Raw genomic sequence first — 54,057 nt, 5'->3', positions numbered from 1 at the left:
TCATCGAAGCCATCGTGCTGGTCGTGGTGGTGATGTTCCTGTTCCTGCAGAACCTGCGCGCCACGCTGATTCCGGCGATCACGGTGCCTGTGGTGCTGCTGGGCACCTTCGGCGTGCTGGCCGTTGCCGGATTCACCATCAACACACTGACCCTGTTCGCGATGGTGCTGGCGATCGGCCTGCTGGTCGACGATGCGATCGTGGTGGTGGAGAACGTGGAGCGCATCATCCACGACGAGCATCTGCCACCGCGCGAAGCGACCGAAAAATCGATGGGCGAGATCACCGGCGCGTTGATCGGCATCACCGTGGTGCTGGGCGCGGTGTTCCTGCCGATGGCGCTGTTCGGTGGTTCCACCGGCATCATCTACCGGCAGTTCTCGATCACGATTGCATCTGCCATGGCATTGTCGGCGCTGGTGGCGCTGACGCTGACCCCGGCGCTGTGCGCGACCCTGCTCAAGCCGTCTTCGGCGCAGAAGCCACAGGGTCGTTTCTTCCGGGCGTTCAACCGGGGCGTCGAGCGCAGCCAGTTGGCCTACCAGGGAAAGCTCGGTGGCGTCGTTACCCGGCCGCGGCGCTGGATGGCGTTCTACCTGCTGCTGGTGGTCGCCATGGTCGCGCTGTACGCGCGGATGCCGACCGGCTTCCTGCCGGTGGAAGACCAGGGCCAGGTAACCTTCCAGTTCTCCACGCCGGAAGGCACGCCGATGGCGCGTACCGAAGCATTGGGCGAGCAGATCAGCCGCTACTTCATGGAGCACGAAAAGCAGAACCTGGATGTGGTGTTCGTGGTGGTCGGCCGCAACAATGCCGGCACCGGCCAGAACGCCGGGCAGGGCTTCCTCGCCCTGAAGCCCTGGGATGAGCGCACGGGCGACAACACCGCCGCGGCGATCATCACGCGTGCCAATGCCTACTTCCGCAGCTTGCCGGATGCCAAGGTCAATGTACTGGCACCGCCGGCGGTGCGTGGACTGGGCCAATCCAGTGGTTTCGAACTGTGGCTGCAGGACACCAGTGCGGCCGGGCGCGTGGCCCTGCAGGCGGCGCAGGAACAGGTGGTGCGTGCGGCCGGCGAAGACGACGGGCTCACCTCGGTGCGCCTGAACGGTCTGGGCGACAAGGCCGAGCTGCGGCTGGACATCGACCATGCCCAGGCCAGCGCACTGGGCCTGGCCCAGGCCGACATCAATTCCACGCTGTCGGCGGCCTGGGGCGGCAGTTACATCAACGATTTCCTCGACCGTGGCCGGGTCAAGCGGGTCTACATGCAGGGCGACCAGCCCTACCGCAGCGTGCCCGACGACATCGGCCAGTGGTATGTGCGCGGTGGCAACGGCCAGATGGCGTCGTTTGCCAGTTTCGCCAGCAGCCACTGGGCGCGCGGGCCGCAACTGCAGCAGCGCTTCAACGGCCTGCCGGCAATGCAGATCCAGGGCAGCGCCGCTGAAGGGCGCAGCTCGGGCGAAGCGATGCAGCGCATGCAGGCGCTGGTTGCCGATCAACCCGGGTTCGACCTGCAGTGGAGTGGCCTGTCCTACCAGGAACAACTGGCCAGCAACCAGACGTTGTGGCTGTACACCGCCTCCATTGCTTTCATCTTCCTGTGCCTGGCGGCGCTCTATGAGAGCTGGACGGTGCCGGTGGCGGTGGTGCTGGTGATCCCGCTGGGCGTGATTGGTACGGTGCTGGCGACCACCGCGGCCGGGTTCGTCAACGACATCTACTTCCAGGTCGGTCTGCTGACGACCATCGGCCTGTCGGCCAAGAACGCGATCCTGATCGTGGAGTTTGCCGAGGCCCGCTATCGTGCCGGCAGTTCAGCGGTGGAAGCGGCCCTGCAGGGCGCACGCCTGCGACTGCGCCCGATCGTGATGACGTCGTTGGCCTTCGTGGCTGGTGTGATCCCGTTGGCGTTGGCGACCGGTGCAGGCGCGGTCAGCCGCCGTGAAATCGGCATGAGCGTGATCGGCGGCATGGTCTCCGGTACGGTGCTGGCGGTGGTGCTGGTGCCGTTGTTCTTCGTGCTGGTGCGCCGCCTGGGCCGGTCACGGCCACAGGACTGAGGGGGGGACGCGGCTGTCATCTGGCTGCCGCAGCACCCTCACCCGTTCTTTGCCCAGGTGTCGCTAGCGTAGGTCGTCCCCGTCCCCCACGGAGACCTGCCATGTGGCTGCTCGATCATCTCTGGCCCGGCCGCAGACCCGTACCTCCCCCGGTCGCGGTCGAGCCGCAGGCGTCCCCCCGCCGGCCCTGGCTGAAACGCCCGGTGCGGGCCGGTCGCAGCGGCATGGCTCCCTGGCAGAAGGTTGCCGCACCGCCACGACGCACGCGCCACTAACCGGTGCGGTCGGCGGGGTGATTGACCCCGTCATTGACCGGGATCACGCCCAGCGCGAACGGGTCGATGCCCTCCAGGCAGGCCACGTTGTAACCGTACTGCTCCGGGTTGGAGCGGCGCCGGTGATGGGTGTAGATGCCGCATACGCCACAGAAGTAGTGCTCGGCCACATGGGTGTTGAACTGGTACAGCTGCAGGTGGTTCTGCCCGCGCACCACCTGCAGGCCTGCGCGGGCGACGCTGGCGGCAATGGCCCCCCGACGTCGGCACATCGAGCAGTCGCAGCGACGCGGATCGACGATGCCGTCCGGCAGGTCCAGCAGCAGTTCGACCGTGCCGCAATGGCAGGTGGCGCGGTGCCGGGGTTGGACCGGAACGCCGGCCACGGAGGTGATGCCCATCGTTGCTCCTGTGAAGTGAACCTGGCCGCAGAGGCCGCCGCCGACGGTGCGCCGGCCTGCCTGAACGGTCCGTAGATGCCATGGTGAACCCGCTTGTGGCTAACTATGCGGCTTCAAGACCGCGACAGGATGCCAGTGAAAGCCGCAGGACGATGGATGACAGGAAGTGCCATGGCGCTGCTGGCGCTGTGGGTGACCGGGCTGCTGGCCTACCAGCTGCCGGGACCGGGTTGGCTGGCCACCGGCGTGGCCGTGCTGTGGCTGCTGGTGGCGCTGTGGGCGTCGTGGCGGGTCGCGCGTGGCCGTGCCTCGCGCCGCCTGGGCACGGCCTTCGGTGTGGCGCTGGCGTTGGCCGGCCTGTGGTGGCTGCTGCTGACCCCGCGCCAGGACCGCGTATGGGCCGACGACGTAGCCCAGCGCCTGCACGTGGTGTCCTTCGATGGCCGCCACGTCGTGCTGGACAACGTGCGCGACTTCCGCTGGCGCACCGAAACCGACTACGACGCACACTGGGTGCGCCGCGAGTACGACCTGGACCAGCTGCGCTCGGCCGAACTGGTGCTGTCGTACTGGATGGGCCCGGCGATCGCCCACACCCTGATCTCGTTTGGATTCGAGGATGGTCGCCACGTGGTGTTCTCGCTGGAGATCCGCAAGGAGCGCGGTGAGTCGTTCTCGGCGCTGGGCGGCTTCTTCCGCAAGTTCGAGATGACCCTGGTGGCCTCGGAAGAGACCGACATCATCCGCACCCGCACCAACGCGCGCGGCGAGGATGTCTACCTGTACCGCCTGCACGGCATGGATCGCGCGCAGCTGAAGGAACTGTTCGCTGCGTACATCGAACAGGCGCGTGAACTGGATGCCAAGCCGGGCTTCTACAACACGCTGACCAGCAACTGCACGACCATCGTCTTCGACCTGGCCCGCCACATCGCACCGCGCCTGCCGCTGGACTATCGGCTGCTGCTGTCCGGCTATCTGGCCGAGTACGCGCAGGAGGTCGGTGCGCTGACGCCGGGCGTGCCGTACGCCGAGCTGCACGACAAGGGCCGCATCACCCAGCGCGCACTGGACCTGGGTGATGGCGAGCATTTCTCCACCGTGATCCGCCAGGGCGTGCCCGGCACCGAGCAGGACCCGCAGTAATGACCCAACTCTTTCTGAGCCGCTGGCAGCGCCTGCTGCCGGTGTTGTTCGCTGCCTTCCTGCTGCTGGGCAGCAGCGGCTGCGCGATGGTCACCGTCAAGCAGGTCAAATCCAGTGATTCGCTGGTCAACAAGCGTGCCGATGTGCTCAACACCGGCAAGCTCAGCCCGGCCGCGCGTGAAACGCTCAGCGCAGCGGGCCTGGACGAATCGCAGTGCGAGAAGGACTTCCTGGTCTGCCGCAGCACGCTGCTGATGACCGACGACCTCAATGTCGAGCAGCGGCTGTCGGCGCTGTCCGAGCTGTGGGTGAAGGCGGCATTGGCGATGACGCCGAAGAAGACCGCCGCAGGCGATCCGCCGATGAGCGATGCGGCATTGGATGCCTGGCTGGAAGCCGCGCGCTATGCCTATGCCTACCTGTTCTACAGCGGCCGCTCACCGTCCGACCGGGCCTTCGAGGACCGGCAGACGCAGGTGCGCGACTACTACAACTATGCGGCCGAGAAGGCGGCAGTGGTGCTGTTCGTGCGCGCACGCGCCGCTGCGCTGGCCGGCGAGGACTATACGAAGCCGCTCACGGTCGGTAGCTGGTCGCTGGCCTCCAACTACCAGCAGCTGGGCCTGAAGAGCATTCCGGCGCAGCTGGTGCCGGCGGGAACGGTCAGCTTCGTCGGCCTGCGCAGCACCTATCGCCGCGATGGCTTCGGTGCCGAGCTGGTGATGGTGATGGACCCGCCCAAACTGGTCGCGCCAGTGATCGCGCCGGACGGCCCAAAGGCTGAAACCGCGCAGGACGACGAGGACGACGAGCGTCGTGGCCGCCGCCACCGCCATGACGATTCGGTGCCCGAGTTCAGTGAGATGTCCTCGATCAACGTCACCGCACTGCTGCGGTTCGAGGGCAGCAGCCTGGACGACGTGATGCGCACACGCCGGGTCGAGCTGGATGCCTATTCGCCGGAAGCGACCGAGCGCATCACCCTGCACGGCGAGCAGGTGCCGCTGGCCGGCAATTTCACCGCCGCCTACGGCCTGTGGCTGGCGCAGAGTGGCTTCGCCCGGCAGTCGCTGCGCACCCTGTTCGGGATGAGCGAGGGCATCGGCGAGCCGCACATCTACCTGATGCAGCCGTGGGACCCGAACCGCCGCATCATCTTCATGCTGCACGGCCTGGCCAGCAGCCCGGAAGCCTGGGTGAACCTGGCCAACGAGATCATGGGTGACCCCGAGCTGCGCCAGCAGTTCCAGGTGTGGCAGGTCTATTACCCGACCAATGCGCCGATCGCGCTGAACCGCTACGAGATCGCCAATGCGTTCAACGACACGCTGAAGCATTTCGACCCCAACGGCAGCACGCGTGCGTCGAAGGACATGGTCTACATCGGCCACAGCATGGGCGGCGTGCTGGCGCGCCTGTTGGTCAGCGATTCGGGTGATGTGCTGTGGAACGACCTGCTGGCCAACTACGACCTGAAGGGGGAGCGGCTGAAGCGGGTGCAGAACAAGCTGGGTCCGCTGCTGCATTTCAAGGCACAGCCGAACGTGGAGCGTGCGATCTTCATCGCCGCGCCGCACCAGGGCACCGACATTGCCGGCAACAAGGTCGGTCGCCTGATTGGTCGCCTGGTACGCCTGCCGCTGACAATCCTCGGCAAGTTCGAGGACGTGTTCATGGCGCTGGCGCAGGCCGAGCAGCAGGTCGATGGCACCGCCAAGCCGAAGATCCCGAACAGCATCGACAACCTCAAGGCCAGCGATCCGTTCGTGAAGGCCGCCGCACAGCTGCCGATTGAGGCGGGCCTGAAGTACCACTCGATCATCGCCCAGCGCAAGCCGGAGCTGCCGGTGGAAAAATCCGATGATGGGCTGGTGCCGTACTGGAGCGCACATCTGCCGGGCGCGCTGTCGGAGAAGGTGATCATCTCCGGCCACAGCGTGCAGGAAACCCCGCAGGCGGTGCTGGAGGTGAGGCGCATCCTGCACCGGGATATCGATGACATGGGGACCGGCAGCCGGTAGTGCCGGCCGCTGGCCGGCAATCCCGCAATGCGGCGGTGCTACACCCGTCGTGCGATCACCGTGGCCAGCAGCGCCAGGCCGAAGGTGATCGCCAGGCACAGCACGTAGCCGGTGTGGGGTTCGCTTTGCACGAACAGCGCGAACAGTGCACCGGAAACCGCCAGTGCGGTGGTCACCGACAGCGCCTCGCTCAGCTGCAGTGCCGAGGTGTTGGCACCCTGCTCGTGCGGTGCGGACAACGACAGCGTCAGCACCGACAGGCTGGCGTAGATCATGCCCATGCCAAAGCCGGTCATGGCCCAGCCGACCAGGGCCACCGGCAGCGGCACTGCGTTGAACAGCACGGCCAGTGTGGCGGCGATACCGATCGTCATCAGCGGTGTGCCAACGCGCAGCAGCTGCTGGCGTGACCAGCCGCGCTGCTGGTGACCCTGCAGCCATGAACCGGCGAACCAGCCCAATGCGCCGAGGCTGAGCACCGCGCCGGCCCAGCTGGGCGAGAGCCCGCGTTCGCGCTGCAACAGCAGTGGCAGGTAGGCCTCACAGGCGAAGAATGCGGCCGCCGCGACGCCGCGCAGCGCGATCACGCTGGGCAACCCGCGGCGCAGCAGCAACGTGCCGGCTGGCAACAGGCGGTGCACGCAGAACAGCAGCGCCAGCATGGCCACGCCGATGCAGAGCAGCGCAGGTAGGCCCTGCTGCTGGCCGCCGAAGTAGAGCAGCAGCGCCGCCAACGAAGCACCGCTGGCCCAGCGCACCACGTTGCCGCGTCCATCGTCGCTGCTGGCAGCATCAGTGGGCTGCATGCGTGCCAGTGCAGGGCGCAGCAGCAGCGCGGCCGGGACCGCCAGTAGCGGCACCGCCAGGAACACCCAGCGCCAGCCGAGATGCTGCACGATCAGCCCGCTCAGCGCGGGACCGATCATCGACGGCACCACCCAGCCGGCGGAGAACGCGGCGAATACCTTCGGGCGCAGGTGTTCGGGATAGCTGCGGCCAACCATCACGTACAGCGAGACCGAGATCGCGCCTGCGCCCAGGCCCTGTAGCAGGCGCCCGGCCACCAGCATGCCCATGCGCATGGCGAAGCCGGCCAGAAGCAGGCCCAGCACGAAGCAGCCCAGGCCATACCACAGCGGCCGAGCTGGTCCCTGGCGGTCGGCCCAGCGTCCGGCCAGGGTCATGCCGATGACACTGGTGGCCAGGGTGCCGCCAAAGGCCAGCGCATACAGGCGCAGGCCATCCAGCGCCTCGGCCACGGTCGGCATGGCGGCCGCCACCGCCAGGGCCTCGAAGGCATGCAGCGCCACCAGTGCCACCATGCCGATGGTGGTGGCGCGATAGCGGGGAGACAGGATCGACGTATCAGCCGGCGCACGGGCGTCGGCGGGCGAAAGAGTGGGGGACATACGAGTCAGATGCGGGCCGCGCTTGTCAACTGGCGGCGAAGATAGCAGCATGCCACCTCAACTGCAGTTTAGGTCAAGCAATGGTTTCCCAGGAACTCAGCGTTGGCGAAGTCTCCCAGCGCAGTGGCGTGGCGGTTTCCGCGCTGCATTTCTACGAGCGCAAGGGGCTGATCAGCAGCCTGCGCACCTCGGGCAACCAGCGGCGCTACAGCCGTGACGTGCTGCGACGGTTGGCCATGATCCGCGTCGCGCAACGGGTGGGCATGCCACTGGAAGCTGTCGGCCGTGCCTTCGAAAGCCTGCCGGAGGGCCGCGCGCCGACCAAGGCCGACTGGGCCAAGCTGTCCGCGCGCTGGCGCACCGAGCTGGAGGAGCGCATCCACATGCTGGAACTGCTGCGCGATGAACTGACCGGCTGCATCGGCTGCGGCTGCCTGTCGCTGCAGCGCTGCCGCCTGGCCAACCCCGAAGACGTCCTCGGCGAACGCGGCGACGGCCCGATGCGCTGGGAGTGACCCGCGAAAAGGGGACGGAGGGGATTATGTCGTTTGTGCATTAACGACTTAATCCCCTCCGTCCCCTTTTTTCTTACCAGACCGTGATCGTCTCGCCGCTCTGGATGCCTTCCACCGCGCGCTGGAAGGCCAGCGCCGCGCGCTGCGCGCTCACCGCTTCGAAGCCTGGGAAATAGGGGCCGTAAGCCGCCATCGATTCGATCAGCACGTTCGGGCTGACCACGTTGATGCGCAGGCCACGCGGCAGCAGCTCCAACGCGGCGGCACGCACGAAGCCTTCCAGTGCGGCATTCACCGAGGTGGCGTTGACCCCATCGCGGATCGGCTGTGCGCTGACGATGCCGCTGGTCAGGGTGATCGAGCCGCCGGCGTTGAGGTGGTGCTGGGCGACCAGTGCCAGCCGCACCTGGCCCAGCAGCTTGTCCTGCAGGCCGAGGTTGAACTGCTCGGGTGTCATGTCCTTCAGCGGACCGAAGTGCAGCTTGCCAGCGGTGGAGATCACTGCATCGACCGGACCGGTGCGCGAGAACAGTTCGGCGACGCTGCCGTCGTCGGTCAGGTCGACGCGCAGCTCACCGCTGTTGCGGCCGGTGGCGAGGATCTGATGCTGCTGGCCGAGCTGGTGGGCGACTGCCTGGCCGAGGGTGCCGCTGGCACCGACGAGGAGAATCTTCATGGCCGTTCCTTGCGAGAGGGGGAATGAGCGCAGTCTGCGCCCTCACAGTGGGGTTAGGTAAGCGGCGTATGCTTCGCAGATTCCTAACTCTGGATTAGCAATGGATACCCTTCGCTGCATGCAGGCCTTCGTCGCCGTGGCCGAGTCCGGGAGCTTTGCAGGAGCTGCCGAACAGCTGCAGGTGTCGGCGGTGATGGTCGGCAAGTACATCCAGCAGCTGGAGGCGCACCTGGGTACCGCGCTGCTGCAACGGAACACCCGCCGCCAGCGCCTGACCGAAGCCGGCAGCGCCTACCTGGCCGGGTGCCGGCAGGTGCTGGAGCAGGTGCAGCAGGCGGAGGCGGACGTGGCCGGCCTGCAGGTACAACCCCGCGGACTGCTGCGGGTCAGCGCGCCAACCACCTGGGGCAGTTGTGTGCTGGCGCCGGTACTGTCCGGACTATTGCGTGAGCAGCCGTTGCTGAACATCGAACTGGACCTGAGCAACCGCCGCGTGGACCTGATCGAGGATGGCTTCGACGTGGCAATCCGCGTTGGGCCGCTGCCGTCACAGGAAGTGGTGGCGCGGCCGTTGCCGCCGTACGCAATGAGCCTGTGTGCGGCACCGTCGTACCTGCGCCGGCGCGGCACGCCGCGCACGCCCGCAGATCTGCAGGGGCATGATTGCCTGAGCCACCTGGCCTGGCGCGGCGGCCATGGCTGGCAGTTGGCCAACGGCGAACAGGTGGACTGGGAGGCGCGGCTGACCTGCAACGACGGTGTTGCACTGCGCGAGGCCGCCGTGGCCGGCGCAGGGCTGGTGCTGCAGCCGACCGCGCTGCTGGCCGGCGAAATCGCGGCCGGGCGGTTGAAGCCGCTGCTGCGCGACTACCTGCCCGAACCGCGGCCGATGCACCTGATCTACCTGCCGGATCGACGGCCGCGCCCGCGGTTGCAGTGCTTCGTCGATTTCGTCATGGCCACATTGGGGCAGTGAACATCCACGCCATGCGTGGATGATGGTAGGTGCCGACCGTTGGTCGGCACACATCGGGATCAATCATTCGCCGCAGACAGTTCCTGCCCACGCACCTGCGCGGCGCGTAGCGCCGTATCCACCAGCGCCTCGAAACCACCGGCCTGGAAGCTCTCGATCGCGGCCTGGGTGGTGCCGTTCGGCGAGGTCACGCGACGGCGCAGCTCGGCCGGGCTTTCACCGGCCTCATCAAGCATGCGCGAGGCTCCCAGCAGGGTCTGCACCACCAGCGCACGCGCAGCGTCGGCCGGCAGGCCCTGGGCGATCCCCGCCGCTTCCATCGCTTCTGCCAGCAGGAATACGTAAGCGGGGCCGCTGCCGGACACCGCAGTGACCGAATCCATCAGCGATTCGCTGTCGATCCACACCGTGCGCCCGGCACTGGCCAGCACCTGTTCGGCGCGCGCGTGCTGCTGTGCATCCACCGATGGCGTGGCATACAGGCCGGTCACACCGGCGCCAAGCAGGGCGGGGGTGTTGGGCATCGCACGCACCACCGCCAGGCTGCCACCCAGCCAGCGTTCCAGCTGCGCGCTGGTGATGCCGGCGGCGATCGACACCACCAGTGGCCGGTTCGCCTGCGCCAGCGACTGCAGCGACTGGCAGACCTCGCGCAGCACCTGCGGCTTCACCGCCAGCAGCCAGGTGCGGCCGTGCGCGGCGGCATCGGCGGCGTTCTCGTGCACCTGCACGCCGAAGTCGGCAGCCAGTGACTCGCGCAGTGCGGCCACCGGTTCGGCCACGTGGATGTGCGCGGCAGGCACGCCCTGGCGGATCAGGCCGGCGATCAGGCTGCGGGCCATGTTGCCGCCGCCGATGAAGGTGATGGAATCAGCTGCCATGGAAGTCTCCTTGGAAAATCAGGCCGGGCCCGGGCGGGCGCCGAACAGGGCGGTGCCGATGCGCACCAGGGTGGCACCCTCGGCGATGGCCTCGGCGTAGTCGCTGCTCATGCCCATCGACAGCGTGTCGATCCGCGCGTGCTGGGCAGCCAGCGACTGGAAAAGTGTGCGCATGCGCACGAATGCATCCCGACGGCGCTCCGCTTCCGGCCACGGTGCGGGAATCGCCATCAGGCCACGCAGGCGCAGGCTGGGTTCGGCGGCAATCGCGTCGGCCAGTGCATCCACTTCTTCCGGTGCACAGCCATGCTTGCTGGATTCATCGTCGATGTTGACCTGGATCAGTACGTTCAGCGGGCCACGCGCGGCCGGGCGATGGCGTGCCAGCGCGGTCACCAGCTTGGAACGGTCCACGCTCTGCACCCAGTCGAAATGGCTGGCCACGGCATCGGCCTTGTTCGACTGCAGGTGGCCGATCAGGTGCCATTCCAGCGCCAGGTGCTGCAGCGCCTGCATCTTGGCCAGTGCTTCCTGCACGTAGTTCTCGCCGAAGGCGTGCTGGCCCTGTGCGGCCAGCGCGGCCACGGCCTCGGCCGGCTGGGTCTTGGACACCGCCAGCAGGCGTGGGTCGGGCCTGCCAGCGGCCTCGGCGGCGGCGTGCAGGTTGCTCAGGATCTGGGGCAGGGGAGTGGCCACGTAACGCGTTCCGTTGAATCAGGAGGCTATACTGCCGCCCGGGGAAAGATCCTTCCAGTCGAAGCCGTTATTGGGGAGTAGCCGCTCATGGATATCGCCGAGCTGTTGGCGTTTTCCGTAAAGAACAAAGCGTCCGACCTGCACCTGTCCGCAGGCCTGCCGCCGATGATCCGCGTGGACGGCGACGTGCGCCGGATCAACATCCCAGCCCTGGACCACAAGCAGGTCCACGCGCTGGTGTACGACATCATGTCCGACAAGCAGCGCCGCGATTACGAGGAATTCCTCGAAGTGGACTTCTCCTTCGAGATCCCGTCGCTGGCGCGCTTCCGTGTCAACGCGTTCAACCAGAACCGCGGTGCCGGTGCGGTGTTCCGTACCATTCCGTCCGAGGTGCTCACCCTCGAGGACCTGGCCTGCCCGCCGCTGTTCCGCGAAGTGATCCAGCAGCCGCAGGGCCTGATCCTGGTGACCGGTCCGACCGGTTCGGGCAAGTCGACCACGCTGGCGGCGATGATCGACTACATCAACAAAAACGAATACGGCCACATCCTCACCGTCGAGGATCCGATCGAATTCGTGCACACCTCGCAGAAGTGCCTGATCAACCAGCGCGAAGTGCACCGCGACACGCATGGCTTCAACGAAGCGCTGCGCTCGGCACTGCGTGAGGACCCGGACATCATCCTGGTCGGCGAACTTCGTGACCTGGAAACCATCCGCCTGGCACTGACCGCTGCGGAAACCGGCCACCTGGTGTTCGGCACCCTGCACACCAGCTCGGCGGCCAAGACCATCGACCGTATCATCGACGTGTTCCCGGCCGGCGAAAAGCCGATGGTGCGTTCGATGCTGTCCGAATCGCTGCGTGCGGTGATCTCGCAGGCGCTGCTGAAGAAGGTCGGTGGTGGTCGTACCGCTGCGTGGGAAATCATGGTCGGCACCCCGGCCATCCGCAACCTGATCCGCGAGGACAAGGTGGCGCAGATGTATTCAGCCATCCAGACCGGCCAGCAGTACGGCATGATGACCCTGGACCAGCACCTGCAGGACCTGGTCAAGCGCAGCCTGATCACCCGCAACCAGGCCCGCGACTACGCCAAGGACAAGCGCCTGTTCGAGTAAAGCGGGGCCGCAACGGGACGGCGTGCGCCAGTGCGCCGCCGTTTCCGCGCCGTTTCCGCCTCCGACCGTTTCCTGGTACATGCCCCATTGGGAGCCCGCCGTGAACACCACCGCGACCACCATCGATTTCACTTCGTTCCTCAAGCTGATGGCGCACCAGCGCGCCTCGGACCTGTTCATCACCGCCGGCATGCCGCCGGCGATGAAGGTCAACGGCAAGATCTCGCCGATCACGCAGACCCCGCTCACGCCGCAGCAGAGCCGCGACCTGGTCCTCAACGTGATGACCCCGGCGCAGCGCGAGGAATTCGAGAAGACCCACGAGTGCAACTTCGCCATCGGCCTGTCCGGCGTCGGCCGCTTCCGCGTCAGCTGCTTCTACCAGCGCAACCAGGTCGGCATGGTGCTGCGTCGCATCGAGACGCGCATTCCGACCGTGGAAGAACTGAGCCTGCCGCCGATCATCAAGACGCTGGCGATGACCAAGCGCGGCATCATCCTGTTCGTCGGTGCCACCGGTACCGGTAAATCGACCTCGCTGGCGGCGATGATCGGCTACCGCAACCAGAATTCGACTGGCCACATCATCACCATCGAAGACCCGATCGAATTCGTGCACAAGCACGAGGGCTGCATCATCACCCAGCGCGAAGTCGGCATCGATACCGACAGCTGGGAAGCGGCGCTGAAGAACACCCTGCGGCAGGCGCCGGATGTGATCATGATCGGCGAGGTGCGTACCCGCGAGGGCATGGACCACGCCATCGCGTTCGCGGAAACCGGCCACCTGGTGCTGTGCACCCTGCATGCGAACAACGCCAACCAGGCGATGGACCGCATCGTCAACTTCTTCCCGGAAGACCGCCGCAACCAGCTGCTGATGGACCTGTCGCTGAACCTCAAGGGCGTGGTCGCGCAGCAGCTGGTGCCGTCGCCCGATGGCCGCTCGCGCAAGGTGGCGATGGAGATCCTGCTGGGCACGCCGCTGGTGCAGGACTACATCCGCGACGGCGAGATCCACAAGCTGAAGGAAGTGATGAAGGACTCGGTCCAGCTGGGCATGAAGACCTTCGACCAGAGCCTGTTCGAGCTGTACCAGGCGGGTGAGATCAGCTACGAGGACGCGCTGCGCTACGCCGATTCGCAGAACGAAGTGCGCCTGCGCATCAAGCTCAGCCAGGGCGGCGACGCCCGCACCCTGTCGCAGGGGCTGGATGGCGTGGAGATTTCCGAGATCCGGTGATCTGGGTGTTCCGTAGCGTCGAGCCTGCTCGACTGTTCTTGTCGAGTCGAGCAAGCTCGACTCTATGGGCGGGCGGCTGCGCGTATTGATGAATTCCAGTCATGACCAACTGCAATGCTGCCCATTCAATCCGTGGGCTCTGCAGGCGTATCGTCAGCGCTCCCCCTCTGGAGCACGACGATGCAGACACGTGAACTCGGCCGCAGTGGCCTGAAGGTTTCCGCCCTCGGCCTGGGCTGCATGGGCCTGAGCCATGGCTACGGCCAACCGGTGGAGCGTAGCCAGGGCATCGCCCTGCTGCAGGCCGCCGTCGGGCGTGGCGTGACCTTCTTCGACACCGCCGAAGTGTATGGCCCCTACACCAACGAAGACCTGCTCGGCGAGGCGCTGGCGCCGTACCGCGACAGGCTGGTGATCGCCACCAAGTTCGGCTTCAAGGATGCGCGCGTCGATACCGGGCTGGACAGCCGTCCCGAGAACATCCGCGCGGTGGCGGAGGCCAGCCTCAAGCGCCTGCGTACCGACCATATCGACCTGTTCTACCAGCACCGCGTCGACCCCAACGTGCCGATCGAGGATGTCGCTGGCACCGTTCGCGACCTGATCGCCGAGGGCAAGGTCGGCCACTTCGGCCTGTCCGAGGCCAGCGCCGCGACCGTTCGCCGTGCGCATGCGGTGCAGCCAGTGGCCGCCGTGCAGAGCGAGTACTCGCTGTGGTGGCGTGAGCCGGAGCGCGAGCTGCTGCCGACGTTGCAGGAACTGGGTATCGGCTTCGTGCCGTTCAGCCCGCTGGGCCGTGGTTTCCTGACCGGCGCGATCAACGCCGATACCACCTTCGACGCCAACGACTTCCGCAACAGCGTGCCGCGTTTCGAAGTGGAAGCGCGTCGTGCCAACCAGGCACTGGTTGATCGCATCAGCACGATTGCTGCCGCACGTGGCGTGACGCCGGCGCAGGTGGCGCTGGCCTGGCTGCTGGCGCAGGCACCGTGGATCGTGCCGATTCCGGGCACCACCAAGATCCATCGCCTGGAAGAAAACCTGGGCGCGGCCGACCTGCAGTTGGCGCCGGAGGAACTGCAACGCATCGCGCAGGCGCTGGATGAAGTGTCGATTGTCGGTGAGCGCTACAACGCGCAGCGCGCCGCGCAGGCCAAGGGCTGACCGCCGGCCGTGGGTGCGGACCGTTGGTCCGCACTCCTCAACTCCCCATCGGCCCGCGCAACGCATCAAGCACAGTGCGCATCGCCACGGTGACGTGGCGGCGCGACGGGTAATACGCGTAGTAGCCATCGAAGTGCGGGCACCAATCGTCCAGCACCGACTGCAGCCGGCCATCGTCCAGCATCGGCTGCACCTGGTCTTCCGGCAGCCAGGCCAGCCCGCTGCCGGCCAGTGCAGCCGCGCGGGTCATGCCCATGGTGTTGAAGGTCCACTGACCGGTCACGCGCACGCTCAGTTCGTTGCCGTCCTGGCCGAAATCCCACGGCATCAGCCCGCCATGCGTGGGCAGGCGCAGGGTCACGCAGTTGTGCTCGGCCAGGTCGTTCGGATGCCGCGGTACCACGTGCTGGCGGAAGTAGCTGGGCGCACCGACCACGCGCATGCGCAGCGGCGGGCTGACCGGCACGGCAATCATGTCGCGCGCCAACCGTTCGCCGAGGCGGATGCCGATGTCGTAGCGCTCGGCGACGATGTCGGCCAGCCCGTAGTCGGCAGCCAGTTCCACCTTCAGGTCCGGATACTGCTGCAGCAATGGCGCCAGCCGCGGCCAGGCGATGTACTCGGCGGCATGGCCGGTGGCATTGATGCGGATGGTGCCGGCCGGTCGCTCGCGGTACTCGGCCAGTGCGGCCAGTTCGTCCTCGATCTCGGCCAGGCGCGGGGCGAGGGTCTCGAGCAGGCGGGCACCGGCTTCGGTGGTGGACACGCTGCGGGTGGTGCGGGTCAGCAGGCGCACGCCGAGGCGCTCTTCCAGCCCGCGCATGGCATGGCTGAGCGCCGACTGGGAAACACCCAGCTGGGCGGCGGCCCTGGTGAAACTGCCCTCGCGGGCAACGTGGACGAAGGCCTGCAGGTCGTTGAGGTTTTCACGGGGCATGGCGGGATGATACGGCCGGGCTGCGCCCGGCACCCGCCGAAACAACGTCAATGGCAACGTCAAAAGCTGGCTTCCCGTGGGAGGCGGGGGGCTCAGGTTGCGGGGGACGGCGCAAGTACGTCCATGTAGCCTCGGTCGCGCCATCCATGGCGCTCACGCCCCCGCAACCTGAGCCGCCCCGCCTTCGACAATTTCCCGCGAGCTGTTGGAACGGCTCCGACCCCATTCTGTGTAGGCGTGTGGGGATGTCGATTTCAGGGACTGTGGTTCGTCGAATGAATGACTTCAACAGGAGCTGCACATGAGCACTGACACCAAGCCGAAAGGCCCGGCCTCGTACTTCCCCTCCATCGAGAAGACCTATGGGCAACCGGTGACGCACTGGTTCGGGCTGCTGGCGGGCAAGAAGGGCCTGAAACACATGGAACTGGTCAGCTTCCTGAAAAGCGAGCATGGGGTGGGCCACGGCCATGCCAATGCGTTGGTGGCGCACCATCTGGCCGGAAAGGGCTGAGCAGGCAACCCGGCGCTGAACGGTCGTGTGGGGGTCAGGCTACACGGCCTCCGGGGTCAGGCAGACTGGGCGTTCATCCCGAGGCAGGACGCGCTCATGCAGGTCACGCTGGACGCGATCACCGTCGACAACTACGAAGCCGTGTGCGATCTCGACGTCAGCGAGGCGCAGCAGGACTTCGTCGCTGGGAATACCTGGTCGCTGGTGCAGGCAGCATTCCATCCCGGCTACCAGACCCGCGCCATCCAGGCCGATGGCGAGCTGGTCGGGTTCTTCATGTGGGTTCCGGAGACGCCGCAGCGCATCTCGATCTGGCGCTTCATGGTCGACCAGCGTTGGCAGGGGCGAGGCATCGGGCGCCGCGCGCTGGAACTGGCGCTGGCGCAGATCCGGGCCACGCCCGGGCTGGCCGAGATCGAGATCTGCTACAACCCGCGCAATCCGGTGGCCGGCGCCTTCTACGGCAGCTTCGGGTTCGTCGAGACCGGCATGGACGACGATGGCGAGGACATGCTGGCCGTGCTGCCGGTGACGCCTCCGAAATAATCTGAATGGGCGAGCGCAGCTGAACGATTTCATCTGCAACTGTCATGCAGATCGTGTCTAATATCGCTCCCCACCTGCTGTTCCCCCACCCGTATGTCTCTTCCCGCCCATGGCTCCGCGCCGTGCGACGACGCTGACGGCCACCTGGTCACCGCCGGTCCGCTGACCCCACCGCCCGACAGCGCCGGCACCACCGCTGACGAAAAAGCGCTGCGCCACTCGATTGCCGAGGACGTGCAGGGCATGGTGCTGGCCACGATGGTGGCCTCGCTGGGCCTGGCCATCTTCGCCAAGGGTGGGCTGATGATCGGCGGCATGGCCGGCATGGCGTTCCTGCTGCACTACGCGATGGGCTGGAACTTCGGCCTGGTGTTCGTGCTGGTCAATCTGCCGTTCTACTGGGTGGCGCTGCGGCGCATGGGCTGGGAATTCACCCTGAAGACCTTCGCCGCGGTCACCGCCTGTGGCGTGCTGACCGACCTGCTGCCGCGCTGGATCGATTTCTCGCACATCAACCCGCTGTATTCGGCGATCGTCGGTGGTGCGTTGTCCGGCCTGGGCATCCTGTTCTTCATCCGGCACCGTGCCAGCCTCGGTGGTATCGGCATCCTGGCGGTGTACCTGCAGCGCACCCGCGGCTGGAGCGCGGGCAAGGTGCAGATGTCCTACGACGCCTGCCTGATGGTGGCCGCGTTCTTCGTGTTGTCGCCGTCGAAGGTGCTGTACTCGGCGATCGGCGCGGTGGTGCTCAGCCTGGTGCTGATGTTCAACCACCGCCCGGGCCGTTACATGGGCGTGTGACGATTCGACGGTAGTGCCGGGGGGGGGGGGGGGGCCCCCGCCGCCGTGCGCGGGTGGGGGGCCCCCGCCGGCCCGGCCCGGCGGGCGGGCCCGCCCGCGGCCGGCCAACCCCTGCAGCCGGCCGGGGCCCCCCCCCCCCCCCCGGCGCTACCGGGAGGCCTGCAACCACGGCGGCGACAGCGTCAGCAGCCGCGCATGCACCGGGCAGTCCTCGGCGTGCGCACCGGGCAGGTAGCCCAGGCTCATCAGGAATTCGCCGGTGATCTCGCCGCCGGTGAAGCGGAACGTCTTCTTGAACAGCTTCACCCAGTCGGCCTTGCTGCGCGGATGGTGCGCGTCCAGCCACGCCGCGAAGCTGCCGTGGCTGGCCCGCAGCTGCTGGATCACCTGTGCGTTGTGGATCGCCGCCAGCACCTTCAGCCGGTTGCGGATGATGCCCGCGTCCGACAGCAGCCGTTCGATGTCCTGCTCGGCGTAGGCTGCAACCCGATCCACATCGAAGCCGTCATAGGCCGCGCGGAAGCCCTCGCGCTTCTTCAGGATGGTCTCCCAGCTGAGGCCGGCCTGGTTGATCTCCAGCACCAGCCGCTCGAACAGCTCGCGCTCGTCACGCTGCGGGAAGCCGTATTCGTTGGCGTGGTAGTAGTCGTGCACCGGATGGCCCGGGGCGATGAGGCAGTAACCGCTCATGGAGAAGACTCGTTGGATTCGGGTTCGGGATCGATGGCCACCGCGGGGCGCCCGCCGATGGACAGCATCGGCCAGCGCGGTGGCACAAGCGTGAGTTTGCCGTCACGCAGGGCCTGGTTGATCGCCTCGGCCTGGCCGCTGACGGTGCCGAACAGCGAACCGGCCCGGCGCCACTGGCCATCCCCGCCACGTGCGTACAGCACGCAGTCCGGCCCACGGTGGGTGTACAGCTCGCACAGCAGCACCTCGGTGCTGCCGTCGCCATCCAGGTCGCGATGCACGATCAGGCAGTCGCGCTCGCTCTGGGCGCAGGATTCGCCATTGATCTCGCGGGTGGCCAGTGCCTGCCACCAATCGTCCGGTGGCGAGCTGGATCCCTTGGCCAGCTTCAGCGCGCGCTGCAGGGCGGCGACGTCCTGCAGACCCTTGTCCAGGCGCTGTCCATCGTCCCAGCGCGAGGTACGTGCCAGCGCGGCAGCGATCACCTGTGGCGCATTGGCATCGGCGGTGATGGCCGGATCACGCTGCAGCTCGCGCAGCGCCTGCACGCCACGGCGCCCAAGATCGAAGCGCAGCACGTTGACGTCACTGCTGGTGATCGCTGGCGGGTCCGCACGCAGGCGCGCCAACTGGCTGGACAGGGTCAGCCGCACCGGGTCCAGCAGCGGCGAGTTGCCCACCAAGGCCAATGCCAGCACCACCCAGCACATCCAGCGGTTGACCGGTTCCAGTGTCTGCAACCAGCGGGGCTGCCGGCGCAGCACCGCCAGTGCATAGCCCACGGCATAGCCGGCCACGGCCAACGCGATCAGCACCGCCCAGAAGCGGTCCAGGGTCCAGCCGTACTGCACCACGCGCAGGCCCAGTGCATACAGCGCCAGCACCGCATAGACCGGCAGCGCCAGCAGGCTGGCCTCGACCAGCCGGCGCAGCACGACGGGGTAGGGCGCGGTGTCGTCGCCTTGCTGGTAGACCGCATTGGTGAATGACACCAGCAGCAGCGACAGCACCAGCAGCAGACTGGCGGCCGAGCGGGTCTTCCACAGCGGTTCCAGCCCGGTCAGCGGCAGGCTCAGCACGAACAGCACGGCAATGAACGAGAGCAGCGGCAGCAGCCCGCGACAGATCGCGAACAGCACCTGGCGGGTGATCTGGATCGCGCGGTGCTGGGTGCGCCCGATCAGCACGCCGAACCCGGCCAGGCTGCCGGTGGCCAGCCCGATGAACGCGTCCTGCCGGAACAGGTCGCGGAAGACGGTCACGTCGAGCAGCTGGAACAGCGCCGCCCACAGCCACAACAGCAGCCAGGTCAGCCCGGTGAACAGCGCGGCGAGGGCCAGGGTCAAACCATTCTGCCAGGCGCGCTCGAACAGCTCCGGGTAGCTGGCACGCCAATGCCCGTGCTGCAGCTGGAACTGCCACCAGGGCAGGGCCACGAACACCGCCACGGCCATGCCCAGGGTCAGCGGGAACTGCAGCGCGCCCGATTCCAGTGCGGTCTCGCCGTTGAGGTTCCAGCCGGTCCAGGCGGCCAGCGCCAGCACCACCGCCGAGCCGAGCGCGGCCTGCAGCCACAGGCGGCGCTGGCCCAGCTCGACCAGGCTCAGCGCCACCGCGCTGGGAATGGCCAGCACCCAGGCATACCAGCAGTAGCGCCAGCCGATATCGCGGAACGGCCACGCATCGGACAGCTCCTGCGCGGCATACAGCATCAGGCCCTGCAGCAGCGCGATCAGGACGATGGCGCTGCGTGCCGGCAGGGTCAGGGGCGATGAAGACTGCATCGACGACCTTCCATGGCAAAGCACCATCCTAGCCCATCGCGGTTCGGCGCCATCGCGCGACCATCCCGCCCCCAGCAGGTAGAATGGGGCCATGCCTGTTACGCCGACTTCCCTTGCCGATCACCTGCTCGTCGCGCTGCCGTCGCTGCTCGACGCGACCTTTGCCCGCAGCGTCGCGCTGATCTGCCAGCACGACGAGAACGGGGCGATGGGCGTGCTGGTCAACCAGCCTTCCGAGTACACGCTGGGGGAAGTGCTTGCACAGATGGACATCACCACCGGTGATGGCGACCTGCAGGCGCGCATGGTGCTCAACGGCGGCCCGGTGCATCCCGAACGTGGCTTCGTCATCCATGACGACGCACGCGCATGGGATTCCAGCCTGATCGTGGGTGAAGGCCTGTACCTGACCACCTCGCGCGACATCCTCGAAGCGATGGCGCGCGGCGAAGGCCCGGCCAATGCCGTGGTCACCCTCGGCTGTGCCGGTTGGGGTGCAGGGCAGCTGGAAAACGAGCTGTCCGAGAACAGCTGGCTGACCGTGCCGGCCGATGCCGAGCTGGTGTTCCAGCTGCCGCTGGAGCAGCGTTGGCAGGGCGCGGCTTCGCGCATCGGCGTGGACCTGTTCCGGCTGACCGACTACAGCGGCCATGTCTGAGCCCATCACGCCCGCGCCGGATTCTGCTGCCCCGGCCATCCGCCGTGATGGCACCGTTCTGGGGTTCGATGTCGGCTCGCGCCGCATCGGCGTGGCCATCGGCAGTGCCTTCGCTGCGCATGCGCGCGCGGTGGCAGTGGTCGATGTGCACGGCAACGGCCCGGACTGGACCGCGATCGAACGCCTGCTCAAGGAATGGAAGCCCGACGGCTTGGTGGTCGGCGACCCGCTGACCCTGGACGGCCAGGACCAGCCCAACCGCAAGCGCGCGCAGGGCTTTGCCCGCCAGCTGCGGGAACGTTTCAAGCTGCCGGTGGTGATGATCGACGAGCGTTCCAGCTCGGTCGAGGCCGCCCGCCGCTTCGCTGTCGAGCGCGCCGAAGGGCGCAAGCGCCGCCGTGATGCGGCCGCCCTCGATGCCGTTGCCGCGGCGGTGATCATCGACCGCTGGCTGTCGTCCCCCGACGATGCCATCCCCATTCCCTGACTGCCCGACACCGCCATGACCGCCCAGCAACTCGATGCCTCCGGCCGCCTGCGCCACCTGCTGACCCTCGAAGGCCTTCCGCGCGACACCCTGCTGCAGCTGCTTGACCGGGCAGGGCAGATCCGCGACGCCGCGGTCGGTCGTGTCGGCAACAAGCGCCACGTGCTGGCCGGTTCGGCGGTGTGCACGCTGTTCTTCGAACCGTCCACACGCACCCGCAGCTCGTTCCAGCTGGCCGCGCAGCGCCTGGGCGCCGACGTACTGAACTTCGATGCATCGACCTCGTCCACGCGCAAGGGCGAAACCGCCTGCGACACGCTGCGCAACCTGGAGGCGATGGGCGTGCGCGGCTTCGTGGTGCGCCACCCCGATGATGGCGCCGTGGCCGCACTGGCCGAGGCAGCGGGTGAGGGCACTGCACTGATCAACGCCGGTGACGGGCGCAGCGCGCACCCGACCCAGGGCCTGCTGGACATGCTGACCCTGCGCCAGGCCAAGGGCCCGGATTTCTCGAAGATGAAAGTGGTGATCGTCGGCGACGTGAAGCACTCGCGCGTGGCCCGCACCGACCTGCATGCGCTGCGTACGCTCGGCGTGGGCGAGATCCGCGTGTGTGGCCCGCAGTCGCTGCTGCCGGACGACGAGACCCTGAAGGGCTGCGTGGTCGGCGATGATTTCGACGCGATGCTGGAAGGCGTCGACGCGCTGATGATGCTGCGCCTGCAGCGCGAGCGCATGGAAGAAGGCCTGGTGCCGTCGCTGGAGCAGTACCACGCGCAGTACGGCCTGACCAACGAACGCCTGGCCCGCGCCGGCAAGGATGCCGCGGTGCTGCATCCAGGCCCGATCAACCGCGGCGTGGAAGTGACCGACGAGGTGGCCGACGGCCCGCAGTCGTGGGTGCTGCGCCAGGTCGCCAACGGCGTCGCCGTGCGCATGGCCGTGCTGGAAACGCTGCTGGGCTGACCACCGCTCTGGTGGGTGTCAACCTTGGTTGGCACACTCACCGCTCGGCTTGTCCGCGCACCGCTTTGGTAGATGCCAACCTTGGTTGGCACTATCCACCGGAGCTCATGTCATCGGGCAGATCACATGATGCCCCAAGCTCCCATTCGCACCAGGCATGGGGATATTGCCCCAACCGCGTCGTCAGCCCGGCCCTGATCGGATTTCCCATCAGGTACATCGCATGTCGGTGCAACGATTCGTCCGAGCGGATCGCATGATCGTGATAGCAGGCCTGCCAGAAGCGCCCGACTCGCCCCAGCAGCCGGTTTGCCTGCTGGGCTGTGCGCGACTTGAAACGCTTCATGACGGTTTCCAGTGACCCGGCGCGCAGTTCGACCAGCCAGTGAATGTGGTCGGGCATGACCACGTAGGCAATCGAGCGGGTGAAGCCTTCCTGATCAAGTCGCTGGAATTCGCGCACTGCCAAGGCGGCCACTGCGGCGTTGGTGAAGAGCGGTGCGCGGTCATGGACGACTGTGGTGAGGATATAGCTGAGGCCGACGCTGGAGCGACGACCGAGCAGGAGACGTGTGTTCTGCATGGAGCAAGCATGGATGGGCCTGCTTCCAGTGAACATCGGGGAATGGCTTGGTTTCAGGTAGGCCAGTGCCAACCAAGGTTGGCAACTACCAGAGCAGTCAATGCCAACCAAGGTTGGCAACTACCAGAGCAGTCAATGCCAACCAAGGTTGGCAACTACCAGAGCAGTCAATGCCAACCAAGGTTGGCAACTACCAGAGCAGTCAATGCCAACCAAGGTTGGCAACTACCAGAGCAGTCAATGCCAACCAAGGTTGGCAACTACCAGAGCAGTCAGTGCCAACCAAGGTTGGCAGCTACGAGAAACTGCGGTTCAGCGCTTCTGCGCGAACAGCCACGCCCACATTGCCGGGTCGGCGTAGGTAGCGTCCCAGGCATTGTGATTGCCTTCCGGGTACTCGGTGTAGCGCACATCGCGTGAGTTGGCGCTCTGGAATGCGGCATGCAGCCTGCGGTCGTCATCCGGTGGCACCACGTCATCCAGCGCGCCGTGGAAGATCCAGATCGGCGTGTGCTGCAGGCGCTGCGCGATCACGGCATACGGATCGGTTTCCTGGGCGACCTGCTCGACGAACAGGGTCGGGCGCTTTGCGCGTGGTGCCAGCACGGCACCGCACACCGGCACGATCGCGGCAAAGCGGCGCGGGTCGTCCAGGGCGATGTTCCAGCTGCCGTAGCCGCCCATCGACATGCCGGTCAGGTACTGCCGTGCCGGGTCGGCGCCGAATTCGGCGATCGTCGCGTCCAGCGCGGCAACGGCCGCACGGTTGTTGCGGCCGCTCCATTCCTCATGGCCTGGTACCTGTGGGAACACCACCAGGGCAGGGAAGTCGGGATGCTCGCGCAGATAAGGCCCCAGCCCGGCGTGGGTCTGCTTGATGCCATCGGCGCCGCGCTCGCCCGAACCGTGCAGGAACAGGATGACCGGGACGTTGGAGGTTGCGGGCGTCTGCCCACCAGGGCTGTGGGCCTGCAGGCCCGCGGGAATGAACACCTGGTAGTAAGCCGTGTGTCCATCCACCTTCACCGCACGTGCTTCGAAGCGGCCACGCGCGCTGTCCGGCAGCGAAGTGCAACCGCTCATCATCAGAAGGGCCAGCAGTGGCAGCCAGCGCGACAGCAGACGGACCATGGGGTTTTCCGAAGCGGCGAGAACGCCTGCATCGTAGTCCGCCAACGTCGGCCCGGCATCGTGCGCCGCGTCACTGCGGGCGCGGGAAGCTGGCGATGATGTCCAGCTGCTCCTGGGCCTCGGCATTGCCTTCGGCGGCCGCAGCCTGCACCTGCGCCATATCCGGGTGCAGCACCACCAGCAGCGGGTTCTCGCAGACCGGGCAGTCGTACTCGGTGGCGTCCTCGTCCAGCTCCATCTCCATGGCACGCGAGCTGCCCTTCCATTCGCAGGCCGGGCAGGTGTGCTGCTGGTCGCGCCAGCCGGGCTGGAAGTAGTTTTCTATCGTTGTTGCCATGGGTGTTCCCGTTGAGTGGGGTCCGAGCCCCGCTTGGCGGGGCCCGATCCTTGATGCGGTCAGTGCAGCAGCACCAGGGTGGCCAGGCCGAGGAAGGTGAAGAAGCCCATCGAGTCGGTCACGGCGGTCAGGAAGATGCCGCTGGCCAGCGCCGGGTCGAAGCCGAAGCGTTTCAGGGTCAGTGGCACCAGCACGCCGGCCAACGCGGCGAACAGCAGGTTGCAGGTCAGCGCGATGGCGATCACCGCCGACAACCCGGGCGAGTGGAACCAAGCGAGTACGATCAGGCCCAGCACCGAACCCAGCATCACGCCGTTCAACAAGGCGACCCGCACTTCCTTCCACAGCAGCGTGCGCGCGTTGGAGGCGCCCACCTGGCCCAGCGCCAGGCCGCGCACCATCAGCGCCAGCACCTGGGTGCCGGCGTTGCCTCCGAGGCCCGCAACGATCGGCATCAGCACCGCCAGCGCCACCAGCTTGTCGATGGTGCCCTCGAAGTGGCCGACCACGCTGGACGCCAGGAATGCCGTGCACAGATTGACCGACAGCCACATCAGGCGGCGGCGCATGGCGCGCCAGACCGGGCTGAAAAGATCTTCGTCCTCGTCCAGGCCGGCGGCGCCCAGCGCCTGGTGCTCGGCCTGTCCACGGATGATGTCGACCACGTCATCGATGGTGATGCGGCCGACCAGGATGTTGTTGTCGTCCACCACCGGCGCGGAGATCCAGTCATGGTCGGAGAACTGGCGGGCGACTTCCTGGTCGCTTTCGCCGACATCGATCGCCGGTTGCTCGTCGTCGATCAGGCGGTTGATCGGGGTGGTGTCCTCGTGGGTCACCAGTGCCGCCAGCGACACCCGGCCGAGGTATTGATGGCGCCGGCTGACCACGAACAGGTGGTCGGTGTGGTCGGGCAGTTCGCCACGCAGGCGCAGGTAGCGCAGCACCACGTCAACGTTGACGTCGGCGCGCACGGTCACCACGTCCGGGTTCATCAGGCGGCCGGCGCTGTCCTCGGGGTAGGACAGCACCTGTTCCAGGCGCTCGCGGTTCTCGCGGTCCATCGACTTGAGGACTTCGTCGATGACCGTGTCCGGCAGATCTTCGACCAGGTCGGCCAGATCATCGATGTCCAGGTCTTCGACCGCGGCGATGATCTCGTCCGGGTCCATGTCGGCGAGCAGGCTCTCGCGCACGTCGTCGCCGACGTGGACCAGCACCTCACCGTCATCTTCCGGATCGACCAGGCCCCAGACGATCTCGCGTTTGCCGGGCGGCAGCGATTCGAGCAGGTTGCCGATCTCGGCCGGGGCCAGGGTGTTGACCAGGCGGCGCACCGGGCCCAGCCGACCGCTGTCCAGTGCGTCGGACAGCATCCGCAGTTGGCGCGCAGTCTTGTCGTGGCGTACAGCTTCAGCCATCGCAGCTCCCGCGGGATAAGAAAAGCCGCGATCCCGGCAAGGATGCGGCAACAGGGGTGTTCAGCGCGTCATTATCGCAAGGGGATGTTTCAACGCATAGCCGCCGGGCGGTGGTAGTGACGGCCGCTGGCCGGCAAGCGTCCCCATTGAAGGCCATGAGGTTGCCGGCCAGCGGCCGGCACTACCCTTGGCGCTCAGGGCGTATCCGCCACCAGCGCCAGCCAGCGCTCGATCGCGCGACGGTCGCGTGCGGCCAGCAGCTTCGGCGCGCGCGCGCGCAGCGCGGCCAGGTCGGCCTCGCGGATCGCGCGGCGCACCTCCAGCAGTGTGCCGGGGTGCAGGCTGAATTCGCTCAGGCCCAGCGCCAGCAGCAGCGGAGTCATCCGTGCATCACCGGCCATCTCACCGCAGACCGCCACCGGAATGCGATGCCGCGCGCCGGTCTCGATCACCATCTGCAGCAACCGCAGCACGGCCGGATGCAGCGGCGAATACAGCTCGCCCAGTGCCTCGTTGTTGCGGTCAGCGGCCAGCAGGTACTGCACCAGGTCGTTGGTGCCGATCGACAGGAAGTCGACCAGGTCGATGAAGCTCTCCAGCGCCAACGCCGCAGCGGGCACCTCGATCATCGCGCCCAGCGGCACATGGTCGGACACCATGTGGCCTTCGCTGCGCAGCTGTTCGGTCAGCTTGAGCATGCGCCGGCGCACCGCCAGCAGTTCCTCGCGGGTGCTGACCATCGGCACCAGCACGCGCAGCTTGCCGTAGGCCGAGGCGCGCAGGATCGCGCGCAGCTGGGTGTCGGCCACCTTGGGCCGTGCCAGCGACAGGCGTACGCCGCGCAGTCCCAGGGCCGGGTTTTCTTCGTTGCTCAGGGTCAGGCCGGTGCGGTCGGCCTTGTCCGCGCCCAGATCGAGCGTGCGGATGGTGACCGGTCGCCCGCTCATGCCCAACGCGGCATCGCGGTAGGTCTGGAACTGTTCTTCTTCGTCCGGCAGCTCGTTGCGCTGCAGGAACAGGAATTCGGTGCGGTACAGGCCCAGCCCCTGCGCGCCCAGCGCATGCGCCTGGGTGACGTCCTCCAGCGATTCGGCATTGGCCAGCAGGGCGATGTCGACCTGGTCGCGGGTACGGCTGGGTTTGCTGCGCAGGCGGCCGAGCTCGCGCTGCTCGCGCGCATGTTCTTTCAGGCGCGCGCGGTAGTCGCGCAGGTTGTCGGCCTGCGGGTTGGCGGTGATGCTGCCGTCGGCGCCATCGATGATCAGCACGTCGCCATCGGCGATGCGGCTGAGCAGCTGCGGCACGTTGACGATCAAGGGCAGGTGCAGGCTGCGCGCCAGGATCGCACTGTGCGACAGCGCGCTGCCGGCGGCGGTGACGATGCCGACCACCCCCTGCGCCTGCAACTGGGCAAGCTCGGAGGGCGCGATGTTGTCGCAGACCAGGATTTCACCGGCCAGGCCTTTCATCACCGGCGGGCGTTCGGGCTGCAGGAAGGCGTGGATGCGGCCGATCACATGGTCGAGGTCGTCCATGCGGCTCTTCAGATAGGCATCGTCCATGCCATCGAAGACCTTGGCCAGGCGGTCACGCTGCAGGCGCAACGCATAGCCGGCGCTGTAGGGGCCGCTGCGGATCAGTTCGTCCAGCCCGAACAACAGCTCGGGGTCGTCCAGCAGCAGGGCATGCAGGTCGAGGAACTCGCCCACCTCCTGGTTCAGGGCGCCATGCAGGCGCTGCCGCAGTTCGTGCATTTCCGTGCGCGCGGCATCCACCGCGCGGTGCAGGCGGGCCAGCTCGGCCTCGACCTGATGGGCGGCGACGCGCTGCTCGGCCACTTCCAGCGCATGTGGCAGGCGCACCCGCGCCCGGCCCATCGCTGCGCCACGGGCAGCACCGTGCCCGGCCAGCAGCTGTACCGGCCGCTGGCCGGAGGGGACCTGGCCGGCGCGCGCGCGTGGCACGCTCAGCTGTCCTCGTCGAAGCGGCGTTCGAACAGGCCGACCACCGCTTCCATCGCGGCGGCTTCGTCCTCGCCGTTGATGCGCACCGTGACCGGGGTGCCCTGGCCGGCGGCCAGCAGCATCACGCCCATGATGCTCTTGGCGTTGATCTCACGGCCCTTGGCGGCCATGGTCACGTTGCAGCGGAACGGCGCCAGGGTCTGCACCAGCTTGGCGGTGGCCCGGGCGTGCAGGCCCAGGCGGTTGCTCACGGTGAGTTCTCGTTCAAGCATCGTCGACTATCGCTCCATTACGGGTACCCGCCGCGGCTGTGGCGGGCAGTTGATCCAGTCCCTGTTCCGGATAATTCATCACCCGCAGCAACATCGGCAGGCTCAGCGCCGACACCCGGCGAACCGGGGTCCCCAGCCGGGCCAGCTGCCCGGCAAGGTTGGCGGGGCTGGCGCCGTACAGGTCGGTCAGGATCAGCACGCCTTCACCACTGTCGACCCGCCGCAGAGCGGCCGAGGCGAGCGGGAGCAGGGCGTCCAGGTCTGCGTCGAACGGTACTTCGAAAGCTTCGGTTTTCAGCGGCAATTGCCGCAGGAGCCGGGTCGCCACGTCAAGCAGGGCGGTCCCGACCCCGGGATGTGTTACGAGGAGAATGCCACAGGTCATTACTGCACGTTAACAGGTCAAGGTGAATTGGCGATAGCAGCAGATGAGGGGCACTGTGTCCCGTATTCAGCGTTGCTCGGGTCGGAGCCCATTTCCGTTGGAAAAGGATCCGACCCCATCCGTTTTTCGGTGCCTGACCGGGATTCATCCACGCATGGCGTGGATCTACCGTGTCGACCAAGGTCGACACCTACCAACAGCACACGGAATCTGTCAGAGGTGGGGCGGTGTGGGTCTGCAGGACCGTTGGCGCCATGGATGGCGCCATCGAGCCCCCATGGACGGGTTTACGGCGTGTCCTGCAGACCCACACCGCCCCGCCATCCCACGTAATCCCGCTCTTGCCGTTGACGTGGCCTCTGCGGGTGCCGGGCGCAGCCCGGCCGACCCCCTCAATCCTGTTCGCGGTGGTAGGTCGCCACGTCTTCCCAGCCCATCTCGCGGGCATGCCGGGCCAGGCGCTCGGCCAGGAACACCGAACGGTGCTTGCCGCCGGTGCAGCCGAAGGCCACGGTCACATAGCTGCGGGTGCCATCCCCCAGCTTCGGCAGCCAGGTATCGAGGAAATCCATCAGCTGGGTCAGGTAGCGCTGCACGTCCGGCTGCGCTTCCAGGTAGTCGCGCACGCCCGGTTCGCGGCCACTCAGCGCACGCAGATCCGGGTCCCAGTGTGGATTGGGCAGCACCCGCGCATCGAACACGAAGTCAGCCTCGGCCGGCACGCCGCGCTTGTAGGCGAACGATTCGAACAGCAGCGACAGGCCGGTGGCATGGTCCATCGTGAACTCGGTGATGATCCGCCGCCGCAGCTGATGCACGTTGAGATTGCTGGTATCGATCACCGCATCGGCCTCGCGGCGCAGCGGTGCGGTCAATTCACGCTCACGCGCGATCGCTTCGGGCAGCGACAGGCCCAGCTGGCTCAGTGGATGGCGGCGGCGGGTGTCGGCGTAGCGTTTGAGCACGGCCTCGTCGCTGGCCTCGAAGAACAGCACCTTCACTTCCACGCCGGCATCGGTGGCCAGCTGCCGCCAGTCGCCCAGCTGGCTCAGGTCGGCCTGGCCGCGCACGTCGATGCCTACTGCCAGGCGGCGTGGTGCGCTGCCGTCGTGGTTGGCCAGCAGGCTGCGCACGAAGTCGGGCAGCAGATTGATCGGCAGGTTGTCCGAGCAGTAGTAGTCCTGGTCCTCGAAGGTCTTCAGGGCGACGGATTTACCCGAGCCGGACAGGCCGCTGACGATGATCAGGGTCGGGGCGGAGGGGGTGACGGTGCTCATGGACAGGCTCTTCGAAGGACAGGGGAATCAGGGTGTTCGCCGTTCCAGCAGGTTGCTGTGGCGGGCGATGAACATGGCCGCCGGGTCGATGCCCTTGGTGCGCAGGATGTGCAGGCGGGTCGCGGCCTCGGTCAGCACGGCCAGGTTGCGGCCGGGCATCACCGGCAGGGTGATCAGCGGTACATCCAGGTCCAGCACATGGCGGGTGCCCGAGTCGCCGGTCAGGCGCTCGTAGCCATGCGGGGTGGGTTCGGTCATCGGCTTGGTCAGGTGGACGATCAGCCGAAGGTACTTGTTCTTCTTTACAGCCGTGTCGCCGAACATCTCGCGCACGTTCAGCACGCCCAGGCCGCGCACTTCCAGCAGGTCCTGCAGCAGTTCGGGGCAGGTGCCATCGAGCACGTCGGGCGCGATCTGGGTGAATTCGGGCGCATCATCGGCGACCAGGCGGTGGCCGCGGCTGAGCAACTCCAGCGCCAGCTCGCTCTTGCCCGATCCGGCCTCTCCGGTGATCAGCACGCCGATGGAGTAGATCTCCATGAACACGCCATGCAGGATCACCCGCGGCGCCAGCGTACGCGCCAGGTGGTAGGACAGATGGTTGAGCAGTTCGTGGCCGCGCTTGGGCGACAGCCACAGCGGCGTGCCGGATTCGTCAGCAGCGGCGCGCAGGTCTTCCGGGCAGGCCTGGTTGCGGGTCAGCACCAGCGCCAGCGGGTGCGACTGCATGATCTTTTCGATGGTCTCCCAGCGCTGGCGCGGTTCCAGCGCATCCAGCCAGGACAGTTCCTCGGTACCCAGGATCTGCACCTTGTTGGGGTAGATCGCATTGAGGTAGCCGGCCAGCGACGGACGCCGCGAGACCGTGTTGCCGGCCTCCAGCTCGCGCTTCTCGCCGGACTTGCCGGCAGCCCAGCGCAGCCCCAGCCGCTCGCGCTGCTGTTCGAACAGTTCACGGGCGGTGATGCTGGTATTCATGCGGCACTCGCAGGTGGGGTCATGTCCAGCGCCTCGCGCAGCGCCCGGGCATCGCCCGCTTCGCGCAGGGCCTGGCGGATGTCGGGCGCCGAAAACAGCTCGGCCAGCTCGGACAGCAGCATCAGGTGCTGGTGGGTGTAGTGGGCGGGGACGGCCATGGCGAACACCAGGTCCACCGGCTCGTCGCCACCGAAGTCGACCGGGGTGGCCAACCGCAGCAGGGCGCCGCGGGGGCGGTCCAGGGTTGGCGCGCGGCCGTGGGGAATGGCGATGCCGTGACCGATCGCGGTGCTGCCCAGCGCTTCGCGCTGGCACAGGTTCAGATAGATCTGTTCGGCGTTGGCCTGGCGGCAGGCCAGCAACCCGGCGGCGGCCTGCAGGACGCTGTCGCGGTCGGTGGCCGTGCAGAGCTGGGTCTGCACGGCCGCCAGGAGGTCAGTCAGGGGCATGTCTGCGGGGAACGGTGGCGATCAGCCACCATTGTCGCCCACCGGCAGCGGTGCGTGCTGCTGTTTTTTCTCCTTGTGCTTGATCACCAGACGGTCAAGCTTGTCCGCAAGCAGGTCGATCGCGGCATACATGGTCTGGGCATTGGCCTCGGCGTGCAGGGTCTGGCCGGGAATGTTGAGGCTGGCGTCGACGTGGTGTTCGGTCTTCTGCAGCTTGAGGGTCACCCGCGCTTCGCAGTGCTGGTCGAAGTGTTTGCCGATCCGGGCCAGCTTCTCCTCTACATAGGACTGCAGGGCCGGGGTGACTTCGACATCTTTGCCAAACGTTTCGATGCGCATCGGGTTTCTCCTGTGTTCGGATGTGCCAATGAACCTCTCCGCCGGGCGCGGCGGCGCGTCAAGCGATTCTGACCCTTTCGTGCGAGGCGGAAATGTTCATGGCTTCACGATACTTCGCCACGGTGCGTCGCGCTACTGGAATTCCCGACGATTTGAGCAGGTCAGCCAGCTTGGCGTCAGAAAGCGGCTTGCGCGGGTTCTCGTCGTCGATCAGGCGCCGGATCATCGCCTGGATGGCCGTGCTGGACGCCTCGCCACCGCCCTCGGTATCGATGCCCGAGGCGAAGAAGGCGCGCAGCGGCAGGGTGCCGCGCGGGGTACGCACGTGCTTGCGGGCGATCGCGCGCGAGACCGTGGATTCGTGCAGGCCGAGCTCGGTGGCGATCTCGCGCAGGGTCAGTGGACGCAGCGCCTGCTCGCCGAATTCGAGGAAGCCGGCCTGCTGCAGGATCAGGCTGCGTACCACCCGCAGCAGGGTTTCGCCACGCTGCTGCAGCCCTTTCAGCAGCCAGCGCGCTTCCTGCAGCTGGGCACGCAGGTAGCCGGCATCGGCGTCGCCACAACGTCGGATCAGCTGTTCGTAGCCGCGGTGGATCACCACCTTCGGCCCGGCATGCGCGGCCAGCGCTGCGCGCCATACGCCGTTCTGCCGCCACACCACCACATCCGGCACCACGTAGGTGTCCTGCGACAGCGGTGCGATCTGCGTGCCCGGGCGCGGGTCCAGCGAGCGCAGCAGGGTGACTGCGGTCTCGACCTCGTCCAGGGGCTGTTTCAGTTCATGGGCCAGCCCGGCGACGCCGCTGCGCGGCAGCCGTTCCAGCGGGCCTGCGGCAATCTGTCGCGCCAGCACCAGGCCGGGCGTGTCACCGGCCAGCACATCCAGCTGCAGCAGCAGGCATTCGCCCAGCGTGCGTGCAGCCACACCGACCGGATCGAAACGCTGGATGCGATGCAGCACGGCGAGGATCTCGTCCTCGTCGGCGTGGATCGCCGGCAACAGGGTTTCGGCGATGGTGGCCAGCGGCTCGCGCAGGTAACCGTCGTCGTCCAGCGCATCGATCAGTGCGGCACCGATACTGCGATCACGCGAGGACAGATGCGACAGATGCAGCTGCCACAGCAGATGGTCGGCCAGTGTTTCGGTTTCGGCTACGCGCTCGGCGGCGCTGCCGGTGTCGTCGTCATCGTCGAAGCTGCCGCCGCTGCCGGCCGCGCTCCAGTCCAGTTCGGCCGGTGCCCAGTCGTCACCGGCATCGGTACGTTCTGCCGGGGCGTCACCGTCGTTGCCATCGCTGCCTTCGTTGCCGGCGCTGCTGCTGTCACTGCTGTCGGCCCAGTCCAGCAGCGGATTGCTTTCCACCGCCTGGGCGATCTCCAGCTCCAGCTCGGTGGTGGACATCTGCAGCAGCTTGATCGCCTGCTGCAACTGGGGCGTGAGCACCAGCTGCTGTCCCAACGATGTCTGCAGCCGAGTCTTCATGCCTGTGCCGAAAGGAAGGAGAGGGACCCGGCGCTTGCCGTCACAGCTTGAAGGAATCCCCAAGGTAGACGCGACGCACGTCGGCATTGTCCAGGATCGCTTCCGGCGAGCCCTGGGCCAGCACGCTGCCCTCAGCGAGAATATACGCGCGGTCGCAGATTCCCAAGGTCTCGCGCACGTTGTGGTCGGTGATCAGCACGCCGATGCCACGCTGCTTGAGATGGGTGACGATGCGCTGGATCTCGCCGACGGAAATCGGGTCGACGCCGGCGAACGGTTCGTCGAGCAGGATCAGGCGCGGCTGCGCGGCCAGGGCACGGGCGATCTCGCAGCGGCGACGTTCGCCACCGGACAGGCTGGCGCCGAGCTGGTCGGCGACGTGGCCCAGCTGCAGTTCGTCGAGCAGGCTGTTCAATTCACGCTCGCGGCCAGCCGAATCCAGGTCTTCGCGCAGCTCCAGTACCAGGCGGAGGTTGTCGGCCACGGTCAGCTTGCGGAACACCGACGGCTCCTGCGGCAGGTAACCCACGCCCTGCTTGGCCCGGGTATACATCGGGTCGCCGGTGATGTCCTTGCCGTCGAGCACGATGCTGCCAGCATCGGCGGCAACCAGGCCGACGATCATGTAGAAGCAGGTGGTCTTGCCGGCGCCGTTGGGGCCGAGCAGGCCGACCACTTCACCGGCGTCGAGGGTCAGCCCGAAGTCCTTGACGACTTCGCGTTGCTTGTACTTCTTGCGCAGGCCCTTGGCGACGAGCATTACTTCCTGCTCCCGGCCGGCTGTGCCGGCGTGGTGGCCTTGGGCTGTGCCGCAGGTGCGGCCGGGGTCTTGTTCTTCGGCGGGATGACAGTGCGCACGCGGCTGCCGTCACCACCGGAGTTCATTTCGCCGGTGCGGGTGTTGTAGACCATGCGCTGGCCGGCATTGGTGCCGCGCGCGCTGGTGACCTTGTAGTTGCCGGTCAGGGTGATGATCTCGGTCTTGATGTCGTAGTCGATGCGGTCGGCCAGCGCGTCCATCCAGGTGCCATCATCGAGCTGCTGCTTCATCTTGGCCTGCTTGCCGGTGAACACCGCACGTACGGGCTCGCCGTCCTTGAGGTAGATCTCGGCCTCGGACGAGCGCAGGTCCAGCGTGCCCTGGGTGATGATCACGCCCTGCGACAGCACGGTCTTGCCGTCGCCGGTGAGCGTGCCCGACTGGGCGCCGGAATCGATGTGCATGTCTTCGTTGCGGTCGGTGGACTTGGCGAAGGCGGCGCTGGGGACAAGAAGACCAAGCGCGAGTACGGCGGCAAAGGGAATCTTCATCGGGGTCCGTTCTACCGGTGGGGGCCTCCCGGGTGGACCGGGGGCGGGCGGGTGGGGCTGCCGGCCTTGCGCCTGTCCGGAGACGTCGCAGGCTGGCGGCGGAATCAGCGTTTGGGCGTGTAGCGGCCCTTGGACTGGCTGAGGAAATGATACGTGTTGTTCTTCGAATCCACTTCGAAGCCGACACCGGACTGTTCCATGCCCGGGCGGGTCATGGTCACCAGGGCGTCGGTGCGGGCGCGGTTTTCCTTCGGGAACACGTCCAGATGGTCGGTGCGGAAGGTGGTCGGCACCGTGCCCGGGCCGACCGGGCTGTCGCCGGCGACGTTGCCGCGCAGCTTCATCTCGTCGCCCTTGGCGCTGAGCCAGCCGGTTTCGGCACGCAGGGTCCAGTGCTTGCCATCCTTGTCCGGCATCTCGAACAACGGCGTGGCGATGTTGATGGTCTGGTCACCGCGCTGGCGTTCCAGCAGCGGCGCACGCAGGGTGGTCGATTCCTTGCCGTGCTCATCCAGGGCGACGATCTGGAAGTCGTGCAGGATGTAATCCACGCCCACTTCCTGGCCGCCACTGGCTGGCCCCTTGTCGCGGTTGCGCAGCGCCGCCCAGCTGCTCAACAGGGCCGCCAGCAGCAGGCCGATGCCGAGCAGGGTGCGCCAGTTCACGGTCGGCAGGTTCATGCTCCGAACCTCGCCAGTACGGCGTCCACATGCCCCTGCGCGGCCAGCAGGATGTCGCACAGCTCGCGCGCGGCGCCACGCCCGCCATCGGCACGGGTCTGCCAGTGCACGCGCTCGGCGATCCACGGATGGGCGTTGGCCGGCGCCACCGCCAGGCCGACCGCGCCCAGCGGCGCCAGGTCCGGCAGGTCATCGCCCATGAAGGCCACCTGTTCCAGGCCGATGCCATGCTGCGCGCACAGCGCCTGCACGCTGGCCAGCTTGTCGCCTACGGCGATCTGGGTGTCGATGCCGAGGTCGGCGCCGCGCTTGAGCGCGGACTGGCTGTTGCGCGCGGTGATCAGCACGGGGTGGATGCCGTGCTGCTGCAGCAGTTTCAGGCCCAGGCCATCCTGCACGAAGTACGCCTTGCTCTCGTTGCCGTCCTTGTCGTAGTACAGCCGACCGTCGGTGAGGGTGCCGTCCACGTCGAAGCAGGCCAGGCGGATACGGGCCGCGGCGGCATGCAGGTGGGCAGGGAAGGCGGGCAGGGGGGACCAGGGCATCAGGGCGGCAGGCTCGGTGGGTTCGGGTGGGGCAGTACAGACTGAATGGGGTCTACGGACTGTCGGTTAAACCACCCGGGCCCGCAACAGGTCATGAATGTTCAGGGCGCCGACTGCGCGGCCCTGGTCATCGACCACGATCAGGCCGGTGATCTTGTGGGTCTCCATCAGCCGGGCCGCCTCCACCGCCAGCTGGTCGGCGCCGATGGTGCGTGGGTTGCGCGTCATCACATCGGCGATCTTGGCGGTGCGCACGTCCAGCGCGCTGTCCAGCGCGCGGCGCAGGTCGCCGTCGGTGAACAGGCCGATCAGTACGCCGCCGGCATCGACCACGGCGGTCATGCCCAGCCGTTTGCGGCTCATCTCCATCAGCGCTTCACTGAGACTGGCGTCGGCGCCCACGCTGGGCAGGTCGTCGCCGGTGTGCATCACGTCGGTGATGTGCAGCAGCAGGCGGCGGCCGAGGCTGCCGGCCGGGTGTGAACGGGCGAAATCGTCGGCGGTGAAGCCGCGTGCGTCGAGCAGGGCCACGGCCAGCGCGTCGCCCATCGCCAGCGAGGCGGTGGTGCTGGAGGTCGGCGCCAGCGCCAGCGGACAGGCCTCGGCCGGCACGCTCACGTCCAGGTGGATGTCGGCGGCGGTGGCCAGGCTGGACTGTGGGCGCCCGGTCATGGAAATCAGCACGTTGCCCTGGCGCTTGAGCACCGGCAGCAGCATCAGCACCTCGTCTGACTCGCCCGAATAGGACAGGGCCAGCACCACGTCGTCCTCGGTGATCATGCCGAGGTCGCCGTGGCCGGCTTCACCCGGGTGCACGTAGAACGCCGGCGTACCGGTGGACGCCAGGGTGGCGGCGATCTTGCGGGCGATGTGCCCGGACTTGCCCATGCCGGTGGCGACCACCCGGCCGCGGCTGGCCAGGATCGCCTGGCAGGCCTGCTGGAACGCCTCGCCAAGGCGGTCGGCCACGGCGTCCAGCGCCTGCCGCTCGATCTCGAAGACGCGGCGGCCGCTGGCGACCAGGCCGGCAGGGTCGACGGAACGGGGGGGCAACAGGGATTCGGCCATGCGGACGCCACGCAGCGGAAGTAGAATGGAGGCACATTTTATTAGGAAAGCCCGTTGGACGCCGACACCATCCGCAATCTGATCGAAACCGGCCTGCCCGGCGCCCGCGCCGACGTGCAGGGCGACGATGGCGTGCATTTCGAAGCGACCGTGGTCTGCGAGGCCTTCGCCGGCAAGATGCCGCTGGCCCGCCACCGCATGGTGTATGCCACGCTGGGCGACCTGATGGGCGGCGCGATCCACGCGCTGGCGCTGAAAACCGTGACCCCGGCCGAAGCCGGCTGAACCGCAGAAGATCCCGAATACATGGCCAAGATCGTTGTGACCGGCGGCGCTGCGCTGCACGGTGAAGTGAGCATCTCCGGCGCCAAGAACGCCGTCCTCCCCATTCTCTGCGCGACCCTGCTGGCCGATGCGCCGGTGGAGATCACCAACGTGCCGCACCTGCACGACGTGGTCACCACGGTGAAGCTGCTGGGCGAACTGGGCGCGAAAGTGACCATCGACCAGGGCACCCTGTCGCGCGGCAGCGCGATCGTGGTCGACCCGCGTTCGGTCAACCAGCACGTGGCACCGTATGAGCTGGTCAAGACCATGCGCGCCTCGATCCTGGTGCTGGGCCCGCTGCTGGCCCGCTTCGGCGCGGCCGAAGTATCGCTGCCGGGCGGCTGCGCGATCGGTTCGCGTCCGGTCGACCAGCACATCAAGGGCCTGCAGGCGCTGGGTGCCGAGATCGTGGTCGAGAACGGCTTCATCAAGGCCACCGCCAAGCGGCTGAAGGGGGGGCACTTCACCTTCGACATGGTCAGCGTCACCGGCACCGAGAACGTGCTGATGGGCGCGGTGCTGGCCGAAGGTACCACCATCCTCGACAACTGCGCGATGGAACCGGAAGTGACCGATCTGGCGCACTGCCTGATCGCGCTGGGCGCGAAGATCGAAGGCCTGGGCACTGCCCGGCTGGTGATCGAAGGCGTCGAGCGCCTGTCCGGCGGCCGCCACGAAGTGCTGCCCGACCGTATCGAGACCGGCACCTTCCTGGTGGCCGCAGCGATGACCGGTGGCAAGGTCACGGTCAACCGTGCGCGCCCGAACACCATGGACGCGGTGCTGTCCAAGCTGGTCGAAGCCGGTGCGAAGATCGAGACCACCGACGACAGCATCACCTTGGACATGCAGGGCAAGCGGCCGAAGGCGGTCAACCTGACCACCGCGCCGTACCCGGCATTCCCGACCGACATGCAGGCGCAGTTCATGGCGCTCAACTGCGTGGCCGACGGCGTGGGCGTGATCAACGAAACGATCTTCGAGAACCGTTTCATGCACGTCAACGAACTGCTGCGCCTGGGCGCGGACATCCAGGTCGAAGGGCATACCGCCATCGTGCGTGGCAACGAGCACCTGAGCGGCGCGCCGGTGATGGCCACCGACCTGCGCGCCTCGGCATCGCTGATCCTGGCCGGCCTGATGGCCAGCGGCGATACCACCATCGACCGCATCTACCACCTTGATCGTGGCTACGAGAACATCGAAGAGAAGCTGTCTTCGCTCGGCGCCACCATCCGGCGCGTGCCATGATCCTGCGCGGCAAGTTCAGCCCGCGTCGCAAGGCGCTGCTGGCCCTGGTGCTGATCGTGCTGGCGTGGCTGGGCTATGCCTGGTACGCCAACATCGCCATCACCCAGGGCATCGAGCAGAAGGACATGGACTGGAACGGCGACGGCACGGTCTCGCGTGATGAGATCATCGAGTCGTTCTATGCGGTCGCGGTGAACGACAGCCAGGACGGCAACCGTCATTGCCGCACCTTCGTCTGGCGCAGCACCGGTGAGCAGATCCGCGTGGACTGCCGGACTGAGTTCAAGCCGGCCGAGGAACAGAAACCGGCTGAAGCGAAGAAATAAGAAAACGCCCGCGAAAGCGCGCGTTTTCTTTTCGGTAGTGCCGGCCGCTGGCCGGCAACCCCATCAACCTCGTGGAGCATCGCGAGAATGCCGGGCAGTGGCCGGCACTACCGGTTCGCGCGTCAGTTCATCGCCTTGATGGTCAGGTCCAGCGCATCGCGGCCGCTCTCACGCTGCAGCATGCGCGCCGGCACCGGGAATTCCGGCACGATCCACGCGATCAGCTCCTTGTTGCCGTCGGCGCGCGAGACCTTGGTGGCCTCGTAGCTCTTGCCGCCCACGGTGATCGATTCCTTGCCGATCACACGGTACGTCATGTTCTTGATGCGGCCTTCGTCGACCATGCGATAGGTCAGCGGCTTGCCCGCCGCCAGGTCACGGGCGATCGCCAGGTTGATCAGCAGCGCGTCCATGTCACCGGCTTTCAGCGCAATCGGGCCAGCGCGATCCGGCTTGATGTCACCGGTCCAGGTGGCCTGGTTGCTGGTCCAGTTGTAGTTGGCCTGCACGTTGCGCTTCTTCACCAGCAGCGCCGAACGGTCCTGGCTGCTGAGCGGGCGCAGCTGGCCACGCACTTCCTCGAACACCGTGCTCTGGCTGAGGTCGGCCAGCTGGTTCTTCACCTGCAGGCTGTAGCGCCACTTGTTGCTGCCTTCGCTGGCCAGGGTCATGGTGCCGTTGGCCTGCATGCCCATGTAGCTGGCCAGGTAATCGGCCTTGAACGGTTCCAGCGCCATGGCCGGCAGGCTGGCCACGGCCAGGGCAGCGGCTGCGATCCAGGTGAGGGGGCGGGTCAGGGTATTCATGCTCAGACTCCTTGGTATTCGATCAGGCGCAGATCGACGCGGTCTTCGCCGTCTTCGCGTTGCAGGATGCGCACCGGGGTGGGGACACCGTTGGCGATCCAGAGAATGGTTTCGTTTCTGCCACCGTTGGTCCGGTAGACCCGCAGTGCGTTGTAGGACAGGTCGCCGACCTCGACGTTCTCGGTCTGCGGCGCGGCCTGGTAGTCGTGTTCGCGGACCTTGCCCATGTCCACGTAGCGGTAATGCATGGAGGCGCCTGGACGCGCATCGCGCATGATCGCCAGGTTGATCAGCAGCGCGCTCTGGTCGCCTGCCTGCAGCGGGATCGGCTGCGCGCGTTCCTTCTTGACGTCACCGGTCCATTGCGCGGTGCCGGCCTGCCAGTTGTAGGTGCCGACCGCCTTCTTGCCCAGGAACAGGCCCTTGCGCACCGTGCTCTGGCTGAGCGGCGCATACACGCCGCTGCGCTCCTCGAACACCGTGCTCTGTTCGATGTTCAGGCCCAGCACGCTGGCAAAGCCGCGGCGGCCGACCACCTGCATGTCCACCCGCCACTGGCTGCCTCCGGTGTGGGTGACCTGCATGCTGGCATCGCCCGCTTCCTTGCCCTTGTAGAAGGCCTGGTAGGTGGCGCTGAACGGTTGCAGCGGCGGTGGCTCCCAGGCCAGTGCCGGTGGCATCGGTACGGCCGGCGCATCGGCTGGCGGCTGCGCTGCGGGCACCGGTGCCGGCGGGGGGGCGGGCGCCTGTGCCTGGCCCCAGCCCACGCCGGGGAACACGGCAAGCGACAACAGCAATGGAGTGGACAGCAGGGTCGTGGTCTTCATGGAGGACAGGGACCGCAGGAGGGGGCAGGATGCCAGCCCCGCAGTCAGCGGGGCGTGTGCATGGGGACTACCGGTTCAGGTTCCCGGCGGAATCTAGGGCCAACGGGCTAAACAGGGGGTGACCGTCCAGTTGCGGCTGGCCCTCCCGTTCAGCCAGGCGGCCGGCGCACAACAGCTGCAGGGTGGCGATCAGCAGCGGATGCTCCACCGCCAGCACGCGCGCGGCCAGGCTGTCGGCGTCATCGCCGGGCAGCACCGGCACCCGCACCTGCGCCAGCACGGCGCCCGCATCCAGCTCGGGCACGACCAGATGCACGCTGGCACCGTGCTCGGCGTCGCCCGCCTGCAGCGCCCGTGCGTGGGTGTCCAGGCCCTTGTGCAGCGGCAGCAGCGATGGATGGATGTTGACCAGCCGGCCATTGAAGCGCTGTACGAAGGCCGCGCCGAGGATGCGCATGTAGCCGGCGCAGACGATCCAGTCCGGTTGTACTGCGGCCAGCGCATCGCCGAGCGCCTGCTCGTAGCTGGCGCGGTCGCTGAAGGACTTCGGTGCATGCGCCCAGCGCAGGTTCGGTGCGACGCGCTGCAGGGCCTCTGCGGCGGGGCGGTCGGAAAACACGCCGACCACCTCGGCGGGCAGTCGGCCGTCGGCAATGGCATTGAGGATGGCCTGCAGGTTGCTGCCGCGGCCGGAGGCGAGCACGGCAATGCGGGTGGTCGCGGTCACTGCTGGGCGCTCCGGCGGATCAGCGGCCAGATCAGCAGGCTGCCGAGGGTGGCCATCAGCATGTCGGCGTGCGCGTCCCACATGTCGCCCTGCTGCCCGTTGTAGGCCTCGGCAGCATCCGGCGACAGCGCCAGCGCGATGGCCCACTCGAACCATTCGTACACCAGGCTGGCACACATCACCGTCATCACCGCCAGGGTGAAGGCCTGGCCCAGGCGCAGCGCCGGCCACGCATGGCGGGCAAGCTGCAGCAGCGCAGGAGTGAAGCAGACGCCGAACAGGAAGTGGATGAGGCGATCGAAATGGTTGCGCTGCCAGCCGAAGGCCGCATTCGGCGACCAGCCGCTCAGTGTCTGCGCCCAGGCGTCGTAGGGCACGTTGGAATACAGCCAGCGCGCGGCCACGCAGTGCAGGGCGATGAAGCCGCAGATCGCGATGAAGGCGCCGTTGCCCAGCCAGCCGCCGCGACGGTCGACCCACAGCAGCGCGGCCAGCCCGATCACGGTCAGGGTGCTGTGCAGGGCCTGTTCGGTAGGCCACAGCGGGTGGACCCAGCTGATTGCGAACACCGCCAGCACGGCGGCAAAGGCCAGCTTCTTGGGGCCCGAGAAACGGTGGGTGGTGGGCGAAGCGGACGTCGGGAGGGCAGGCGCGGACATGGGAAATCGATCAGGAAAGGACGGGGCGTCTGCCGGCAGGTTCAGACACTGAGGTGGTCGCCGCGGTCGAACAGCGCGGCCATGTCAGGTTTGGACAGGAACACCCAGGCATAGGCGGCCAAGGCCATGCCCAGCGGGCCGGCCAGTACGCCCAGCCAGGCCGCGCGCCGGCACCAGGCCAGCCCGGTGCGATGTGACAGCTGGCGCGCGGTATACAACTGCACGAACCCCAGCACGGCCGCCAGCACGGCGATGGACGCATAGACCGTGGTCAGCATCCAGGCATCGTCCAGCCCGCGCGAGTGGGCCACCCATCCGCTGAGGCCAAGGAACGCCACTGTGGCGAACCAATGGAAGCCGGCCAACGCGTAGAACAGCACTTTCAGCGTCTGCAGATGGCTGGTCAGCTGCAGCTGCGCCAGGGTCTGATGCGGCAGCGGCGGCGGATTGCCGGAGGCGGTCATGCGGGCGTGGCGGGAAGGTCGAAGGCGGCCTTCACCTGCGGGCGCAGCAGGGTGATCAGGCCGAACACCCCCAGCACCGTGCCGATGGGGGTGAACAGGCAGGCCAGGCCGGCCGCGATCAGGCACAGCAGGTAGCGGCGTCTCTGGGCCAGGCAGCGGCCGGCATAGGCGACGAACGCGCCCAGGCTGACGCCACCGAATACGGCGACGCAACCGATGAGGGTGAACATCCAGCCGAACAGGCGCTGCTCGGCCGGCGACGACGGCTGGCCGCCGGAATTCATCGGCAGGTTGCCGGTGAGCGCGGTGATGCCCAGCACGATGTGGATGATGAAGATCAGCGAGAACAGCACGATCAGGCCGCCGACCACGTAGTGCGCGATGGCCAGCATGCGCAGGTGGTCGGCATCCTGTGCGTTGAACACCGGTACCGTCGCCAGCGGCGGCGGCACGGGGGCGGGCGACAAGGGGGGCGTTGCGTCCATGCGGGCTCCTGGGTTGTCGGGATCAGGCGATGTGGACGCGCTCGGCGCCTTCGGCGGTGACCACCTGGCCGATGGTCCAGTGCTCCAGGCCCTGCGCCTTGACCGCATCGGATACCGCGGCCACCTGGTCCGGCGCCACGATCAGCACGAAGCCGATACCGCAGTTGAAGGTGCGCCACATCTCGCTGTCGGCGACCGCGCCTTCCTTCTGCAGCCACTGGAACACCGGCGGCAGGGTCCAGGACGAGGCCTGGATGTCCAGGCCGAGGCCGTCGGGCACCACGCGGATGATGTTCTCGGTCAGGCCGCCACCGGTGATGTGGGCCATGCCGTGGATGGCCGCGCCGTGCGACTTCAGCAGCGACAGGATCGGCTTCACGTACAGGCGGGTCGGCGCCATCAGCGCATCGACCAGCTTCACGCCGCCTTCCAGCTCCAGCTCGGCCGGGCGGCCAGCGCGGTCGTAGATGCGGCGCACCAGCGAGTAGCCGTTGGAATGCGGGCCGGACGAAGCGATGCCGATCAGCACGTCGCCGGCAGCCACGCTGGCGCCATCCTTCAGCTCGCTCTTCTCGACCGCGGCGACGGTGAAGCCGGCCAGGTCGTACTCGCCCGGGGCATACATGTCGGGCATTTCAGCGGTTTCGCCGCCGATCAGCGCGCAGCCGGCCTCGGTGCAACCGTTGGCGATGCCGCCCACGACCGCCGCGGCGGTGTCGATGTCCAGCTTGCCGGTGGCGAAGTAGTCCAGGAAGAACAGCGGTTCGGCACCCTGCACCAGCACGTCGTTCACGCACATGGCGACCAGATCGATGCCGATCGTATCGTGGCGGTTCAGCTGGTGGGCCAGCTTCAGCTTGGTGCCCACGCCGTCGGTACCCGACACCAGCACCGGCTCGCGGTACTTGTTGGACAGGTCGAACAGGGCGCCGAAGCCGCCCAGGCCGCCCATCACTTCCGGGCGGAAGCTGCGCTTGACCAGGGGCTTGATCCGCTCGACCAGTTCGTTGCCGGCGTCGATGTCGACACCCGCGTCACGGTAGGTGAGGGGGGAGGGGGCGGAAGACGGGGTGTTGGTCACGGGCGTCGGCGCTGGCAGGGGTTGAACGGGCGATTTTAACAGGCCGCATTGGCGCAAAGGCCGTATTCGGGCAACAATTCCCCCGGATACGTCGAGCCAATGGATGTCCTGATGCGCCGCAGCCTGATTCTGACCCTGCTCCTTGCGCTGAGCCTGCCGGTGGCCACGATGGCCCAGAGCGGCCTGCGCACCGAGGGTGATGTTGCCACCGCCACTGGCGCGTACGAGGCCGAAGTGCCCGTCAACAGCCAGGCCGAAGCCGACCGCAACGGTGCGCTGGCCCGCGCCTTGAGCGTTGTACTGGGCAAGTTGTCCGGCGATCGCAGCGTGATGTCGCGCCCTGGCGTGGCGCAGGCGCTGCGCAATGCCAAGGATTACGTGGCCAGCTACGACTACAAGCAGGACCAGAGCGTGAGCGCCAGTGGCGCCCCCAGCTTCCGCACCCTGCTGGTGGCCCGCTTCCGCGAGGACGATGTCGATTCGCTGGTGTCGGCGCTGGGCCTGCCGCTGTGGCCGCAGCCGCGGCCGAAGCCGGTGCTGTGGCTGGCCGTCGATGACGGCAGCGGTCCGCGCCTGGTCAGCGTGCAGCAGGCCAACGCCGCCCGCCCGTTGCTGAACCGCGCCATTGAACGCGGCTACAAGCTGGGCCTGCCCAGCGGTGGTGCCGCCGAACAGGCGCTGGCCGGTGCCATCTGGCGCCAGGACAGTGCCGCCGTGGCCCGTGCCTCTTCGCGCTACTCGCCGCCGATGCAGCTGATCGGCAAGCTGTACCGCGCCAATGGCGGCTGGCAGGCGGACTGGGTGTTCGTCGACAACGGCCGTGAGCTGAACAAGTGGACCAGCAAGGACGCCAACGCCATGCGCGCGATGGCCGCCGGTGCCGATGGTGCCGCCGATGCGCTGGTCAAGCGCTATGCCAAGGCCGGCGCGGCCGTCGGCCAGGCCGGCACCTATCGGGTGGTGGTCACCGGCATCAACAGTGCCGACGACTACCTGCGCCTGGCTGCCGGCCTGCGTGAGGTGCCGGTGGTGCGCAACGTCACCCCGCTGCACGCTTCGGCCGGCCAGCTGGAGCTGAGCCTGGAGATGACCACCGGCCTGGCCGGCTTCAACCGCATGCTGGGCGACAACGGCGTGCTGGTGCCGAGCGCACCGCTGCCGGCCCTGCCGACGCCGATCGACGACACCACCGGTGCCCCGGTCGCTGCGCCGGTCAGCAACGAGTACCGCCTGCGATGAACCTGACCCCGGAAGCGGAAATCGCGCAGTTCCTGCGCCGCCTGAAGTACATCCTGTTCGCCGGCCTGATCGGCTGGGTGGTGTGGTTGCTGGCGCCGATCCTGACCCCGTTCGTGCTGGCGCTGGCGCTGGCCTGGCTGGGCGATCCGCTGGTGGACCGCATCGAGGCCACCGGCCGTTCGCGCATGACCGGCGTGGTGCTGGTGTTCGCGGCGATGGTGCTGGTGATCGTGGCGCTGCTGCTGGTGCTGGTGCCGATGATCGAGCGCCAGATCACCACCCTGATTGCGGTCGCGCCGCAGGCACAGGCGTGGCTGATGGAAAAGGGCATTCCCTGGTTCGAGCAGAAGACCGGCCTGGAAGTGATGCAGTGGCTGGACCCGGACCGCCTGATCGAATGGGTGCGCAGCCACTGGCAGCAGGCCGGCGGCTTCGCCACCACGTTCATGGGCTACGTCTCGCGTTCGGGCTTTGCGATGGTGACCTGGGTGGTCAACATCCTGCTGCTGCCGATCCTGGCGTTCTACTTCCTGCGTGACTGGGACAAGCTGGTCGAGCGCGTGGCGTCGGTGATTCCGCGCAACCAGATCGGCACCATCAGCGCATTGGCGCGTGAGTCCAACGAGGTGCTGGGCGCCTTCATCCGCGGTCAGTTCCTGGTGATGCTGGCGCTGGGCGTGATCTATGCCGGCGGCCTGTCGCTGGTCGGCCTCAAGCTGGGTCTGCTGATCGGCCTGATTGCCGGCCTGATCAGCTTCATTCCCTACCTGGGCGCGACCACCGGCATCCTGATGGCGGTGGTCGCCGCACTGGTGCAGGCACAGGGCTTCGACCTGAAGCTGCTGATCCTGGTCGGCGTGGTGTTCACCGTGGGCCAGCTGCTGGAAAGCTACGTGCTGACCCCGCGCATCGTCGGCGACAAGATCGGCCTGCACCCGGTGGCAGTGATCTTCGCGGTGATGGCCGGCGGCCAGTTGTTCGGCTTCCTCGGCATGCTGCTGGCGCTGCCGGTGGCAGCGGTGACCAACGTGCTGCTGCGCTACGCGCACCAGCGTTATCGCCAGAGCGAGCTGTACGTGGGTGAGAAGCCGGCGATCGTGCTTGATGGCGTGGTCGATGCCCCCCATATCATCATTCCGAACGACAAGGGCCCCGACCTGAAGTGATGGGTGTGCCGCAACTGCCGCTGGCCCTGCATTACCCGCGGGACCAGCGCCTGGAGACCTTCATCGGCGCGCCGGACGGCGCGCTGGCGCAGCTGCGCGCGATCGCGGTGGGTGCCAGCCACGATTGGGTCTATCTGGAAGGTGCGGCGGGCACGGGCAAGACCCACCAGGCACTGGCGATGTGCTCCAGCGCCGAGCAGGCCGGGCGACTGCCGACCTACGTACCGCTGGCCAGCGCCGCCGGCCGCGTACGCGCGGCGTTGGATGGGCTGGAGGCGCGCGAGCTGGTGGCGCTGGACGGCCTGGACGAGGTGGCCGGCAACCGCGAGGACGAGATCGCGCTGTTCGATTTCCACAACCGCGCGCGCGCTGCGGGCGTGACCGTGCTGTACACGGCGCAGAAGGCGCCGGAAGAACTGGGCCTGGTACTGCCCGACCTGCGCTCGCGGCTGGGCCAGTGCGTGCGTGTGCTGCTGCAGCCGCTGGATGAGGAAGGACGGGCAGCGGTGCTGCGTGAGCGCGCGCTGCGGCGTGGGCTGGCGATCGACGAGGCCTCGATCGAGTGGCTGCTGTCGCACACCGGTCGCGAGCTGGGTGGATTGATCACGCTGCTGGACTGGCTGGACCGCGAGTCGCTGGCGGCGAAGCGGCGGATCACCGTGCCGTTCCTGCGCCAGGTGCTGGAAGAAGGCCGGCCGCGTTACTGAGGGTGGGGTTTGCTTTGCAGGGCTGCGCCCTGCACCCGCCGTAGTGCCGGCCGCTGGCCGGCAACAGCAAGAGCCGAAGCAACAGCAGAAGCTGGCTTCCTGAGGGGAGGCGGGGTGGCTCAGGTTGCGGGGGACGGCGCAAGTACGTCCCTGTAGCCTCGATCGCGCCATCCATGGCGCTCACGCCCCCGCAACCTGAGCCACCCCGCCTTCGACAGGTTCCCGCGATCTGCCGGGACTGCATACTGCACTGCTGTTGGTGGGTGTCGACCTTGGTCGACACGTGTCTTGCTTGTGGTGGGTGACGACCGTTGGTCGTCACCAGAGCAAGCGCAGCGACGCGACCCGCTTTTGCTTTTCTTTTTTCTTTTCCGTGGCTGGTCGCCCACGGAAACTGTCAGAGGCCGGGCGGGGTGGGCTGCGCAGGGGCGTGAGCCGCATGGATGCGGCGACCGAGCTTACAGGGGTGAAGGCGCTTTGCTTGCGAAGCACTGCTTCGCAAGCGCCTGAACGCACAGCCGCCAGCGGCTGGGCCGGGCCCCGGAGGGGGACTTGCAGCGTCCCCTGCATGGCCCACCCGCCCGGCCAAACACGCGATCCGCTCTACGCGACCAGCCACGAGGGGCTCAGCCGTTCGCGGCCAACTCAGCATCCAGCGCGCGCAGGCGATCTACCGTCCCGACGTCGGTCCAGCGCCCGCGATGGTGCTGCCCCGTCATCAATCCCTGCGCCATGAAGTGCTTCTGCAGCGGCACCACCGAGAACTTCGGTGGGAGCCGCTCGCTGCCCGGTGCATCACCGATCACCGTGCGCCAGTCGGCCACGATGGAAGGGCGATACACGCCGATGCCGGCATAGGTCAGGCACGGTCCTTCGCGGTCGTGGTGCAGCAACCCCTGCGCATCGAGGCGGTAGTCACCGTTCGGGTGCTGAAGCGGATTGTCGACCAGCACCAGATGCGCCTGGCCCTGCGGCTCGCGCGGCAGCGTGGCGAAATCGAAATCGGTCCAGATGTCGCCGTTCACCACCAGAAACGGGGCGTCGCCCAGCACCGGTAGTGCATTGAGGATGCCGCCGCCGGTTTCCAGCGGGGTCTGCCCTTCGTACATGAAATGCAGGCGCAGGCCCCATTGGCTGCCATCGCCCAGCGTCGCTGGAAACTGTTCGGCCAGCCATGCGGTGTTGACCACCACCTCGCGCACGCCGAGTGCGGCCAGGCGTTCCAGGTGCCAGACGATCAGCGGTTTGCCGGCCACGTCCAGCAGCGGCTTGGGCGTGTGCAGTGTCAGCGGGCGCATGCGCTCGCCGAGGCCGGCAGCAAAGACCAGCGCCTTCATCGGGCCACGCGCATCGGTGCGGCCAGGTCGGTCAGCGCCGGCTTGATGCGGTGTTCCAGCAGCTGCTGCAGCGGTGCCAGCTCGCGGTAGCGCGGCAGCACTTCATCCAGATAGGTGATGAAGCGCGGCGCGTCGTCGAGGTAATGGCCCTTGTTGTCGCGATAGCGCAGGCGGCAGAACAGGCCGAGGATCTTCACGTGGCGCTGGATGCCCATCCAGTCGGCATCGCGCAGGAAGGTGGCGCGGTCGGGCACCGGCAGGCCGGCGTTGCGGGCGCGCTCGTGATACTGCGCCAGCCACTCGTCCACACGCTGCAGCGGCCAGCTCAGGAACGCGTCCTTGAACAGGCTCATCGCATCGTAGGCAATCGGGCCGCGCACCAGGTCCTGGAAATCCAGCACTGCGGGACCATTCTCGACCGGCATCAGATTGCGCGGCATGTAGTCGCGATGGGTCATCAGCTGGGCCTGGCCCAGCGCGTTGTCCATCAACCTGCGGTGCACCAGCTGCAGCCCTTCAATCTCACCGCAGTCCAGTTCCAGGTTCAGGTGGCGCTGCAGGAACCATTCGTCGAACAGGCCGGCATCGCGCTGCAGCAGTGCTTCGCCGAACTGGCCGAAGTCGGCCGGCACCGGGATCGCCTGCAGGCGCAGCAGCTGTTCGATCGAACGGCCGAACCATTCATCGGCGTTGCGCTCGTCGAGGATCTTCGCCAGGGTCGGGCCGCCGAGATCTTCCAGCAGCAGGAAGCCGGCATCCAGATCCTGTGCCAGCAGCGCGGGCACACGCAGGCCGTTGTCATCCAGCAGGCCGCGCATGCGCAGCCACGGGCGCGGATCTTCCAGCCCCGGCGGGGCGTCCATCACAATGTGGCTGCCGCGCGTGCTGGTGGTACGCCAGTAGCTGCGCATGCCGGCATCGACCGAGGCGCGTTCGACCACCGCACTGGAATCATCGAGCTGGGTACGGGCCCACTGCAGGCGCTGCGCGCTGCGCTGGGGATCGGAGGCGGGTTCGGTCATGCAGGCATATCCGGGCGCGCCGGGCGCGCCTACGTCGGGAACAGGAAGGGAAGAGGGTGCGGGATCAGCGGCGACCGCTGAACAGACGCAGGACGGCCAGCACGGCCACCGCGCCCAGCACCGCACCGAGGAAGCCGGCCGGCTCACCGGGGGCGTACCAGCCCATGTACTGGCCGAACCACCCGGCCAGCAGCGCGCCGATGATGCCCAGCACGATGGTCAGCAGGCAGCCCATGCGGTTGTTGCCGGGCATGAAGAATCGCCCGAGCAGGCCGACGAAGAAGCCGACCAGGATGATGTAGAGCCAGCTGCTGCTGCCGAACAGACCATTCATGCGCGCGATTTCCACCAAGGGTGGACGCAGCCTAGCAAGGCCAGGCTGCGTCCGTCACGGTGTGCCGGATTCAGCAGCAGCCGTGGTCGCCGTGGCGGGTGCCACTGTCGGCAGCCACCGGCGAACCGCTGGTCTCGCCGCGCAGGCTGGCGGCGTAGTGCTCGCTGATCACCTTGGACACGCAGGCGGTGACCTTCTTGCCCATCGGAATGTGCAGGAACTCGTTCGGGCCGTGTGCATTGGAGTGCGGACCGAGCACGCCGGTGATCATGAACTGGGCGCCCGGGAACTTCTCACCCAGCATGCCCATGAACGGGATCGAGCCACCTTCGCCCATGTACATCGCCGGCTTGCCGAAGAAGGCTTGGCTGGCGTCGTCGATGGCCTGGGTCAGCCACGGCGCCATGGCCGGGGCGTTCCAGCCGGTGGAGGCCTTTTCCAGATCCAGAGTGACCTGCGCGCCGTTCGGCGGATCGCGCAGCAGCGCTTCCTTCAGCAGCTCACCGCAGGTCTTGCCATCGGCGGTCGGCGGCAGGCGCAGCGACAGCTTCACCGAGGTCTGCGGGCGCAGCACGTTGCCGGCCGATTCCAGCGCCGGCATGCCACCGACGCCGGTGACCGACAGTGCCGGGCGCCAGGTGCGGTTGAGCACCAGCTCGGTCAGGTCCTCGTTCATCGGACGCAGACCGTCGACCATCGGGAACTTCTCGAAGATCTCGGTATCGACCACTTCGGCGGCGCGCTTGGCCTGTTCCTGGCGCTCGGCCGGGATCTCAACGTTCATGCCGTCGATCAGGATGCGGCCGGTGTCCTGGTCCTCGATGCGCGACAGCAGCTGGCGCAGCAGGCGGAAGCTGGACGGCACCACGCCGGAGGCATCGCCGGAGTGCACGCCTTCGTTGAGCACCTTCACGGTGAAGTTGCCGCCGGTCAGGCCGCGCAGCGAGGTGGTGCACCACAGCTGGTCGTAGTTGGCGCAGCCCGAATCCAGGCAGACCACCAGCGACGGCTTGCCGATGCGGTCGGCGAGGTGGTCGACGTAGGCCGGCAGGTCATAGCTGCCCGACTCTTCACAGGCTTCGATCAGCACCACGCAGCGGGCGTGCGGCAGGCCCTGGGCCTGTAGTGCCAGCACCGCGGCCAGCGAGCCGAAGATGGCGTAGCCGTCGTCCGCACCGCCGCGGCCATACAGCTTGTCGCCGCGCAGGACCGGGGTCCACGGGCCGAGGTCGTCGTCCCAGCCGGTCATTTCCGGCTGCTTGTCGAGGTGGCCGTAGAGCAGGATGGTGTCGTCGCCGGTTTCGGCGCCGGTAGCCGGAATTTCCAGGAAGATCAGCGGGGTACGGCCTTCCAGACGCACCACTTCAACCTTCAGGCCGGGCAGCTGCTGGGCCTTGGCCCAGTTCTCCATCAGGGTGACCGCCTGTTCCATGTAGCCGTTCTGCACCCAATTGGCGTCGAACATCGGCGACTTGTTGGGAATGCGGATGTAGTCGACCAACTGCGGGACGATCTCGCTGTCCCACTTGTCATTGACGAATTGGCCGAGCTTGGCGCTGTCCATCTGAAACTCCGGTTGCATGGGCTGATCCGGCCATTCTACGCCTGTGCCGTGGGTAGGGTTTTTCCTACATCACGTCGGGTATTTGGCTGGCTTTTAGAAATCCAGGAAACCGATAGGCTGTGTGCATGTGGTGACGGACACTGTTCCTACCGACGGGATTGCCGGTCGGGACGGCCAGAATCACAAGGAGATACACGTCGTGCCTTGGAGTGTCGTGTTGAGGGCACTGGTGCTGGTCGTGTGGATCGCTGGGGCGCATGCCGCCGAACCGATCGACATCAACCGCGCCGATGCCCAGGCGCTGCAGCAGGGATTGACAATGGTCGGAGCCGCCAAGGCCGAGGCGATCGTCGAGCACCGGCGCAGACACGGCCCGTTTCATTGCGTCGAGGACCTGACGCAGGTGAAGGGGATAGGGAAAGCAATCGTCGAACGGAATCGACAGCGGATCACCGTAGGCAACAGGTTGTTGCCGGCGGATCCGGTACCCGGATCGGTACCGGTGCGAACCGTACCCAGGCGCTGACAGCAGGAATCGTCGGAACCGGCAGGAGGCTGGTTCACCGGACACGGACAGGAAGGCCGTGACCACCGACCGCCGCAGGACGCGGCACCAATCACCAGGATGGTGGCATCACAGACCTGTGGAAGGGGCTGAGATACAAACAGGACAGACGCGGCCGCGTGCAGGATGCAACGCTACCCCCACAGCGCAGGATGCGAGGGGGCGGCAGCAGGCCGACAAGGACGTAACGATTGCCCGGTACGACACATGGCTGTGTCGCCGGGCAGTTTCATTTCCGGCACCTGGTTTTGCCGCGGCCACCACGGGTCGATGGTGTACGGTGGCCGCACCGCATGGAAAGGACCCCCGCTGGATGCTTCTGCACCGCCCCACTACCCTGATGCTCGCCCTTGCACTGGCCCTGCCGCTGCTGGGCCATGCCGCTGCGCCGACGCCGGCCGCCAAGCCTGCCGCTGCCGCAGCCAGCAGCGCCGAAGTGCGCGGACCGACCGACCTCAAGCCGGGCGAATACCTGTGGCATCCGGAAATCTCACCGACCGGCCCGATCGTGCTGGTGGTCAGCCTCGATGAGCAGCGCGCGTACGTGTACCGCAACGGCATTGCCATCGGCCTGACCACGATCAGCTCGGGCAAGGCTGGGCATGAGACGCCGACCGGCGTGTTCACCATCCTGCAGAAGGACAAGGACCACAAGTCCAACCTCTACAACAGCGCGCCGATGCCCTACATGCAGCGGCTGACCTGGGACGGCATCGCCCTGCATGGCGGCAGCCTGCCCGGTCATCCGGCCTCGCATGGCTGCGTGCGGCTGCCGCAGGCCTTCGCGCAGAAGCTGTTCAGTGAAACCCAGCGTGGCGACACCGTGGTCGTGGCCGATGCCAAGAGCTCGCCGATGACCCTGGCCTATCCGTCGGTGCTGGCACCGGTCAACGCGCGCGGCCAGGCCCTTCCGGAAACCGAGGGTGGGGCCCCGGCGCAGGCCTGGTGGGATGACGCCGCGGCGCCGGCCGGGCAGGTCGGCATCCTGGTCAGCCTGCACGACCAGCGCCTGTACGTGCTGCGCGATGGCGTGATGATCGGCGAGTCGCCGCTGAAGGCCGACGCCCTGCCGGCGTTCCAGGGCACCACCCTGTTCGTGATGGGGCAGGGCTACAGCGATACGCCCAGCCCGCTGGACGCGAACCAGCGCCTGCACCAGTGGACGGCCTATCCGCTGCTGGGCCAGGACCGTGCCGAGGCCACCCCGGACCTGCTGGCCACGCCCTCGCTGCCGATGGCGTTGCCGGCCGATTTCGCCCGTCAGCTGTACCAGGTGCTGGTACCGGGCACGACCCTGCTGGTGACCTCGCTGCCGGCGGTCCGCCCAAGCCCGGCTGAATCCGGAATGCAGCCGGTCTTGGAATCCGAGCCGCCAGGGTCCACCCTCAAGGGCAACTGAGTCCCCTCGTTGTGCCCATGACAGCATCCCGCCTGTGCCGGCTGGCCGCGTTCGGCCTGCTGGCGACCTCGGCCAGCGCCCCGGCGCTGGCACAGACGCCCGCCCTTGCCACCAGTGCCGATGATCTGGCCGCCTTGCTGTCGCGCAGTGCGCCCAAGGCCGACCGCCACGTATTGCAGCTGGCGGCGCACGCCATGCGCTGCGCGCTGCAGCGGCCGGAGCTGGGCATCAATGGTGATCGCCTCAGCGTGATCGATTATTCGCGGCCGTCCACCGAGCCGCGCCTGTGGGTGTTCGACCTGGCCCACCAGCGCCTGCTGTTCGAGGAATGGGTGGCGCATGGCCGCAACAGCGGTGAGAACCGCACCGAACACTTCTCCAACCGCGATGGCAGTTTCATGTCCAGCCTCGGCGCGTTCACCGCGCAGGAGACCTACATGGGCGGCAACGGCTATTCGCTGCGCCTGGCCGGGCTGGAACCGGGCTTCAACGACCGCGCGCGTGACCGAGCCATCGTCATCCATGGTGCGCCGTACGTGAACCCGGCTACCGCGCAGCTGCAGGGGCGGCTGGGCCGCAGCCTGGGTTGCCCTGCGGTGCGGCTGTCGGTGGCCAAGCCGCTGATCGATGCGTTGCGTGGCGGCACGATGGTGTTTGCTTACTACCCCGACCAGGATTGGCTGAAGCACTCGCAGCTGCTGGCCGGCGAGTGCGGTGGCCAGGGCACGCTCGCCACGCGGTGATGCATGACGGCGCGCGGCATGATGCAATGCGCCGATGAACATCGACTCCCTGCTGCACACTCCGAGCCAGGTGATCTCCCGCCTGGACTATCGCCGCGAACGCTGGCGCAACGGCCTGGGCTGGACCCGCGAGATCCTGCGACTGCCGGCGCAGGGTGATGACTGGGCGCTACGCCTGTCGGTGGCCGAGATCGAGCAGGATGCCGCGTTCTCCGCCTTCCCCGGCGTGGAGCGCGAGCTGGTGCTGCTGCAGGGCAATGGCGTGCGTCTTCGCTTCAACGATGGCCATGTGGCCGAGGTGCTGCCGCCGCACGGACACGTGCGCTTTGCCGGCGAGGAAGCGCTGCACGGCGAATTGGTGGACGGCACCACCCACGACTTCAACCTGATGTGGAAGCGCGAGCTGCTGCAGGCCGAACTGCTGCACCGGCCGCTGGTGGGCACGATGTTCTTCTTCTGCGAACCGGGTGTGGCCTGGGCGCTGCATCTGCTGGCTGGTCAGGCGGAGTTCGGTGCAGATAGCGGCTTGCCGGCGCTGCAGGCGGGAGACACTGCGTGGTTGGCGGCCGGTGAACGGCAGCGTCATGCATTGCAGGGCGGTGGCGAGTTGCTGGCGATCCGGATCAGTGCGGCGGCGGGATGATTCCTGGGCGCCGGTTGGCACTATCCACGCATGGCGTGGATCTACTGCAAATGCGGTTGCCACCATGCCTGGACACGCCGTTCAGTAGATCCACGCCATGCGTGGATGCGGCCACCGACACCGCGTCATGGTGCGAACCAAGGTTCGCACCCACCAGAATGCGGTTCGCGCCAGCCGAATCT

60 protein-coding genes (1 of these 60 only partly in view) are annotated in these 54,057 nt (G+C 67.3%); 24 read left to right on the top strand and 36 right to left on the bottom strand.

What is annotated here, in order from left to right; all coding sequences use genetic code 11:
* Positions 1–2,069, top strand: partial view of an efflux RND transporter permease subunit gene (locus V3B64_RS19070; RefSeq protein ID WP_329914700.1) — the 3' portion only. The gene continues 1,033 nt to the left of window position 1, outside the view; the window shows 2,069 of its 3,102 coding nt (coding positions 1,034–3,102); its start codon lies beyond the left edge, outside the window; it ends in the stop codon at positions 2,067–2,069.
* A 271-nt stretch (positions 2,070–2,340) separates the two neighbouring features.
* Here the strand turns inward: V3B64_RS19070 and V3B64_RS19065 are convergent, their stop codons facing one another.
* Positions 2,341–2,745, bottom strand: coding sequence for a GFA family protein (locus V3B64_RS19065; RefSeq protein ID WP_329914699.1), 405 nt, complete (start codon positions 2,743–2,745; stop codon positions 2,341–2,343).
* A gap of 171 nt (positions 2,746–2,916) precedes the next feature.
* On the opposite strand from V3B64_RS19065, the gene V3B64_RS19060 reads away from it, so the two are divergent.
* The gene (locus tag V3B64_RS19060; protein ID WP_329914712.1) at positions 2,917–3,891 is read left to right on the top strand and encodes a DUF4105 domain-containing protein; all 975 of its coding nucleotides are present in this window, start codon (positions 2,917–2,919) and stop codon (positions 3,889–3,891) included.
* On the top strand, positions 3,891–5,912 hold the full coding sequence (locus V3B64_RS19055; RefSeq protein WP_329914698.1) for an alpha/beta hydrolase: 2,022 nt from the start codon (positions 3,891–3,893) through the stop codon (positions 5,910–5,912). Before V3B64_RS19060 ends, V3B64_RS19055 begins: the two co-directional genes overlap by 1 nt.
* 38 nt (positions 5,913–5,950) lie before the next feature.
* On the opposite strand, the gene V3B64_RS19050 is transcribed toward V3B64_RS19055, so the two are convergent.
* Positions 5,951–7,372 (bottom strand): MFS transporter, encoded by a 1,422-nt coding sequence (locus tag V3B64_RS19050; protein ID WP_329914697.1) that lies wholly within the window; start codon positions 7,370–7,372, stop codon positions 5,951–5,953.
* A 29-nt stretch (positions 7,373–7,401) separates the two neighbouring features.
* Between V3B64_RS19050 and soxR the strand changes: the two genes are divergently transcribed.
* Positions 7,402–7,836, top strand: coding sequence for a redox-sensitive transcriptional activator SoxR (gene soxR, locus V3B64_RS19045; protein ID WP_329914696.1), 435 nt, complete (start codon positions 7,402–7,404; stop codon positions 7,834–7,836).
* Between the two features lie 73 nt (positions 7,837–7,909).
* Here soxR and V3B64_RS19040 read toward each other — a convergent pair whose 3' ends face one another.
* Positions 7,910–8,512: a short chain dehydrogenase gene (locus tag V3B64_RS19040; RefSeq protein ID WP_329914695.1), complete on the bottom strand. Its 603-nt coding sequence runs from the start codon at positions 8,510–8,512 to the stop codon at positions 7,910–7,912.
* Positions 8,513–8,612: 100 nt separating this feature from the next.
* On the opposite strand from V3B64_RS19040, the gene V3B64_RS19035 reads away from it, so the two are divergent.
* Positions 8,613–9,488, top strand: coding sequence for a LysR family transcriptional regulator (locus tag V3B64_RS19035; RefSeq protein WP_329914694.1), 876 nt, complete (start codon positions 8,613–8,615; stop codon positions 9,486–9,488).
* 59 nt (positions 9,489–9,547) lie between these two features.
* Here V3B64_RS19035 and proC read toward each other — a convergent pair whose 3' ends face one another.
* Together proC and V3B64_RS19025 are read right to left on the bottom strand one after the other, a co-directional pair.
* Positions 9,548–10,369, bottom strand: coding sequence for a pyrroline-5-carboxylate reductase (gene proC, locus V3B64_RS19030; protein ID WP_329914693.1), 822 nt, complete (start codon positions 10,367–10,369; stop codon positions 9,548–9,550).
* 18 nt (positions 10,370–10,387) lie between these two features.
* The gene (locus V3B64_RS19025; RefSeq protein ID WP_197616498.1) at positions 10,388–11,065 is read right to left on the bottom strand and encodes a YggS family pyridoxal phosphate-dependent enzyme; all 678 of its coding nucleotides are present in this window, start codon (positions 11,063–11,065) and stop codon (positions 10,388–10,390) included.
* An 87-nt stretch (positions 11,066–11,152) separates the two neighbouring features.
* Here V3B64_RS19025 and V3B64_RS19020 point away from each other — a divergent pair, with 87 nt between their 5' ends.
* From V3B64_RS19020 to V3B64_RS19010, 3 genes are all read left to right on the top strand, one after another.
* Positions 11,153–12,190, top strand: a complete 1,038-nt coding sequence (locus V3B64_RS19020) for a type IV pilus twitching motility protein PilT (protein ID WP_006422551.1) — start codon at positions 11,153–11,155, stop codon at positions 12,188–12,190.
* A 100-nt stretch (positions 12,191–12,290) separates the two neighbouring features.
* Positions 12,291–13,433, top strand: coding sequence for a PilT/PilU family type 4a pilus ATPase (locus V3B64_RS19015; protein ID WP_005408369.1), 1,143 nt, complete (start codon positions 12,291–12,293; stop codon positions 13,431–13,433).
* Positions 13,434–13,613: 180 nt separating this feature from the next.
* Positions 13,614–14,597, top strand: a complete 984-nt coding sequence (locus V3B64_RS19010; protein ID WP_329914692.1) for an aldo/keto reductase — start codon at positions 13,614–13,616, stop codon at positions 14,595–14,597.
* A gap of 37 nt (positions 14,598–14,634) precedes the next feature.
* Here V3B64_RS19010 and V3B64_RS19005 read toward each other — a convergent pair whose 3' ends face one another.
* Entirely contained in the window at positions 14,635–15,534 is a 900-nt protein-coding gene (locus V3B64_RS19005; RefSeq protein WP_164079951.1) for a LysR family transcriptional regulator, read from the bottom strand.
* A 301-nt stretch (positions 15,535–15,835) separates the two neighbouring features.
* On the opposite strand from V3B64_RS19005, the gene V3B64_RS19000 reads away from it, so the two are divergent.
* From V3B64_RS19000 to V3B64_RS18990, 3 genes are all read left to right on the top strand, one after another.
* Entirely contained in the window at positions 15,836–16,048 is a 213-nt protein-coding gene (locus V3B64_RS19000; protein WP_049400678.1) for a DUF4287 domain-containing protein, read from the top strand.
* Between the two features lie 96 nt (positions 16,049–16,144).
* The gene (locus tag V3B64_RS18995; protein ID WP_329914691.1) at positions 16,145–16,594 is read left to right on the top strand and encodes a GNAT family N-acetyltransferase; all 450 of its coding nucleotides are present in this window, start codon (positions 16,145–16,147) and stop codon (positions 16,592–16,594) included.
* Between the two features lie 93 nt (positions 16,595–16,687).
* Positions 16,688–17,395, top strand: a complete 708-nt coding sequence (locus V3B64_RS18990) for a YitT family protein (RefSeq protein ID WP_094002035.1) — start codon at positions 16,688–16,690, stop codon at positions 17,393–17,395.
* Positions 17,396–17,542: 147 nt separating this feature from the next.
* Here V3B64_RS18990 and V3B64_RS18985 read toward each other — a convergent pair whose 3' ends face one another.
* Both V3B64_RS18985 and V3B64_RS18980 read right to left on the bottom strand, forming a co-directional pair.
* The gene (locus V3B64_RS18985) at positions 17,543–18,085 is read right to left on the bottom strand and encodes a DNA-3-methyladenine glycosylase I (RefSeq protein WP_049400680.1); all 543 of its coding nucleotides are present in this window, start codon (positions 18,083–18,085) and stop codon (positions 17,543–17,545) included.
* Entirely contained in the window at positions 18,082–19,869 is a 1,788-nt protein-coding gene (locus V3B64_RS18980; protein WP_329914690.1) for a DUF4153 domain-containing protein, read from the bottom strand. Before V3B64_RS18980 ends, V3B64_RS18985 begins: the two co-directional genes overlap by 4 nt.
* Before the next feature lie 91 nt (positions 19,870–19,960).
* Between V3B64_RS18980 and V3B64_RS18975 the strand changes: the two genes are divergently transcribed.
* From V3B64_RS18975 to V3B64_RS18965, 3 genes are read left to right on the top strand one after another with little or no spacing between them, the layout of a single operon-like run.
* Positions 19,961–20,527: a YqgE/AlgH family protein gene (locus V3B64_RS18975; RefSeq protein ID WP_121504006.1), complete on the top strand. Its 567-nt coding sequence runs from the start codon at positions 19,961–19,963 to the stop codon at positions 20,525–20,527.
* A complete protein-coding gene (gene ruvX / locus V3B64_RS18970) occupies positions 20,520–21,014 on the top strand; it encodes a Holliday junction resolvase RuvX (RefSeq protein ID WP_182267361.1) in 495 nt (164 codons plus the stop codon). The genes V3B64_RS18975 and ruvX overlap by 8 nt, the downstream gene beginning before the upstream one ends.
* A 15-nt stretch (positions 21,015–21,029) precedes the next feature.
* On the top strand, positions 21,030–21,980 hold the full coding sequence (locus V3B64_RS18965) for an aspartate carbamoyltransferase catalytic subunit (protein ID WP_032130186.1): 951 nt from the start codon (positions 21,030–21,032) through the stop codon (positions 21,978–21,980).
* A 91-nt stretch (positions 21,981–22,071) separates the two neighbouring features.
* Here the strand turns inward: V3B64_RS18965 and V3B64_RS18960 are convergent, their stop codons facing one another.
* The 17 genes from V3B64_RS18960 to V3B64_RS18880 all read right to left on the bottom strand — a co-directional run bounded on the left by V3B64_RS18960 (position 22,072) and on the right by V3B64_RS18880 (position 36,203).
* Positions 22,072–22,563: a transposase gene (locus V3B64_RS18960; RefSeq protein WP_071228058.1), complete on the bottom strand. Its 492-nt coding sequence runs from the start codon at positions 22,561–22,563 to the stop codon at positions 22,072–22,074.
* Positions 22,564–22,875: 312 nt separating this feature from the next.
* Positions 22,876–23,694 (bottom strand): alpha/beta fold hydrolase, encoded by an 819-nt coding sequence (locus V3B64_RS18955; protein ID WP_329914689.1) that lies wholly within the window; start codon positions 23,692–23,694, stop codon positions 22,876–22,878.
* Between the two features lie 70 nt (positions 23,695–23,764).
* Positions 23,765–24,031, bottom strand: a complete 267-nt coding sequence (locus V3B64_RS18950; protein ID WP_010483664.1) for a hypothetical protein — start codon at positions 24,029–24,031, stop codon at positions 23,765–23,767.
* A 59-nt stretch (positions 24,032–24,090) separates the two neighbouring features.
* Entirely contained in the window at positions 24,091–25,452 is a 1,362-nt protein-coding gene (gene mgtE / locus V3B64_RS18945; RefSeq protein WP_329914688.1) for a magnesium transporter, read from the bottom strand.
* A gap of 194 nt (positions 25,453–25,646) precedes the next feature.
* Positions 25,647–27,416 carry a phosphoenolpyruvate--protein phosphotransferase gene (ptsP, locus tag V3B64_RS18940; protein WP_100437450.1) on the bottom strand — a complete coding sequence of 590 codons (1,770 nt, stop codon included), beginning with the start codon at positions 27,414–27,416 and terminating at the stop codon, positions 25,647–25,649.
* Positions 27,417–27,418: 2 nt separating this feature from the next.
* On the bottom strand, positions 27,419–27,688 hold the full coding sequence (locus V3B64_RS18935) for an HPr family phosphocarrier protein (protein WP_005408385.1): 270 nt from the start codon (positions 27,686–27,688) through the stop codon (positions 27,419–27,421).
* Positions 27,681–28,073 carry a PTS fructose subfamily transporter subunit IIA gene (locus tag V3B64_RS18930; RefSeq protein ID WP_014036239.1) on the bottom strand — a complete coding sequence of 131 codons (393 nt, stop codon included), beginning with the start codon at positions 28,071–28,073 and terminating at the stop codon, positions 27,681–27,683. Before V3B64_RS18930 ends, V3B64_RS18935 begins: the two co-directional genes overlap by 8 nt.
* A gap of 392 nt (positions 28,074–28,465) precedes the next feature.
* Positions 28,466–29,350: an RNase adapter RapZ gene (gene rapZ, locus V3B64_RS18925; protein WP_032130190.1), complete on the bottom strand. Its 885-nt coding sequence runs from the start codon at positions 29,348–29,350 to the stop codon at positions 28,466–28,468.
* 27 nt (positions 29,351–29,377) lie between these two features.
* Positions 29,378–30,328 carry an HPr(Ser) kinase/phosphatase gene (gene hprK, locus V3B64_RS18920; RefSeq protein ID WP_005408388.1) on the bottom strand — a complete coding sequence of 317 codons (951 nt, stop codon included), beginning with the start codon at positions 30,326–30,328 and terminating at the stop codon, positions 29,378–29,380.
* Complete coding sequence (locus V3B64_RS18915) at positions 30,325–30,777, bottom strand: PTS sugar transporter subunit IIA (protein WP_032130191.1); 453 nt, start codon at positions 30,775–30,777, stop codon at positions 30,325–30,327. Before V3B64_RS18915 ends, hprK begins: the two co-directional genes overlap by 4 nt.
* A 21-nt stretch (positions 30,778–30,798) precedes the next feature.
* Positions 30,799–31,116: a ribosome-associated translation inhibitor RaiA gene (gene raiA / locus V3B64_RS18910; RefSeq protein WP_004147311.1), complete on the bottom strand. Its 318-nt coding sequence runs from the start codon at positions 31,114–31,116 to the stop codon at positions 30,799–30,801.
* 58 nt (positions 31,117–31,174) lie between these two features.
* On the bottom strand, positions 31,175–32,599 hold the full coding sequence (locus tag V3B64_RS18905; RefSeq protein ID WP_279913695.1) for an RNA polymerase factor sigma-54: 1,425 nt from the start codon (positions 32,597–32,599) through the stop codon (positions 31,175–31,177).
* Positions 32,600–32,639: 40 nt separating this feature from the next.
* On the bottom strand, positions 32,640–33,359 hold the full coding sequence (gene lptB / locus V3B64_RS18900; RefSeq protein WP_032130193.1) for an LPS export ABC transporter ATP-binding protein: 720 nt from the start codon (positions 33,357–33,359) through the stop codon (positions 32,640–32,642).
* A complete protein-coding gene (gene lptA, locus V3B64_RS18895; protein WP_032130194.1) occupies positions 33,359–33,910 on the bottom strand; it encodes a lipopolysaccharide transport periplasmic protein LptA in 552 nt (183 codons plus the stop codon). Before lptA ends, lptB begins: the two co-directional genes overlap by 1 nt.
* Positions 33,911–34,014: 104 nt before the next feature.
* Positions 34,015–34,590, bottom strand: coding sequence for an LPS export ABC transporter periplasmic protein LptC (gene lptC / locus V3B64_RS18890; protein WP_049398159.1), 576 nt, complete (start codon positions 34,588–34,590; stop codon positions 34,015–34,017).
* Entirely contained in the window at positions 34,587–35,135 is a 549-nt protein-coding gene (locus V3B64_RS18885) for an HAD hydrolase family protein (RefSeq protein WP_049398160.1), read from the bottom strand. Before V3B64_RS18885 ends, lptC begins: the two co-directional genes overlap by 4 nt.
* Before the next feature lie 66 nt (positions 35,136–35,201).
* Complete coding sequence (locus tag V3B64_RS18880; protein WP_032130370.1) at positions 35,202–36,203, bottom strand: KpsF/GutQ family sugar-phosphate isomerase; 1,002 nt, start codon at positions 36,201–36,203, stop codon at positions 35,202–35,204.
* A 54-nt stretch (positions 36,204–36,257) separates the two neighbouring features.
* On the opposite strand from V3B64_RS18880, the gene V3B64_RS18875 reads away from it, so the two are divergent.
* Genes V3B64_RS18875 through V3B64_RS18865 form a run of 3 tightly spaced genes read left to right on the top strand, consistent with a single transcriptional unit; the run spans position 36,258 to position 38,107 of the window.
* Positions 36,258–36,488: a BolA family protein gene (locus V3B64_RS18875; protein ID WP_005408396.1), complete on the top strand. Its 231-nt coding sequence runs from the start codon at positions 36,258–36,260 to the stop codon at positions 36,486–36,488.
* A gap of 21 nt (positions 36,489–36,509) precedes the next feature.
* The gene (gene murA / locus V3B64_RS18870; RefSeq protein ID WP_049462885.1) at positions 36,510–37,781 is read left to right on the top strand and encodes a UDP-N-acetylglucosamine 1-carboxyvinyltransferase; all 1,272 of its coding nucleotides are present in this window, start codon (positions 36,510–36,512) and stop codon (positions 37,779–37,781) included.
* Positions 37,778–38,107 (top strand): hypothetical protein, encoded by a 330-nt coding sequence (locus tag V3B64_RS18865; RefSeq protein ID WP_032130368.1) that lies wholly within the window; start codon positions 37,778–37,780, stop codon positions 38,105–38,107. The genes murA and V3B64_RS18865 overlap by 4 nt, the downstream gene beginning before the upstream one ends.
* A 122-nt stretch (positions 38,108–38,229) precedes the next feature.
* Here V3B64_RS18865 and V3B64_RS18860 read toward each other — a convergent pair whose 3' ends face one another.
* From V3B64_RS18860 to purM, 7 genes are all read right to left on the bottom strand, one after another.
* Positions 38,230–38,913 carry a DUF3108 domain-containing protein gene (locus V3B64_RS18860; RefSeq protein WP_197616895.1) on the bottom strand — a complete coding sequence of 228 codons (684 nt, stop codon included), beginning with the start codon at positions 38,911–38,913 and terminating at the stop codon, positions 38,230–38,232.
* Between the two features lie 2 nt (positions 38,914–38,915).
* A complete protein-coding gene (locus V3B64_RS18855; protein WP_049398164.1) occupies positions 38,916–39,740 on the bottom strand; it encodes a DUF3108 domain-containing protein in 825 nt (274 codons plus the stop codon).
* 67 nt (positions 39,741–39,807) lie between these two features.
* Positions 39,808–40,467: a phosphoribosylglycinamide formyltransferase gene (purN, locus tag V3B64_RS18850; RefSeq protein WP_329914687.1), complete on the bottom strand. Its 660-nt coding sequence runs from the start codon at positions 40,465–40,467 to the stop codon at positions 39,808–39,810.
* A complete protein-coding gene (locus tag V3B64_RS18845) occupies positions 40,464–41,126 on the bottom strand; it encodes a DUF2238 domain-containing protein (RefSeq protein WP_049398166.1) in 663 nt (220 codons plus the stop codon). The genes purN and V3B64_RS18845 overlap by 4 nt, the downstream gene beginning before the upstream one ends.
* Positions 41,127–41,167: 41 nt before the next feature.
* A complete protein-coding gene (locus V3B64_RS18840; RefSeq protein ID WP_032130364.1) occupies positions 41,168–41,590 on the bottom strand; it encodes a hypothetical protein in 423 nt (140 codons plus the stop codon).
* Positions 41,587–42,075 (bottom strand): hypothetical protein, encoded by a 489-nt coding sequence (locus tag V3B64_RS18835; protein WP_201118320.1) that lies wholly within the window; start codon positions 42,073–42,075, stop codon positions 41,587–41,589. Before V3B64_RS18835 ends, V3B64_RS18840 begins: the two co-directional genes overlap by 4 nt.
* Positions 42,076–42,097: 22 nt before the next feature.
* Positions 42,098–43,156, bottom strand: coding sequence for a phosphoribosylformylglycinamidine cyclo-ligase (gene purM / locus V3B64_RS18830; RefSeq protein WP_049421530.1), 1,059 nt, complete (start codon positions 43,154–43,156; stop codon positions 42,098–42,100).
* 99 nt (positions 43,157–43,255) lie between these two features.
* Between purM and V3B64_RS18825 the strand changes: the two genes are divergently transcribed.
* Genes V3B64_RS18825 through hda form a run of 3 tightly spaced genes read left to right on the top strand, consistent with a single transcriptional unit; the run spans position 43,256 to position 46,268 of the window.
* Complete coding sequence (locus V3B64_RS18825) at positions 43,256–44,395, top strand: DUF2066 domain-containing protein (protein WP_032130361.1); 1,140 nt, start codon at positions 43,256–43,258, stop codon at positions 44,393–44,395.
* Positions 44,392–45,561 (top strand): AI-2E family transporter, encoded by a 1,170-nt coding sequence (locus V3B64_RS18820; RefSeq protein ID WP_032130360.1) that lies wholly within the window; start codon positions 44,392–44,394, stop codon positions 45,559–45,561. The genes V3B64_RS18825 and V3B64_RS18820 overlap by 4 nt, the downstream gene beginning before the upstream one ends.
* Positions 45,561–46,268 (top strand): DnaA regulatory inactivator Hda, encoded by a 708-nt coding sequence (gene hda / locus V3B64_RS18815; protein WP_032130359.1) that lies wholly within the window; start codon positions 45,561–45,563, stop codon positions 46,266–46,268. The genes V3B64_RS18820 and hda overlap by 1 nt, the downstream gene beginning before the upstream one ends.
* 626 nt (positions 46,269–46,894) lie before the next feature.
* Here hda and murU read toward each other — a convergent pair.
* The 4 genes from murU to V3B64_RS18795 form a co-directional block, all read right to left on the bottom strand.
* Positions 46,895–47,605, bottom strand: a complete 711-nt coding sequence (murU, locus tag V3B64_RS18810) for an N-acetylmuramate alpha-1-phosphate uridylyltransferase MurU (RefSeq protein ID WP_329914010.1) — start codon at positions 47,603–47,605, stop codon at positions 46,895–46,897.
* The gene (locus tag V3B64_RS18805) at positions 47,602–48,627 is read right to left on the bottom strand and encodes a phosphotransferase (protein ID WP_100437460.1); all 1,026 of its coding nucleotides are present in this window, start codon (positions 48,625–48,627) and stop codon (positions 47,602–47,604) included. The genes murU and V3B64_RS18805 overlap by 4 nt, the downstream gene beginning before the upstream one ends.
* A gap of 64 nt (positions 48,628–48,691) precedes the next feature.
* Entirely contained in the window at positions 48,692–48,961 is a 270-nt protein-coding gene (locus tag V3B64_RS18800; RefSeq protein ID WP_049398791.1) for a GlsB/YeaQ/YmgE family stress response membrane protein, read from the bottom strand.
* 70 nt (positions 48,962–49,031) lie between these two features.
* Positions 49,032–50,525 carry a M20 family metallopeptidase gene (locus tag V3B64_RS18795; RefSeq protein WP_010483606.1) on the bottom strand — a complete coding sequence of 498 codons (1,494 nt, stop codon included), beginning with the start codon at positions 50,523–50,525 and terminating at the stop codon, positions 49,032–49,034.
* 199 nt (positions 50,526–50,724) lie between these two features.
* Here V3B64_RS18795 and V3B64_RS18790 point away from each other — a divergent pair, with 199 nt between their 5' ends.
* The 4 genes from V3B64_RS18790 to V3B64_RS18775 all read left to right on the top strand — a co-directional run bounded on the left by V3B64_RS18790 (position 50,725) and on the right by V3B64_RS18775 (position 53,875).
* Entirely contained in the window at positions 50,725–51,051 is a 327-nt protein-coding gene (locus V3B64_RS18790; protein ID WP_329914009.1) for a helix-hairpin-helix domain-containing protein, read from the top strand.
* Positions 51,052–51,403: 352 nt separating this feature from the next.
* Positions 51,404–52,489 (top strand): L,D-transpeptidase, encoded by a 1,086-nt coding sequence (locus tag V3B64_RS18785; RefSeq protein ID WP_329914008.1) that lies wholly within the window; start codon positions 51,404–51,406, stop codon positions 52,487–52,489.
* A 17-nt stretch (positions 52,490–52,506) separates the two neighbouring features.
* On the top strand, positions 52,507–53,232 hold the full coding sequence (locus V3B64_RS18780) for a murein L,D-transpeptidase catalytic domain family protein (RefSeq protein WP_012510304.1): 726 nt from the start codon (positions 52,507–52,509) through the stop codon (positions 53,230–53,232).
* Positions 53,233–53,266: 34 nt separating this feature from the next.
* Positions 53,267–53,875 carry a HutD family protein gene (locus V3B64_RS18775; protein WP_329914007.1) on the top strand — a complete coding sequence of 203 codons (609 nt, stop codon included), beginning with the start codon at positions 53,267–53,269 and terminating at the stop codon, positions 53,873–53,875.
* The last annotated feature ends 182 nt before the right edge of the window (positions 53,876–54,057 follow it).

This window comes from Stenotrophomonas sp. SMYL86 (assembly GCF_036320025.1).
GTDB classification, from domain to species: Bacteria; Pseudomonadota; Gammaproteobacteria; order Xanthomonadales; family Xanthomonadaceae; genus Stenotrophomonas; species Stenotrophomonas maltophilia_A.
The sequence above is the reverse complement of the archived record's forward strand: the minus strand, read 5'-3'. Positions and strand labels throughout refer to the sequence as shown.

Coding starts and splice junctions, on each gene's coding strand:
- V3B64_RS19050 (WP_329914697.1), bottom strand. CDS start 7,372: ATGCTGCTATCTTCGCCGCCAGTTGACAAGCGCGGCCCGCATCTGACT.
- V3B64_RS18905 (WP_279913695.1), bottom strand. CDS start 32,599: ATGAAGACTCGGCTGCAGACATCGTTGGGACAGCAGCTGGTGCTCACG.
- V3B64_RS18930 (WP_014036239.1), bottom strand. CDS start 28,073: ATGACCTGTGGCATTCTCCTCGTAACACATCCCGGGGTCGGGACCGCC.
- V3B64_RS18860 (WP_197616895.1), bottom strand. CDS start 38,913: ATGAATACCCTGACCCGCCCCCTCACCTGGATCGCAGCCGCTGCCCTG.
- V3B64_RS18795 (WP_010483606.1), bottom strand. CDS start 50,525: ATGGACAGCGCCAAGCTCGGCCAATTCGTCAATGACAAGTGGGACAGC.
- lptB (WP_032130193.1), bottom strand. CDS start 33,359: ATGCTCGTCGCCAAGGGCCTGCGCAAGAAGTACAAGCAACGCGAAGTC.
- V3B64_RS18985 (WP_049400680.1), bottom strand. CDS start 18,085: ATGAGCGGTTACTGCCTCATCGCCCCGGGCCATCCGGTGCACGACTAC.
- V3B64_RS18865 (WP_032130368.1), top strand. CDS start 37,778: ATGATCCTGCGCGGCAAGTTCAGCCCGCGTCGCAAGGCGCTGCTGGCC.
- V3B64_RS19040 (WP_329914695.1), bottom strand. CDS start 8,512: ATGAAGATTCTCCTCGTCGGTGCCAGCGGCACCCTCGGCCAGGCAGTC.
- V3B64_RS19035 (WP_329914694.1), top strand. CDS start 8,613: ATGGATACCCTTCGCTGCATGCAGGCCTTCGTCGCCGTGGCCGAGTCC.
- mgtE (WP_329914688.1), bottom strand. CDS start 25,452: ATGGCTGAAGCTGTACGCCACGACAAGACTGCGCGCCAACTGCGGATG.
- V3B64_RS18775 (WP_329914007.1), top strand. CDS start 53,267: ATGAACATCGACTCCCTGCTGCACACTCCGAGCCAGGTGATCTCCCGC.
- V3B64_RS18990 (WP_094002035.1), top strand. CDS start 16,688: ATGTCTCTTCCCGCCCATGGCTCCGCGCCGTGCGACGACGCTGACGGC.
- hda (WP_032130359.1), top strand. CDS start 45,561: ATGGGTGTGCCGCAACTGCCGCTGGCCCTGCATTACCCGCGGGACCAG.
- V3B64_RS18805 (WP_100437460.1), bottom strand. CDS start 48,627: ATGACCGAACCCGCCTCCGATCCCCAGCGCAGCGCGCAGCGCCTGCAG.
- V3B64_RS19005 (WP_164079951.1), bottom strand. CDS start 15,534: ATGCCCCGTGAAAACCTCAACGACCTGCAGGCCTTCGTCCACGTTGCC.
- V3B64_RS18960 (WP_071228058.1), bottom strand. CDS start 22,563: ATGCAGAACACACGTCTCCTGCTCGGTCGTCGCTCCAGCGTCGGCCTC.
- V3B64_RS18965 (WP_032130186.1), top strand. CDS start 21,030: ATGACCGCCCAGCAACTCGATGCCTCCGGCCGCCTGCGCCACCTGCTG.
- V3B64_RS18880 (WP_032130370.1), bottom strand. CDS start 36,203: ATGGCCGAATCCCTGTTGCCCCCCCGTTCCGTCGACCCTGCCGGCCTG.
- V3B64_RS18780 (WP_012510304.1), top strand. CDS start 52,507: ATGACAGCATCCCGCCTGTGCCGGCTGGCCGCGTTCGGCCTGCTGGCG.
- V3B64_RS19020 (WP_006422551.1), top strand. CDS start 11,153: ATGGATATCGCCGAGCTGTTGGCGTTTTCCGTAAAGAACAAAGCGTCC.
- raiA (WP_004147311.1), bottom strand. CDS start 31,116: ATGCGCATCGAAACGTTTGGCAAAGATGTCGAAGTCACCCCGGCCCTG.
- lptA (WP_032130194.1), bottom strand. CDS start 33,910: ATGAAGATTCCCTTTGCCGCCGTACTCGCGCTTGGTCTTCTTGTCCCC.
- V3B64_RS19065 (WP_329914699.1), bottom strand. CDS start 2,745: ATGGGCATCACCTCCGTGGCCGGCGTTCCGGTCCAACCCCGGCACCGC.
- soxR (WP_329914696.1), top strand. CDS start 7,402: ATGGTTTCCCAGGAACTCAGCGTTGGCGAAGTCTCCCAGCGCAGTGGC.
- V3B64_RS18845 (WP_049398166.1), bottom strand. CDS start 41,126: ATGTCCGCGCCTGCCCTCCCGACGTCCGCTTCGCCCACCACCCACCGT.
- V3B64_RS19010 (WP_329914692.1), top strand. CDS start 13,614: ATGCAGACACGTGAACTCGGCCGCAGTGGCCTGAAGGTTTCCGCCCTC.
- V3B64_RS18840 (WP_032130364.1), bottom strand. CDS start 41,590: ATGACCGCCTCCGGCAATCCGCCGCCGCTGCCGCATCAGACCCTGGCG.
- V3B64_RS18785 (WP_329914008.1), top strand. CDS start 51,404: ATGCTTCTGCACCGCCCCACTACCCTGATGCTCGCCCTTGCACTGGCC.
- V3B64_RS18885 (WP_049398160.1), bottom strand. CDS start 35,135: ATGCCCTGGTCCCCCCTGCCCGCCTTCCCTGCCCACCTGCATGCCGCC.
- V3B64_RS18835 (WP_201118320.1), bottom strand. CDS start 42,075: ATGGACGCAACGCCCCCCTTGTCGCCCGCCCCCGTGCCGCCGCCGCTG.
- V3B64_RS18820 (WP_032130360.1), top strand. CDS start 44,392: ATGAACCTGACCCCGGAAGCGGAAATCGCGCAGTTCCTGCGCCGCCTG.
- V3B64_RS18800 (WP_049398791.1), bottom strand. CDS start 48,961: ATGAATGGTCTGTTCGGCAGCAGCAGCTGGCTCTACATCATCCTGGTC.
- V3B64_RS18935 (WP_005408385.1), bottom strand. CDS start 27,688: ATGCTTGAACGAGAACTCACCGTGAGCAACCGCCTGGGCCTGCACGCC.
- rapZ (WP_032130190.1), bottom strand. CDS start 29,350: ATGAGCACCGTCACCCCCTCCGCCCCGACCCTGATCATCGTCAGCGGC.
- lptC (WP_049398159.1), bottom strand. CDS start 34,590: ATGAACCTGCCGACCGTGAACTGGCGCACCCTGCTCGGCATCGGCCTG.
- V3B64_RS18955 (WP_329914689.1), bottom strand. CDS start 23,694: ATGGTCCGTCTGCTGTCGCGCTGGCTGCCACTGCTGGCCCTTCTGATG.
- V3B64_RS18980 (WP_329914690.1), bottom strand. CDS start 19,869: ATGCAGTCTTCATCGCCCCTGACCCTGCCGGCACGCAGCGCCATCGTC.
- murA (WP_049462885.1), top strand. CDS start 36,510: ATGGCCAAGATCGTTGTGACCGGCGGCGCTGCGCTGCACGGTGAAGTG.
- V3B64_RS18855 (WP_049398164.1), bottom strand. CDS start 39,740: ATGAAGACCACGACCCTGCTGTCCACTCCATTGCTGTTGTCGCTTGCC.
- murU (WP_329914010.1), bottom strand. CDS start 47,605: ATGAAGGCGCTGGTCTTTGCTGCCGGCCTCGGCGAGCGCATGCGCCCG.
- hprK (WP_005408388.1), bottom strand. CDS start 30,328: ATGAATACCAGCATCACCGCCCGTGAACTGTTCGAACAGCAGCGCGAG.
- V3B64_RS19060 (WP_329914712.1), top strand. CDS start 2,917: ATGGCGCTGCTGGCGCTGTGGGTGACCGGGCTGCTGGCCTACCAGCTG.
- ruvX (WP_182267361.1), top strand. CDS start 20,520: ATGTCTGAGCCCATCACGCCCGCGCCGGATTCTGCTGCCCCGGCCATC.
- V3B64_RS18950 (WP_010483664.1), bottom strand. CDS start 24,031: ATGGCAACAACGATAGAAAACTACTTCCAGCCCGGCTGGCGCGACCAG.
- proC (WP_329914693.1), bottom strand. CDS start 10,369: ATGGCAGCTGATTCCATCACCTTCATCGGCGGCGGCAACATGGCCCGC.
- V3B64_RS18915 (WP_032130191.1), bottom strand. CDS start 30,777: ATGCCCCTGACTGACCTCCTGGCGGCCGTGCAGACCCAGCTCTGCACG.
- V3B64_RS18995 (WP_329914691.1), top strand. CDS start 16,145: ATGCAGGTCACGCTGGACGCGATCACCGTCGACAACTACGAAGCCGTG.
- V3B64_RS18825 (WP_032130361.1), top strand. CDS start 43,256: ATGGATGTCCTGATGCGCCGCAGCCTGATTCTGACCCTGCTCCTTGCG.
- V3B64_RS18975 (WP_121504006.1), top strand. CDS start 19,961: ATGCCTGTTACGCCGACTTCCCTTGCCGATCACCTGCTCGTCGCGCTG.
- V3B64_RS19055 (WP_329914698.1), top strand. CDS start 3,891: ATGACCCAACTCTTTCTGAGCCGCTGGCAGCGCCTGCTGCCGGTGTTG.
- V3B64_RS19000 (WP_049400678.1), top strand. CDS start 15,836: ATGAGCACTGACACCAAGCCGAAAGGCCCGGCCTCGTACTTCCCCTCC.